This window comes from Buttiauxella noackiae (assembly GCF_000737905.1).
GTDB lineage: Bacteria > Pseudomonadota > Gammaproteobacteria > Enterobacterales > Enterobacteriaceae > Buttiauxella > Buttiauxella noackiae.
Genome location: NZ_JPRU01000005.1, coordinates 115,344 through 173,014, shown reverse-complemented (window position 1 = coordinate 173,014; position 57,671 = coordinate 115,344). Strand labels below are relative to the sequence as shown.

Sequence of the window (57,671 nt, the reverse complement as noted above, 5' to 3'; positions counted from 1 at the left end):
CAATGCAGCACCAAATATCTCGATAAACCCGGCGTTAGTACGCAAGGTAAAACTGCGCTCAAGTGTTGCAAGATTAAGAGCATCCGATGAAGGGCGAAGTATTGCCCGAGCTTCAAAGACGGCATTTTGCGTGCGCTCACGAATATCTTCAGCATAAGGAGTCAGCACCATATTACGCCCAGCTCGCACCAGCAGCGGATCGCCAGTGATGTCGCGCAGGCGGCTTAATGTCCGACTCATCGCAGAGGCACTTAATCCAAGACGACGCGCAGCCCCTGCCACACTGCCTTCGGCAAGAAGAACATCCAGAGCGATAAGTAAGTTCAGATCGGGTTCAGTCATAAACTTAATAGTAGCGTGCGCGTTGAAATGGAAGAAGGCGTTTGGTGCAGGTTATTAATGCAAATGCTGCGCCTTCCGCCTTATCTGCGGTGCCGCTATATTTCTGGCACTCATCAGAGATAAAGAGTTTTAACCGATGGCACTATTTACCAATCAACCAGGCGATGAAGGATTACCGGGCCGCGAACGCGGCTTAGCGATGGCCGCTGTTATGACCATGACTACTATGGCCGTGTTTGACGGCTCGATGATAAACATTGCCTTGCCACAAATAGCACACTCGCTGGACGCTTCATTAGGTGCCACCGTCTGGGTTTCCAACGGATATTTATTATCGGCGGCGATGACGTTGGCGATATTTGCCGCCCTTTCCAGCCGCATAGGCTTTCGCTCGATTTTCGCCTTCGGCCTTGGCCTTTTCACGCTGGCCTCTGTGGGATGTGCGCTCTCATCGTCACTGGATATGTTAGTTATCATGCGGGTTTTGCAGGGTATTGGTGGGGCGGCAACATTAAGTATTGGCCCAGCGATACTACGCTCAGTTTTCCCCAATCGCCTTTTGGGGCGAATACTTGGCCTGAACGCGCTGCTGATTGGCACGAGTACTGCCATCGCACCGCTTCTGGGAGGCACAATTCTTTCCACATTGAGTTGGCCATGGTTATTTGCGATTAATATTCCTCTGGGCATTATCTCTTTATTGCTAACACTGCGTGTTGTTCCCCATAACCCGGCTTTAAAACGCGAATCGTTCGATTATGCCGGAGCCTTACTTTCGGCAATTGCGTTAGGCGCACTGATTATGGCCGCAGATGCTTTTACCCATCCCGGCAATGGCGACCTGACTACTGCTGTGATTTTCGCAAGCATCGCCATTCTCACCGGACTTGCGTTTATCTGGGTTCAGCGCCGCGTTGCTAAGCCTTTGCTTCCGCTAAATATCTTTGCCTCTTCACGGTTTTCGTTGGCAGCACTCACTTCGCTGGCCTCCTTTGTCAGCCAGGGCATCACGTTCATTGCACTGCCGTTTCTTTTTCAGAGCGTTTACGGTTACAGCGCACTTGTCTCAGCACTGCTTTTCACTCCATGGCCGATTGGCATTATTCTGGCGGCACCTCATGCCGGACGCCTTGCCGACCGATATTCAGCCGCAATAATCTCAACAGTAGGGTTGTTTATCTTCGCCATCGGTCTTGCTTTGCTGGCAATACTCCCGGAACACGCACAAGCGTGGGACATCTGTCTGCGCAGTTTGATTTGTGGAATAGGTTTTGGCTGTTTCCAAAGCCCGAATAACAAAGAAATGTTGTCCAATGCCTCTCGGGAAAACAGCGGATATGCATCCGGTGTTCTGGCAATCATGCGCACCTTCGGACAGTGCCTGGGCGCCGCCTTTGTCGGTGTGATGATGTCGATTTATGCGCAAAACAGCGCAGTGCATTTCAGTCTGTGGATGGCAGTTATCGCAACGGTGTTAGCGATTATGCTGAGTGTTAGCCGCTTACGGGGATATAAATTAGCAGCAGGATAAGGTGAACCCAGGTCGGTGTGGTTTGCGCCACACCTTTTTATATCACCCGCCAGAATCCTTTCTTTGTCGCTCCCATTCGCTGAAGTTTTCCTTTCTCCTGCAGTGACTTGATATTCCTTTCAATCGTTCTGCGGCTTCTGCCAAGCACTTCGATCAATTCAGTAACGGTTGCATGAGGTTTATCAGCTAATACCGTAAGAAGTTGGTGTTCGCTGACACTTATTTCTCCCGCCACTTCTACCGCCACTTCTACCGCCACTTTGGCGGTTCTACTTTGCTCAGTAGCAATGCCTTCACTCAGACCCTCAATTAATTTCTCGAGCATAAAATCTATAAAGAGCGTGCAATCGCTTGCCCGATCACATTCACCTAATACCTGGTAATAGCTTTTCTGTTGATTATGAATGATGGTTTCCACTGGCAACCACGCGAGTTCTTCACGCCACTCGCTCAGAATAAGCGTTTGCCATAACCGCCCCATTCGACCATTCCCGTCTACGAAAGGGTGAATAAATTCAAACTCATAATGAAAAATGGAACTCGCAATCAGAGGATGAACGTCCGTTTGATCCAACCAGCCAAGTAAATCTGCCATTAAGCGTGATACCTGATTAGCAGGTGGGGCCATATGGATTAATTGTTTCTCCCTGTAGACCCCAACATTGCCTGTTCTGAATTGTCCTGGTGCATCTACCAGGCCAGTCATTAAAATCCGTTGCGCCGCTAGCAAGTCCTGAACACGCCCACTTTTCCAGGAAGACATCGCCTCATAAGCAATAATAGCGTTACGGACTTCCTGGATATCTTTGGCTGGAGCCAACACACGTTTACCGTCCATGATGGCGGAAACCTGTTCTGTTGAGAGACTATTATGTTCAATTGCAAGCGAGGCCTGGATGGTACGAATACGGTTTTCTTTACGTAGCATCGGCGATGCTTGTTCAGCATGCGCAGCCCAGCGACCTAACAATTCACCAATCTCGACCACTCGATTAATAATAGATGGAGTGATACTAAAAGGCGGTTGGTAACCAGCCATAAGTCAGCCTCCTGCATGAAACGAACATTACAATTTCTATTCCCCAACCAATACCACTTCAATCCCGACTTTACGCAGCCCATTCAGGCTTTCCGCAGGAATCCCCACATCAGTAATAACCATATGAATGCGTTGGGTATCGATGATTTTATGCAGGCTTGAGCGGTTAAATTTACTGGAATCCGTGACCACGATAATACGCTCGGCCACTTCACACATCCGGCGGTTAAGACGCGCTTCGTCTTCGTTGTGAGTACTCACGCCACGCTCAAGATCGATGGCATCGACACCCAGGAACAGAATGTCGAAGTGATAGTTTTGCAAAGATTGATCGGCCTGATCGCCATAGAATGACAACGACTGGCGGCGCAAATGCCCACCGGTCATCAGCAACTCCACACCTTCAGCTTCAAGCAGCGCATTCGCCACGTTCATGCCGTTGGTCATCGCAATCACATCCTTATGGTTGCGTAGATGGCGTGCAATTTCATACGTGGTAGTACCGGAGTCCAGAATCACCCGATGACCTGGTTTGATAAGATCCGCCGCCACACGCGCAATGCTGCGCTTGACCGAAGTGTTCAGAGAGCTTTTATCCTCAACGGTCGGTTCAACCGCAGCCGTTCCCGAATCGCAAACCAATGCCCCGCCATAAGCACGCACCGCAACGCCCTGCTTTTCCAAAAAAGCCAGATCGTTACGGATCGTCACCGTCGAGACACCAAAAAATGATGATAGATCATTAACCTGCACGCTTCCTTGTTGACGAAGACGCTGAATGATCTGCTCACGCCTTTCACTTGTACCTGTTACACGCCTGTCCGTTGCTGCGTCGGTATTATTCATACATGATCCTTTCATAAAACCTTTCGTTTCATTTCACTTTGTCTATTAACACCTTTCTTTTCGCGGAAAGCAAGCCTTTACATCGCGTGCTGCATTCACTGTCATTGTGTCAAATAGGCTTTCATTATGTTTCTTTTGCGAAACAGATCTCAATTCTATTATCTTTCGTTTTGTTTTTATCGCACGATACACCACTATTAAATGAAACAAATCGAAAGACAAATAGATAACCAACCCATACGGAGAGGAAAGTGAAACATTTAACCGCGTTTGTGGCCGACCATAAACAGGATTCAGGATGTGGCATTTTTGCCGTTTGTTCTGCTCACCCGTTAGTTCTCGAAGCGGCGATGCGCCATAGTCGGGACGAAAAATCTCTCTTATTAATAGAAGCAACGTCCAATCAGGTCGATCAACACGGTGGTTATACGGGAATGACACCGGAGGACTTCCGTGGTTTTGTCGAAAAAATGGCAGACAAATACCACTTTCCACGGGAGCAACTCATTCTGGGGGGCGATCACCTTGGTCCGAACCGTTGGCAGGCTCTGCCCGCAGAAGAAGCGATGCGTAACGCAGACGAGCTAATCCGTTGTTATGTCGCAGCAGGTTTCAAAAAGATTCATCTCGATTGCAGCATGTCTTGCGCAGATGACCCGGTTCCTCTGACCGACACCATTGTTGCCATGCGTGCCGCCCGGCTTGCAAAGATCGCAGAACAAACCTGTATTGAGAAATTTGGCGCTTCCGATCTGGTGTACGTTATCGGCACTGAAGTTCCTGTTCCTGGTGGGGCGCACGAAACGCTGGCAGAACTCGCCGTCACGACACCACAGGCCGCAAAAACAACGCTCGAAGCCCATCGCCATGCGTTTGAATTACAAGGTTTGAGCGACTTGTGGCCACGCATTATCGGGCTGGTTGTCCAGCCAGGCGTGGAATTCGACCACACGCAGGTTATTGATTACCAACCTGAGAAATCACTTTTCTTAAGCCAGATGATTGAAGCCTTCGACACCATGGTGTTTGAAGCGCACTCCACCGATTACCAGACGCCACAGGCATTACAGCAACTGGTACAAAACCACTTTGCGATTCTGAAAGTCGGTCCGGCACTGACCTTTGCACTGCGTGAAGCACTGTTTTCATTAGCCGCAATCGAACGCGAATTACGCCCAGCACATAAATGCTCCGGGCTCCGCGATGTTCTTGAAAGCGTGATGCTTGAGCACCCTGAATACTGGAAACACCATTATCACGGCAATGACAGCGATCGCCGTCTGGCACGTGGATATAGCTTCTCCGACCGCGTTCGCTACTACTGGCCAGATCATGACATTGACGAAGCGTATTCAAGACTTCTTACCAATCTGGCTGGTGAATCCATACCTTTGCCACTGATCAGTCAGTATCTGCCACTTCAATACGCTAAGGTCCGTGAAGGAAAAATCGCGGCAACGCCGCATGAACTGATTATCGACCATATCCAGGACGTGTTGCGCCAGTACCATTGCGCCTGTCTGGGCACACAGCAATCCAAATAACACAATGATAATAAGAGGAAAATAACATGCCAAACATTGTATTAAGCCGCATTGATGAGCGACTAATTCACGGCCAGGTTGGTGTTCAATGGGTCGGTTTTGCTGGTGCAAACCTTGTCCTCGTTGCCAACGATGAAGTCGCAGAAGACCCCGTGCAGCAAAACTTGATGGAGATGGTTCTGGCAGAAGGGATAGCCGTGCGTTTCTGGTCACTGCAAAAAGTTATCGACAATATTCACCGTGCAGCAGACCGCCAGAAAATCCTGCTGGTTTGCAAAAACCCGGATGATTTCCTGACTTTAGTGAAAGGTGATGTGCCTGTTACGCGGATCAACGTCGGCAACATGCACTACGCAGAAGGCAAACAACAAATCGCGAAAACCGTCTCTGTGAATGACCAGGATATTGCTGCTTTTAATGGCTTACAAAAGGCCGGAGTAGAATGTTTTGTTCAGGGTGTGCCGACGGAATCCGCTCAGGATCTCTACAAACTCCTCTGAGGTATTTTCTATGGAAATTAGCTTATTACAGGCATTAGCGTTGGGTATTCTGGCCTTTATTGCCGGTCTGGATATGTTCAACGGCCTGACGCACATGCACCGCCCGGTTGTGTTAGGACCACTGGTTGGCTTGATTCTAGGGGATCTTCATACCGGTATTTTGTGTGGCGGTACGCTGGAGCTGGTCTGGATGGGGCTTGCACCACTTGCAGGCGCACAGCCACCTAACGTGATTATCGGCACCATCGTCGGCACCACTTTTGCTATTACCACTGGCGTGAAACCTGAAGTTGCGGTCGGCGTCGCAGTACCATTCGCCGTTGCGGTGCAAATGGGGATTACCTTCCTGTTCTCCATTATGTCCGGCGTAATGGCCCGCTGTGACCGAATGGCAGAAAATGCCGATACCGATGGTATCGAGCGTGTTAACTATCTGGCGTTACTGGCTCTCGGCATCTTCTATTTCCTGTGTGCATTCTTGCCAATCTATTTTGGCGCAGAGCATGCAAAAACAGCCATCGACATGCTCCCTGCTCGTCTGATTGACGGCCTCGGTGTCGCGGGCGGCATCATGCCAGCCATCGGTTTTGCCGTGCTGCTGAAAATCATGATGAAAAATGTCTACATCCCTTATTTCATTCTCGGCTTTGTGGCTGCCGCCTGGCTAAAACTACCGGTGCTGGCCATTGCCGCCGCCGCGTTAGCAATGGCGCTGATTGATTTCTTACGCAAAGACCCGGCACCACAGCAACCCACTCACGTGAAGCAAGAGGAATTTGAAGATGGTATCTAACGAACAGACTCTGCCGGGCGTCAACGTAGCGGACACCACGGCAGTCGAGAAGAATGACAACGTCTATGAAGATCAAAGCATCGGCGCGGAACTGACAAAACAGGATATTAACCGGGTGGCATGGCGTTCCATGCTGTTACAGGCCTCATTCAACTATGAACGTATGCAGGCATCAGGCTGGCTCTACGGTTTGCTGCCGGCGCTGAAAAAGATCCACACCAATAAAAACGATCTGGCTCGCGCCATGAAAGGCCACATGGGGTTCTTCAACACCCATCCGTTCCTCGTGACCTTTGTTATCGGCATTATTCTGGCGATGGAACGCTCTAAGCAGGATGTGAACAGCATTCAGAGCACTAAAATTGCCGTGGGTGCGCCGCTGGGCGGGATTGGCGATGCCATGTTCTGGCTGACCTTGTTGCCTATTTGTGGCGGTATCGGGGCGAGTCTTGCGTTACAGGGTTCAATACTCGGCGCAGTGATCTTTATCGTACTGTTTAACGTCGTTCACCTCGGCTTGCGTTTCGGTCTTGCTCATTACGCTTACCGCATGGGTGTGGCAGCTATCCCGCTTATCAAAGCCAACACTCGCAAAGTAGGTCATGCCGCGTCTATTGTTGGGATGACGGTGATTGGTGCGCTGGTTGCAACTTATGTTCGCCTGGCGACTACGCTGGAAATCACAGCGGGCGATGCCGTCGTAAAACTGCAAACTGACGTTATCGATAAGCTGATGCCGGCCTTTTTACCACTGGTTTATACCTTGTGCATGTACGCGCTGGTGCGCCGTGGCTGGAGCCCTTTGCGCCTTATTGGTATCACGGTTGTGTTGGGTGTTGTCGGGAAGTTCGCCCACTTCCTGTAAGTGAATCCCTGTAAGCGAGATAAAACAATATGTTAAGCATTATTCTTAGCGGTCACGGTGGCTTTGCCACCGGTCTTGAAAAAGCGATGAAGCAGATTCTTGGTGAGCAAGAGCAGTTTATCGCCATTGATTTCCCTGAAACATCTTCAACGGCATTGCTCACTTCACAGTTTGAAGCAGCCATTGGTGAATTAGACGAAAGTGAAGGGCTGGTGTTTTTAACTGATTTACTTGGCGGTACCCCCTTCCGCGTTGCTTCAACCATGGCGTTAGAGCAGCCGGGACGCGAAGTGATTACCGGTATCAACCTGCAACTACTACTGGAAATGGTGCTGGAACGCGACGGGCTAAGCAGTAAAGAATTTCGCCTACAGGCACTGGAATGCGGCCATCGTGGCTTAACCAGTCTGGTCGATGAAATGGGACGTTATCGCGAAGCAGAGGCGGTCGAGGAAGGAATATGACCACGCTACTGCGAGCCAGGCGCGTTCTTACCGAGCAAGGCTGGCTAGACGATCATCAGTTACTTATTGATAACGAAACGATTGTCGCCATCGAACCCATTCCTGCGGGAACGATGGCGCGTGATGCTGAACTGTTATGCCCGGCGTACATTGATATTCATGTCCACGGAGGTGACGGGGTTGATGTTATGGATGACGACCCCGGTGTTCTCGACAGGCTGGCGAAACATAAAGCTTGTGAAGGTGTGGGTAGCTGGTTGCCCACAACAGTCACAGCTCCGCTTGCCAACATTGAACGGGCATTACAGCGAATCGCGCAGCGCTACTATCACGGTGGGCCTGGTGCCGCCGTGCTGGGAAGCTATCTCGAAGGGCCATATTTTACGCCGCTCAATAAAGGTGCTCATCCGCCTGAATTATTCCGCGAACTGAATATTGCCGAGTTGGACAGGTTAATCACCGTGTCGCAAAACACCTTACGAGTGGTAGCACTGGCACCTGAAAAACCGGAAGCACTCGAAGCAATCAGGCACCTTAAAAGCCGTGATGTACGCGTCATGCTTGGCCATAGTGCCGCCAGTTATGAAGAAACCATTCAGGCATTTGATGCCGGAGCAGACGGGCTGGTGCATTGTTTTAATGGTATGACCGGCCTGCACCACCGCAACCCGGGCATGGTCGGAGCCGGTTTAACCGATAAACGGGCATGGCTTGAGTTAATTGCTGATGGGCATCACGTTCATCCTGCCGTCATGAATATTTGTTGTAGCTGCGCAAAACCTCGCGTTTTGCTGATAACCGATGCCATGAGTGCAGCAGGTATGCCTGATGGCGACTACTCGATTTGCGGATACCCGGTGACAATGCGCGACGGGATCGTACGCACTGAACGCGGCGGGCTGGCAGGAAGCACTCTGGCGCTTGATGCCGCAGTACGAAACCTGGTGAATAACGTGGGCGTTTGTGCCGAAGATGCCATTCATATGGCGTCGCTGCACCCGGCAAAAATGCTCGGATTAGATAAAGATTTAGGTTCGATAGCCGTGGGGAAACGCGCCAGTTTAATTGCACTAAACCCACAATTAAGGCTTCAGAACATCTGGATTAGTGGCCAGAGATTCCTCCTGTAGTACTTTCGTTGCTCCTCACTTTTGTCTGTCGCTTTCACCGCGACAGACCTTTCTTTTCCTTTCGTTTAAAATCACTTCGACTATCTAATATTTAAGAATAATCATTTAAATCAATGAAATAATTAAAACAGATCCTTTTCTGGATCACATTTTTCGTTTTATTGCTTTTCTTACATTGACCTTTCGTTTTCTTTTCTATAGATTTTATTTAAGCATGAAGTTGAGTAAATGAAACAAAACGAAAGATTGTCCTGTACTGCTTTGTGCTACTTCCGATGATCTTGCACTGCTAAGGACTGAGTTATGAGCGAAACCCAATCTGCCTGTCTTTCCGGCACATCAACCTGGACTGAAAAAGAGATCCGCCAACAGCCGGAAAGCTGGATCCGATCGTTAAAAAATATCGGTAATCAACGTAGCAGCATCAACGCATTCCTTGATCCTTTGCTGCATAACACCTCGCTAAAAATTATCCTGACGGGTGCAGGAACCTCCGCATTTATTGGCGATATTATTACGCCGTGGTTATCACGCCACACCAGGAAAAACTTTGTTGCCGTACCAACCACCGACCTTGTTACCAACCCGACTGATTACCTGTCCGAGGAAGAACCGACTTTACTGGTCTCTTTTGCCCGATCCGGTAACAGCCCGGAAAGTGTGGCGGCGGTCGATTTAGTCAACCAACTGGTGAAAGATTGCTATCACCTGGTCATTACCTGCAATGAAGCCGGTAGCCTGTATCAAAATGCCGCAACAAGTGGCAACTCACTGGCACTGCTAATGCCTCCGGAAACTCACGATCGTGGCTTCGCCATGACCAGCAGCATCACCACCATGATGGCAAGCTGCCTGGCCGTGTTTGCACCGGATGTTATCAACAGCACCACTTTCCAGGATGTGGCTGACCGCTGTGAAGAGATCATTGCTTCACAAGGTGATCTCAGCGAAAGCGTGTTCGGTGATTTGCCTTTCAGACGTGTCGTCTACCTCGGCAGCGGCGGCTTGCAAGGTGTAGCGCGTGAATCCGCCCTGAAAGTTCTGGAACTCACAGCCGGAAAACTGGCGGCATTTTATGACTCCCCTACCGGGTTCCGTCATGGCCCTAAATCGCTGGTTAACAACGAAACATTAGTTGTGGTCATGGTTTCAAGCCACCCGTACACCCGCCAGTACGACCTTGATTTGCTGGCTGAGTTGCGCCGTGACCAACAGGCCCTGCGCGTAGTCGCTATCTGCTCGTCACCTTGCCCGGAAGTGGAAACAGGGCCACACATCTGGCTGCCACCTTCCCGAGAGTTCATCGACATTGAGCAGGCTTTCTGCTTCCTGATGTATGCGCAAATTTTCGCACTGACGGAGTCCGTCAAAGCGGGAATTACCCCTGATACCCCTTCCGCCAGCGGCACGGTCAACCGTGTTGTGAAAGGTGTCGTCATTCACCCGTGGAAAGGCTGAGAGGATTACAACATGAGTATTATTTCCACCAAATATCTTCTGCAAGATGCGCAAGCCCGAGGTTACGCCGTCCCTGCATTTAATATTCACAACGCAGAAACCATCCAGGCGATTCTGGAAGTCTGCAAAGAGATGCAGTCGCCGGTGATTCTTGCAGGCACGCCTGGCACCTTTAAACATATCGCTTTTGAAGAGATCTTTGCCTTGTGTGAAGCCTATTCAGAAAGCTATGACATGCCACTGGCACTGCATCTTGATCACCATGAATCGCTGGCGGATATCAGCCGTAAAGTGAACGCAGGGGTTCGTAGCGCCATGATCGATGGCAGCCACTTCCCGCTTACTGAGAACGTGCGCCTGGTAAAATCTGTAGTCGATTTTTGCCACCGCCATGATTGCAGCGTGGAAGCAGAGCTAGGCCGCCTCGGCGGTGTGGAAGACGATATGGATGTCGATGAAGAAAGCGCCTTCCTGACCGACCCACAAGAAGCACGCCGCTTTGTCGAACTCACTGGTATCGATAGCCTTGCGGTTGCCATCGGCACGGCACACGGGCTTTATACCAAGCGCCCAAAAATCGATTTCCAGCGCCTGGCTGAAATCCGTGAAGTTGTGGATATTCCGCTGGTTCTGCACGGCGCAAGCGATGTGCCGGACGAATACGTCAGACGCGCCATCGAACTGGGTGTGTGCAAAGTGAATGTTGCAACCGAATTAAAAATCGCCTTTGCCGACGCGGTAAAAAAATGGTTCGGCGAAAACCCAGAAGGCAACGACCCGCGTTATTACATGCGCGTCGGCATGGATGCGATGAAAGAAGTGGTGCGCAGTAAAGTCACCGTTTGCGGTTCTGCCAACAAATTAATTCCTGAAACTGAAACCTCGTTATAAATCTCGTGCTTTAAAGCGTTACCTGGAAAACCGGGTAACGCTATCAGTCGGTTTGAAACTTGCCTCGAAAACTTCGCCCCCAAGGACAAACGATGAAGAAAATCATAAAGAGCTCGATATTATTACTTCTGGTTTCACACTCAAACCGATCTATGGCGCGTTCCGGGTGATTACAGCAAGCCTGTCATTGTGACGTTGAAACCGCTGGAAACACTGGTTATCGAAGCAACACCAGTTGCCAGGGCGAAATAAGGTTTACCCAGGAATGCGTTAAACAATAAACCCGCGAAAGCGGGTTTATTCATTTAAGAATGTTAGTGTCTCGATTCTGCGTTTATCTTCAGCAATCAGCACGATACCAAAATGCTCAACATCTGGATGAACACTCCAGATTTTTTCTTCTGGGATGCTAATCCCATCATAAATTGCTTTCGTCCCGTCATAAGGGAAAAACAGACCTGCATCGGAGTCCAGAATGAATACGGACAGGGCATTCGAACTTTTCGCAATCTTCTGCCACAAAGCTTTCCCGCCTTCGTACTGCGTATTATCACTCATTAAAATGACACCGCATTTGATAACCAAAGCTTCATATAATTGCGTAGCGAAGCCTAGTTCTTGATAGCGCCTATCAACACAAACGCCTTCCACTTGAAGTACGCTTGAATCTTCCCAGAACCGCTCTACTGAAATGACATTATCGCCAATAGCTTTTTGGTTATTTAATTCCAACATAGCAACGGCAACATGCCGGAGCTCGCCACCCACATCCTCTAATTCAGCTTTCACAATAGAGGCGCGAGGTGTTTTTTTATCGAAGATAATAAGGTAACGCTTTTCAGCGATGTTTATTTCTTCAATCACTTCAAACGAACGCGCAATCGCTGAGGCACTATAAGAAAGAGGCATCACTATCATGTTTGAATCCCCACGAATCAACACCGGCATAATTTGCTCATCCTGAACAGACTAAAGTATGAGCAAACTACCATCGCTTATTTAAACCACACTAACAATAGTGATACCTGTAATGAAAGAGTGCGAACATGCTCGGAGAACGCTACTTTTCGCTGTTTTCTAAAGCATATTTATACAGCGCATTTTTCTTCACGCCGTGAATTTCAGCCGCAAGTGCTGCGGCTTTTTTCAGCGGCAGTTCAGTTTGGAGCAGAGCAAGAGTACGCAAGGCATCGGCTGGCAGCGCGTCATCGACAGGGGCTTTGAAGCCTTCGACAATCAACACCATCTCACCTTTGCGGCGGTTTTCGTCTTCTTTAACCCAGGCAGTCAGCTCACCAATCGGTGCGCCGTGAATTGATTCCCAGGTTTTTGTCAGCTCACGCGCCAGTACCACGTAACGTGATTCACCGAGCACAGCGCATATATCGTCTAAACTATCGAGCAGGCGGTGCGTAGATTCATAGAAGATGAGCGTGCGAGGTTCTTGCTCAATGGCTTTGAGTGCATCGCGACGGCCTTTGGATTTTGCAGGAAGAAAACCTTCGTAGCAGAAGCGGTCAGAAGGCAAACCAGCAGCACTTAATGCAGCAATCGCGGCACACGGGCCTGGCAGCGGCACCACGCGAATACCTGCTTCGCGGCACGCACGCACCAGATGGTAACCAGGATCGTTAATTAATGGCGTTCCTGCATCAGACACAAGCGCAATGCTTTGCCCTTCTTGCAGCTTTGCCAGCAGGGTTTCTGCTTTTTGTTGCTCGTTATGATCATGCAATGCGAACATCCGCGCATTAATCGCAAAATGTTGCAGCAGTAAACCGGTATGGCGAGTATCTTCGGCGGCAATCAGGTCAACGCTTTGCAACACGGCTAATGCCCGCTGTGTGATATCGCCGAGGTTACCGATGGGTGTCGGAACGATGTAGAGCGTGCTGGCAGAAATAGCCGCCGTTTCGAGTTGTTTCATTGTTTCATCCGTATTGCCGATTTAATATTGAACACTGAGATAAAAATTACACTGGATACAGAATGGTACCGTCTAAATTTATTCGTTCTAAAGCCGGGCGTTGTCTGCCTGTTATGTTGGCCGCGCTAATATTCGCCGGCTGTACAACTAAAGCACCAGACCAGTCTGCCGCCCATATTCAGGGCGAGGCAACTGCTGATTCAGCGTATTACCTGCAACAAATGCAGCAAAGCAGCGATGATAGCAAGACCACCTGGCAATTACTCGCCATTCATGCGCTGTTAAAAGAAGGCAAAATTAAGCAAGCTGTTGATCTCTACAATCAACTGCCAAAAGAGATGAATGAAGAACAGCGCCGTGAACAGTCGCTGCTGGTGCCTGAAATCAAAAATGCCCAGAAAGATTACGCAGCAGCAAGCACCGCACTGGCAAAAATCAACTCTGCTGAGTTGAATAAAAACCAGCAGACTCGCTATTACCAGGCCGTTATTGACGCAAGCCAGAACCGCCCATCTCTTGAACTGCTGCGCGCGTATATTGCACAAGAACCCATGCTGACTGGCCCTGCGCACCAGAAAAATATCGATGGTACATGGCAGGCACTGTCACAGATGACCCCGGAGCAGATGAATTCGCTGGTCATTAATGCCGACGAAAACACGCTGCAAGGCTGGCTGGATCTGCAACGCGTCTGGAACGACAACCGTAACGACCCCGAAATGCTGAAAGCCGGTATTAAAGACTGGCAAACGCGTTACCCGCAAAACCCAGGTGCGAAAACGCTGCCAACTCAGCTCAGTAATATGCAGAATTACAAACCTGCCTCTACTGAGAAAATCGCCCTGTTGCTGCCATTAAATGGCCAGGCCGCTGTATTTGGTCGCACTATCCAGCAAGGTTTTGAAGCGGCGAAAAATATGGGCTCCGCCCCTGTCGCACAGACTACGGCTCCGGCACAGGTTGCTGATGCCAACGGGCAGCCAGTTGATACCACTCAGGCCGCATTGCCGAAACCCGTCGATCCCAATATGGTAGCAAGTCCGGCGGCAGCATCGGTTGATGATTTAACGCAACAACCTGCCGCAACTCCAGCTCCACAAACGGCTCCACAAACACAGCCAGCAGCAGCGGCCGCTGCTCCAGCCAATCCGTCTGCGGAAGTTAAAGTCTACGACACCACCACACAACCGCTGGCTCAGATACTCGCCCAGGCCCAGCAAGATGGTGCAACAATAGTTGTCGGCCCTCTGCTTAAAAACAACGTCGATCAGTTAGCAACAACAACTTCTCCGTTGAATATCCTGGCGCTTAACCAACCAGAAAACGTGCAGAACCGTGCAAATATTTGCTATTTCGCCCTGTCGCCAGAAGACGAAGCGCGTGATGCAGCCGATCATATCTGGCAGCAAGGCCACCGTGCTCCGCTGTTGCTGGTTCCGCGTAGCGCGCTTGGCGATCGCGTCACTAAAGCTTTTGCTGATGAATGGCTGAAGCTTGGTGGTGGCACGGTACTACAGCAGAAGTTCGGTTCAACGGCTGAGCTAAAACAAGGGATTAACAGCGGTTCAGGTATCGCACTGAGCGGCACTCCGGTTAACGCCGCAGCCGCTCAACCGGAAGCCGTGACCATTGGTGGGCTGACAATTCCGGCGCCACCTACCGAGGCACAAATTACGGGTGGCGCTTCCGGTGGCGTAGATGCAGCCTATATTGTTGCAACGTCAGACGAAGTCGCATTGATCAAACCAATGATCGCCATGCGTACCGGCAGCCGCAGCCCGGCGCAACTGTATGCCAGTTCACGCAGCTCTCAGGGCGTAAGTGGCCCGGACTTCCGTCTGGAAATGGAAGGTTTGCAGTTCAGTGAAATCCCGATGCTTGCCGGCAACAACCCATCGTTGATGCAGCAAGCGCTGGGTAGCGTGAATAACGATTACTCACTGGCACGTCTTTACGCCATGGGCGTGGATGCGTGGTCACTGGCAAATCACTTCTCTCAAATCCGCCAGGTCCCTGGCTATCAGGTGAATGGCAATACCGGCACGCTTTCTGCAAACCAGGATTGCGTCATTAACAGGAAGTTAAATTGGCTGCAATTCAGTCAAGGTCAAATCGTTCCGGCATCCTGACCCGTCAACAAGCTGGCGCGCGCTATGAGTTAGAGGCGCGCCGCTTTCTTGAACGCAAAGGACTGCGTTTCATCGACGCAAACGTCCATTCTCGCGGCGGTGAAATCGATCTCATCATGAAACACGGCAGCGTTATCGTCTTCGTAGAAGTGCGATACCGCCGCTCAAACCACTTCGGTGATGCAGCCGCAAGCATCACTCGCCGTAAGCAACAAAAATTATTACACACTGCTTCGTATTGGTTAGCCCAAACATCAGGAAGTTTTGATACTGTGGATTGCCGTTTCGATGTGTTAGCCTTCACCGGCAATGAAATAGAGTGGTTAACCAACGCGTTCACCGCAGATGTTTAAAGTAACCAGGTAAACTAACGTGCTCGAAAGAATCAAAGTCTGCTTCACGGAAAGTATTCAAACCCAGATTGCCGCAGCGGAAGCTCTGCCAGATGCTATCTCCCGTGCAGCAATGACACTGGTTCAGTCTCTGCTTAACGGCAATAAAATCCTTTGCTGTGGCAATGGCACGTCTGCAGCCAACGCCCAACATTTTGCCGCCAGTATGATCAACCGCTTTGAAACTGAGCGCCCGAGTTTACCTGCCATTGCACTTAATGCGGATAATGTGGTCTTAACCGCGATCGCAAATGATCGTTTACACGAAGAAGTGTATGCCAAACAAGTACGTGCGCTCGGTCAAACCGGTGATGTTTTACTCGCCATTTCGACCCGCGGAAACAGTCGTGATATCGTCAAAGCGGTAGAAGCCGCCGTCACGCGCGATATGACTATTGTTGCGCTAACTGGTTACGATGGCGGGGAACTGGCCGGGCTATTAGGGCCACAGGATGTGGAAATTCGCATCCCTTCTCACCGCAGCGCGCGCATTCAGGAAATGCATATGCTGACGGTAAACTGCTTATGCGATCTGATTGATAATACGTTATTCCCTCACCAGGACGATTAAGGAGTACAGATGAAGGCATATAAGCCACTTGCAGTCCTTATTTCTGCGCTAGTGCTACAAGGTTGTGTCGCGGCCGCAGTTGTTGGCAGCGCAGCTGTCGCCACCAAAACGGCGACTGATCCACGCTCCGTCGGTACTCAGGTTGATGACGGTACGCTGGAATTGCGCGTGAACAGCGCACTGTCCAAAGACGAACAAATTAAGAAAGATGCGCGTGTTAACGTCAGTGCATATCAGGGCAAAGTGCTGTTGGTTGGGCAATCCCCTAACCCTGAGCTCGCCTCACGAGCCAAGCAAATTGCGCTGGGTGTGGATGGCACGACCGAGGTGTACAACGAGATCCGCACCATGGCACCTATTGGCCTGGGAACGGCATCTAACGATACCTGGATAACCACCAAAGTGCGCTCGCAGCTGCTGGCAAGTGACCAGGTAAAATCGACAAATGTGAAAGTCACCACCGAGAATGGCGAAGTGTTCCTGTTAGGTCTACTGACTGACAGAGAAGCCAGAGCTGCGGCAGATATTGCCAGCCGAGTCAGCGGTGTGAAACATGTGACGACGGCATTTACGATTCTGAAGTAACCGCGCGGATGACGCTTCGCTTATCCACTCTACGTTCTTGTTTGTAGGAAAGATAAGCGAAGCGTCATCCACCTTTACGTTCTCCTAAAACCTGCTCAAACAATCCATTGCTACTGCTTTAAACTCCTCAAAACTCTTACTATCGCGCAAACGCGGCATCGCCCTTTCACGTAGAAACGTGACAAACAGATCGTAAATTGCCATCGCTTCTTCGTACTCGCTTTTACTGATAGCCAGCAAGAAGATGACATGCGCCGTTTCATCTCCCCAGCGAATACCTTGTGGTGCAAGCACGGTATACACCACGGTTTTGTTCGCCATCAACCCCAATGAGTGGGGCAGTGCAATCCCCTCACCCAATACGGTACTGACGATAGCCTCGCGCTCGACCACCGACGGATAAAAATCCCCAGCGACATAGCCTTCCTGCTCAAGCTGCTGGCAAAGCGTGCTGAATAATTCCTGCTGCGTCATCGGCTCATCAACGACCCTGAAATGGCTGGCATCAAAGAATTTTTCCAGCATGTACGGGCGCGTGCGGTCCACCAGCACCAGTTTGCCCAGTTGCTCAAGTTGGTACTCTGTCGGGAACGGGGCCACTACTACGGTGGGCTTTTGTTTATCGCTAATGCGCGCCGTGGAAATAACAAAATCCTCTTCAACACCGTCGAGCTGATCATAATCTCGCAGGGAAATGATCCGCGTGACCTCAATTTGGGGGTATTTACGCAGCAACATCGCCTGAATCATGCGGACCGTTGAATTGCCGGTATCGCAAACCAACAGCACGCGCGGATGGCGCTGATAACCAATGTTGTAGTGCCGCTCAAGCCCCACCCCAATATGCAGCACCAGGAAACCAATTTCGTTTTCACTGATGACATAAGGCGTGTATTTCCCCCAGCTCGACACCGCCGCAAGCGTCATGTCATAAGCCATCGGGTAGTGTTGTTTGATATTGCCTAGCAGGGGATTAGGAATATTTATCTGATAGCGCACACGGGTAATCATCGTTTTGATATGCGTGAGCAAATCAGCATGTAGCTGCTTATCAGTCAGTAGATTGTAGTTATAGTTGTTGTTGATAAAGCTCAGAATGTAGTTCACCAGCGCTTCATCATCGTCGGCACTGATAGCGCTCGCGGCTACCTCTTGCACCTGGCGCGAGGCAATATGAACTTGCAGCCATTGTTCTTCCGCCTCGGAAAGCGCTTTACCGGCAAGACCCTGTAGCAGTACGGTGATTTGTTTTGCGGCTTCGCGCACCGCTTCGTCTACATTTTCGGCGCTAAATTCCGGTAATGGATAACCTTCGCTGATACGGCGAACCGCAACAGCGCAATATAAACGGATAAACTGCTCACCTTCGTCGGTCAGGCGGATACGGCAACGCGTAAAACAGTTGTGCAGCTCTGCCGCCAGTTGTTCTGGTACGCCGGCATTGAGCACTTCTTCAGTGAGCAGTGGATTTTCGCAATCTTCCTGCGTGAGTTTCCAGAGCAGCTCGGTCAGACAGGCACGCACCGACATTTCACTGCCAAACAGCTTCATGCCGTGGCGCGGGCGGGTTTCAATCGTCAAGTTGTAGCGAGCCAGCCACTCACGAACCTCAGCCATATCGCTTTGCAATGTCGCACGACTAACAAACCACTCTTCGGCCAGATCTTCGAGTTTTAAAGAGAAGGCGGATGTCAGAAAACGCACCACCAGATAATGCACACGATCCGGAGAATTACGCGGAATACGCAGTTGGCGCGAAGGCTGCTGCACAAGCGACTGATAGAGATCCCGATCGGCAATATTGAGTTGATAGCCTTCACCACGGCTAAGCACAAACTGGGCACCGTGCCCGGCCATTAACGCATTTAAAGCCGTGATATCCGTGCGCACCGTGCGAGTAGAAACAGATAAACGTCGCGCAAGCTCATCCTGGGGCAGCGTCTCGTTTTGCAGCATCTCAAACAACTGAGCCAGTCGAAGATTTGGGAATCTCAAAGCCGTTTCCTTTCATTAAGCGGGCGCGCAAAGCGCCCGATACTGCAACTACTTAGCAGGCGTCAGAATCAACTGTGACGGACTTCCAACCGCACTGTAATCCTCAATAAACGTCAGTTTTCCACCCTCAGGCGACACACTAAAGCGAGTAATGTTATCGCTACGCTGATTCATGACGTACAGGTACTTTCCATTCTGGTCGAGGGTTAAGGTGCGTGGGTAATCGCCACGTGTCCAGATATCATCCTGATGCGATAACTTGCCATTCGCGGTCACGCTAAAATGCCCAATACTGTTGTGCAAACGGTTCGCCACATACAGCTGTTTCCCGTCCTTACTCAACACCAGGCCCGCAGCAAAGTTGGTTCCTTTGAACCCCTCTGGTAGCGAGGAAATGCTCTCGCCCTCGGTTAGGGTTCCTTTAGCTACATCAAGTTGGTAGTGGGTAAGCGTAGAAGATTCTTCGTTGATCAACCATAAGCCATCGCCCTTTGGCGTGAAGACAAAATGGCGTGGCCCCGCACCTTTTGATGAGGCATTAATGTAAGGAGGATCGTTGGGGGTGAGCTTTCCGGTGGAGTCATCGAAACGATATTGATAGATCCGATCCAGCCCAAGATCGGTGGTAAACACAAACTTCCCACTGGGATCGGCACTGATCATATGAGCATGTGGGCCGTTATGATCGCTTATCGCAAAACTGCCTTCTACTGCGGCTTCAGGTTTTGCAGCCCCTGGAGGCCCGGAATCTTGTTGAGTATCGGTAGCTTCACCAAGGCTGCCGTCCTCTTTTACCGGCAACACGGCAACGGAGCCGCTGATGTAATTTGCCACCAGCAGATGGCGCCCGTTTGGAGTAAGCGACAGATAAACCGGCCCTGCTCCACCTGATGGAACCTGGTTTAGCTCTTTTAGGCTTCCGTCATCTCCAACACGTAAGGCTGCTATTACGCCCTTCTCCATTTCACTCGCCACATACAACGTTTTGCCATCATTCGATGCCGTTAACTGTGCCGCATTTGGGATCTTACTGACTAACGTTTTATTGCTCAGTGCACCCGTTTTCGCGTCCACCTGAAAACGGTACAACCCTTCGCCGTTGGGATTGTACGTACCAACCCAGGCATATTGATTCTGTGCTGTTGCAGTTCCAGCGAGCAGAGCAAGTGAAGCGATAAGGAGATTACGTGTTGCAGGCATTGGAGTTCCTCATTGTTTGTCGCATTTATAGGGCGGATAGGCGCTGCGCCATCCGCCGCCAATCAGCCAACCAACTTCTTCGTCATATCCAGCAAAGTGCGCACATCTTCCGGACGCGTATTGCCGCTCGCTTTATCAATAATTGAGCTGTAAATATGTGGAATGATCTTACTCACTCCCGCATCCAGAGCGATCTTCAGGATTTCTTCGTAGTTTTCGAGATCGATACCACCAGTCGGCTCCAGCCAGAAATCATGTTTTGCACAGGCCAGTGCCACAGCGTGGAACTCATCGCGATATTTCAGCCCGTCCATCGGGAAATATTTGATTGAGCTGCCGCCCATATCTTTAAGCAATGCAATCGCAGTATCTACCGGCACAATGCCATTAGAGGAGACTGTGCTTAGCGGACCGGTGGAAATTTTCACCATGCCAACCATCCCCGTTGGGGAAACCAGACCATTGACCACGCTTTCGTTTTGCCCAAGCAGCGCACGGCTTGCGCCCACGCCGGTAAATACCTGGTTTACATGCTGCGGTTGCACCAGGCGGGAGATTTCACTGACCATCGCCGACTGGTTCGGATCACCCGCGCCAAGGCCAACCGACAATGCATTGTCGATAAGCGTCGCGTATTCACGCATATCCGCCACAGCAGTTGCTACATCAGGGTAATTTTTAGAAAGCACGCCGACCAACACATGACCTTGCGCGGCGTCATAAATCTCTTTCGCGTTCTCTTTCGAACCCGCCAGCACGTTCAGGCATACACGGTCACGGTAAAAGTTCGGGGTCAGTTTCATGCCTGATTCTCCTTGCTTACCAATGCGCTAATACAGTGATAAATAATCTCTAACTGTTGCGGGCTGACGCTACGCACATCGGCTTCGATAATCCCTTCATTGGCTTTGTAGCCGCGGAAGAAAATCGCGTATTCACCCTGTTTCAACGCGCTCACCAGTTCGCTGGTGCTGATACCGATAACCGCTTCATCGAACTTAATCTCAGTGCGTGCGATATCACGCCCTGCGGAATCCCACACTACACGGGCGCTCACACCATCAACAGTGTTGAGACTACTGATAAACGGCGTCATTTTTTCGACCATTTGCGCCCCGCTCTCTTTGGCTGCTGTTAAGTAGTGTTCGATGGCACAGGTCAGTCCAAGAATGCCCTCTTTGCCCACTTTCATGGCGCGGCCAATACCGCCGGTTTGCAGCTTCACCCACTCAACGTACTGCGCTTTGCCAATTACCAGACCGCTGGTTGGCCCTTCAATTGCTTTTGCACCGCTGTAAATCACCAGATCAGCACCTGCGCGGTAGTAGCACTGCAAATCTTCTTCTGCGGCAGCATCAACAATCAGCGGCAGGTTATGTTTGCGCGCCACGACAGCCGCCTGCTCAACACTGAGCATGCTTTTCTGTACCGAGTGATGCGATTTGATATACAAAATGGCGGCGGTACGCGGGGAGATGGCAGCAGCTAGCTGTTCGGCAGAGCATTCGTTTGCATAACCCGCTTCCACCACTTTGCCACCACCGAGATAAACCATGGTGCCAACCGGTGCGCCGAAGTTCACGTTGTGGCCTTTCGGCAACACAATTTCGTTATTCTCAAGTGGCGTGCCATGCAGGTTTTCTATCAGCCAGGCGTTATCCTTCACTAACACAGCCGCCACGGATTGCGCGATACCCGCAGATGCACAAGACACCACAGTTGCGGCTTCAACGTCCAGTAGTTTGGCGATGTACTCCCCGGTTTTGTTCACCAGGTCTTTCATCTCAAAATAATGATTCATACCGTTAGCTACGGCTTCGACCACTTCCGGGCGCGGTGTAGAAACACCAAGTGCCGTCATGCGGCCAGATGCATTAATGACTTGTTTTAAATTGTATTTCTCATAAATCGAAGACATGTTCTTCCTTCCCTTGTTCGGTAACAAACCACTTCCCGGCGCGAACGGCAGCAAGTGCCACCAGCAGTTGTTCGCCCTGGAGCGTCTGACTTTCTGAATCGGTAAAGATCGTCGGCTGGCGGCGTTTGGCAAAAATAGTCAGGTCGCCATCAAGCCCCACGGATAAGCGCCCTTTATTCGTCAGGCGTAACCCTTGCGCTGCATGTGCGGTAACGCAGTCAATCACTTGTGGCAGAGACATGCCAATGGAGAGGAATTTAGACATCACCACTGCGAGGCTATGTACCGGGCCGTTAATACGATTGCGGCAGTAAATATCGGAGCTGATGGTGTGGGGAAGAATCCCTTTACTGATAGCGATTTTCGCCACTTCGAAGCTGAAACTGGCGGAGCCGTGGCCCACATCGAGACGCACGCCACGCGCAATCGCACTGGAAATCGACGCTCGTAATTCACCAGCAGGCGTGAGAATGCGGTTCGGTTTGCCGTTGTAGCAGTGAGTAATGATGTCGCCGCTTGTCAGTAAATTGGCAATTTCATCGAGATCCGGCGGGTTATTACCGATGTGTACCATCAGTGGTAAATCACCATTTTCGCGCTGGATTTCTTTCGCACGATCCAGCGGTTTGATGCCGTTTTCCCCTACTACGCTGCTGCTCATGCGCGCTTTGATGCCAACGATAAATCCAGGATGGCGCTTTACCGCATCACGCACGGCGATGTTGTCGATATTCGCCATAACCGACAGTTCGTTCTGTGCAATCAACCCGACACGCGAGATGTTCAGTAATGCGTAAACATCCGTCGTCGCTTTGCGAGTTAGCTCGTAAAACTCGTCGATATCGTCAGCGCCTGTGCTCCCGGCATCAATAACGGTCGTCACGCCAGTATTAATGCCGATGCTGTCAGGATCGTCATGATAAATGGGGGATTTTTGGTAGCAGTGGACGTGAGAATCAATCCAGCCTGCGCTGACGTAGTATTCGCCATTAAGCTGGCGCTCTTCTTTTGCCTCGCCTGCGATCTCGCCAAGCACGGCAATTTTTCCATCCGTCAGCGCGATGTCGATGACGGTATCATCCACCAGACAGGCGTTACGCAGGATTAAGTCAAACATGGTTTTCTCCTGACTGGCGGGAGGCATACGCTTCCCGCCCAAAAAGGACTACAAAGCAATCGGGAAGAATGCCCCAAACAGCATTGCGCCAAGAATCGCGCCACCGGTAATCGGTTTGTTCCACAGATAAAACAGCAGAGAACCAATCAAAGAGCCGATACCAATCGGAATGGAAGCGGCCATTGCGCTCAGGATAATCAACGGCCCAAGGAAGCGACCGGAAGCGTTACCTGCACCCATCATTACGTCCGCGCCGTAGGTTGAATTGCTCTGGTTGATGGTGAATTTACGCGCCAGAATAATCACATAACCAATCGCCAGGCCAATCACCAGGCCGGTTACCAGTGAAGCTGCAAAGTTTGCAACCGGGAAGATGATACCCGCGCCGAGTAACAACGCTGGTACGCCCAGCCCAACACCGGTTTGAATCGCCCCGCCGATATCCAGAATCCCGACTAATGAGCCTTCAATGATGCGGGCAAACAGGAAGCTGGCACCAAATGCGGCGACTGCGCCGTATACACCGGTATCTATTCCGGCACGCAGCATGGAAACAAACGCCACTTCGTTAAATGCGCCGATGCCATACAGGTAGTACATGTGTGTTCCGGCAAACACGCCGGAGGAAAGCAGGCCAACAAAAATCGGGAACGACCAGTCGGCGTACCAAAAACCTTTATTCTCTTCCATCACAGGCTCCCTTATTTTCCGCTCAGCGAGTTATGAATCAGATCCAGCCAGTTAGGCACGGTCAGATGGAAGGATTCGATCATTTTCATGTCGAAGCCGCGGAAGAAACCACTCAAGACAAATAGCGCGACAATCGCCACCATCATCACTTTAGTAACATGGTTCCAGCCGCTCTCTTCCACACCTTTACCAATCAGGATGCCGAGCACCAAACCAGGCACAGCGTTGCCCATAATCAGTTGTGCGCAGCCGCCGAAAATCGTCGCCCAGAAGCCTGATTTCTTACCGGCATCAATCGCCGCCAGCCAGAAAATCACTGGCATCACGGTGTTAACCAGCAGGTTCGCCGCAGGAACCAGAACTTTTACTGCGGTAACCTGTAATGCTGCCGGAACGGCGGATGCGGTGGTGTTAAGGAAGGTAACGACAATCATGCCGATGACACCGCAAGCGATAGCCATCTTTTTCGGGTCATGCAGGGTTTGCGCGACGTTACGGTTTTTCACCATCAACGCGGCAGCGCCCCAGTTTGGGATAATGCGGTGGTCAACATCCTGGGTAAAAGCACCGGCCGCAACGGACGACGCCCAGGCGTTGAAGAAGAAACCTAAGCCAAATGAGAAGTGTGAAGCCGGGTCTCCTTCACAGGAGTTAAGTTCACCAAGAGTACGAAAAGCGCCCATCCCTTGAGTGGTTGGCGCGTGAAACATGCGTGCAGCTCCAGCGCCAACACCTACGCCGACGAGCCCCCCGATTATTAGCGATTTTATTAGTATTATTAAGAACATCTGTCTGTCCTTTCTGTGTGATTTTAGGTCGTGGCGAAATCTACCTTATCGAGATTTATCGCTGTTACGTTGACCGAAACATCCAGCTCCACGCTGAACATGCGTTTTTCGCGCTTCAAAAAGAAGAACAAAAATGCCTCTTTCTTAACCTGTACCCGCGCCTGAACAACCTGCACATCCTGTGGCTCAATACGCAGTAAAATATGGGGAGAAGATTTCAGAACCGAGCCCTGAACATGGTTCAGAGCATCAGCAAAGGCTTTGGCTTTGGTATCACCACGCCCCTTCACTCTCACCGTTTCTGAGAAGTGTTCTTTCATACTCACTTTCCGTACTTCTTGGCCCAGGCCTGCACCAGACGCTCGCCCAGTTCTTCTTTGTCCATAAAGCCGAAGCCCAGAACATTGTTGCCTTCGTTGATCGCAGTAACACCTTCTTCCACAGAGCGCATGCCGTACTTGGCTTTGTAGCCGTATTTGGTCTGCGCGGTGATAGCTCCCGCACCACCGCTGCCGCAGAAAGAGATACCAAAGGTGGCGTTTTCTGCTTTCATCACATCACCCAGTTTCATATCAGCAGCAACGCCTGCAATCACCACGGCGCGGCCACCCGCTTTTTCAATCCCTGCGGCCACTTTCTGGCCTTTACCCAAACGGTCGCCAATAACTACGGTAATCTGTTCCATCTGAATCTCCTGATTATTCAAAGATTGTCTTTCGCGACTTCGAAATGCACTGACAACAACCACGCTTCTTCAATCGGTAAATTGCCAAATTGCTCCACCACTTCTTTTGCCATTTCCAGAGAGTCATCAGAGATTTCGTCAAACAGGCTCTCTTCAACTTCTGGCAATGGCTCGCCGGTCAGTGACCTATGCGCCATGGCACGAACGTGGGATGCCAACATCTGTTCCTGCACCGCGTTCGGCGTGATGTTTCTGTTCTTTAGCAGCCTGGTGATAAACGCCAGCACTCGCTCTGTGAGTAGCGTTGTCTCGGTACTCCCGGCTTCATTAACCATTACCGCTCCGTCATTCACACTACGTACCTCTTCACTGTCAGGCTTTTAAGGTATCGGCGGGCGTTAAAGGTTTGTAGCGAGTTGTTTTCCACTTTGAAGTGGAAATCCCGCAGGCAAGAGTGATATGCACCACAAAAAGTGGCCGATTCATGATAATTCGCTGGGTTAATGTGATTAGTCTCACGAATTAGTGATGGCGAATGTATTGATGACAGTGTTAATTTTTGAGCGAAATTGTGATGTGATGGGCATTTTAGGGGAAGTATTGGAAAGGCTTATGAATGGGTATTGGGAGTTGGTTGGCGTCCCTCCGGGAACCCAATCCCGGTGCTTCCTCTAATTCATTGGCGTTACCATGAAAAAAAGATCCCGTATTGACTACGCGCCCGAGCAACAACGCGCTACGTGGCAATACTAACGTCAAACTGATTCTGCTCTGAGGATTTCGACATGACCACCTTTCATCAACTTACTGCCATCAGTCTGCGTGGCCAGCTCATCTCTATGGCCGACTATGCTGGCAAGCTGGTTCTGGTGGTCAATACCGCCAGCCATTGTGGCTTTACACCGCAATACGCAGGCCTTGAAGCGCTCTACAAGAAGTACGCAGACCAGGGGCTGGTGGTGCTTGGTTTCCCCTGCAACCAGTTCGGTAAGCAGGAACCCGGCGGTGCCGATGAAATCGCGCAGACCTGTCACATCAACTATGGTGTGAGCTTCCCGATGTTCGAGAAAGTGGAGGTTAACGGCCCAGCAACGCACCCGGTGTTTCGTTACCTGAAAGACGAATTGCCAGGTATGTTGGGCGGGCGAATCAAGTGGAACTTTACGAAGTTCCTGATTGGACGCGACGGCAAACCGCTCAAGCGTTTTGCACCGATCTCAACCCCAGAGAAAATGGAAGCCGCAATTTTTGCTGCACTTGAAACCGAAGTGCCCTTGTAATTCGAATCCTTCACTTTTAGAGATCTTCCGACTGGCATAATTGCCGCGCGGAATAAGAAAGGCTCTTCGTGAAGTGGTGGGTTGCGAAAAATCAGGATGGCAACTATCCAGGCTAACCCCGCATTCTTTCAGGAATTAGCGGCGCATTAGTGATGGGCGCGCTAAGGCTAATGACAAACCTTTTACCAGGTCGGATAAACACAGTGTCATCCGACAATACTGGTGAAAATGGTGGATAACGCTAACGCTTATCCCCCTACAAAACCCGTTCATCATCCTTTGTAAGCAATCTGAGCGGGGACAAATCCCCGCTCAACTTCCCTTACTTCACCAGACCCATGCTCTGTGGCAACGCCATAGAGATAGCCGGTAAATACGTTACCATCATCAGAACAATCGCAATCACCGCAAAGAAAGGCAGCAGCGGTTTAATCACGCGCTCAATCTTAATATCCCCGACCTTACAGCCGGTAAATAATATTGGCCCTACCGGTGGCGTGATTGTGCCGAGCGATAAGTTGAACACCATCATGATTCCGAAATGCACCGGGTCCATTCCAAACTGCATACAAATTGGCAGGAAGATTGGGGTGAAGATTAATACCGCAGGCGTTGGGTCCATAAAGGTGCCCACCAGCAATAATACCAGGTTCATAATCAGCAGAATAACGATAAAGCTATCCGTTGCTGAAAGTAATCCGGATGCAATCAATGCCGGGATTTTGGTAAATGCCATTACCCACGACATAATCGATGACGCTGCCAGCATGAAAATAACAATCGCTGTCATTTTCGCGGTAGCGAGGAAAATTTTCGGCAAATCTTCAACTTTAATGTTGCGATAAATAATGCCAAGAACCAGCGAATAAACCACCGCAATCGCGGATGCTTCTGTTGCGGTAAATACGCCGCCCAGAATGCCGCCGATAACCACAACGATCATCATCAGACTTGGAATCGCATCAAACAGAATGCGCAGTGTCTGGCCTTTATTGGCAGAACGATCAGCGACATAACCCCGGCGTTTAGCAATAAAACCAGCAACCAGCATTACGCCTAAGCCCCACAGAATGCCAGGCACGTAACCCGCCATAAACAGCGCAGAAATAGAGACACTGCCCGCAACCGTTGCGTAAACAATCAAAGAGTTGCTTGGCGGAATCAGCATACCTGTTGGTGCAGAAGCGATATTCACCGCGGCACTAAACGCCGGGTCGTACTGCTCTTTTTTCTGAATTGGTGACATGATGCCACCCACTGCCGCCGCAGATGCCACACCAGAACCGCTGATCGAACCGAACAGCATATTAGCCACGACGTTGGTTTGCGCCAAAGGACCCGGCAGGAAGTTACTAACCATTTTTGCACAGTTAATTAAACGAATGGCTATCCCGCCATTGTTCATTAAATTCCCGGCCAGAATAAAGAAGGGAATGGCTAATAAGGCAAAAGAGTCGAGACCAACAAAAACGCGTTGGGCAGAGGTTAATATCGCGCCATCAAACGGTAAAATAAGACACATCGCGGCGAAGGATGAAATCCCAATACTAATACTAATTGGCGTTCCCGCTAGCAGCAGAATAAATACGCCGCTAAACATCACCAGAGCAACAATAATTGCAATATCCATATCGACACCCAATCAATCTTGTTTCGAAGAGAACTTTCTGAACAACCCATATTGGTTATACAGACAATAGAACAGCGTCATTGCGCCACTCAGTGGAATCGCAATGTAGATAATGCCGATAGGAATTTGTAATGCAGAGTCGAGCTGCGCCATCTGGCGGCTCATACCGATATAACCACCGATAGTCAGCACCAGTAATGCAAATACTGAAGTCGCCAACTCACCGATAATTTCCAGTGAAAGACGCAATTTACGCGGCATTTTGTCGCGCATAAAAGTGATCGCCATATGCTCACGCAGGCCAAAAACATAGGCCCCGCCAATTAGCACCAGCCAGATAAATAAATATCGCGCCAGCACTTCACTGACCGCGCTCGGGCTATTAAATAAATAACGCGACGCAACCTGCCAGGTCACCAGCAGCGTCATTAAGCTAACAATCAAAATACATAGATAAGACGCCGCTTTATCAATGGCCTGTTTTACTCGTGTGACATGCGAATAAAAATCAGATTTGGATGCTGTGGCGGAGGGAATGGACTGGGTAACTTTCATTTTTATCTCCACGGGGGACATCCTCGTCCCCCTGACTTCAAGCCGAATTACTCGGCCAACTCACGAATTTTTTCGTACAGCGCTTTTTGTTCCGGGGTGGTCAACATGGCTGCTTGCAGCGGTTTGCAACGTTCCTGGAATGGCTTGATATCCACTTCGGTGAAGACTGCACCGTTGTCTTTTGCGGTTTTACGCGCGCCATCAAGGGCTTTGTCCCAAAGCTCAAACTGAGTCTGGGTGCTCTCTTTAGCAAGCTTACGGAACAGTTCGCGGTCACTTTCATCCATTTTGGCGATGAAGCTTTCATTCGCGACGAGCAAATCAGCCACCATGACATGACGCGTTGCAGAGAAGTAAGGAGCCACTTCGTACTGCTTCAGATCGGCATAAGTGATCTCATTGTTTTCAGCACCATCCAGAACGCCCTGCTGAATCGCTGAATACACTTCACCCTGGCCCATCGGCACGCCGGTTCCACCCATGCAAGACAGCATTTTGATCATGGTGTCGGACTGCATTACGCGGATCTTTTTGCCCTGCATATCGGCCGGACTGGTGACTGCGGCACCTTTGGTGTAAACACTGCGAGCGCCTGCTGTATAGGCGGTGATAACTTCAAAACCAGTGCCTTTGGTGGAAGCAAACAGGTTATCCAGCACGCCCGAAGTAAACACTTTGCGCTGATGTTCCGGGTTGTCGTAAACGTACGGCATCGCCAGAACAGAGAAGTTTTTATTAAAGTTTTCCACCAGTGGGTTGGCAACGACCGCCATCTGAATCGCGCCAGACTGAACCAGTTCCAGTGAAGCACGCTGGTCACCTAACAGTTCGTTAGGGTGAATTTCAAGTTTGTAGCGACCATTAGTCGCAGATTCCAGCTTATCGCTGAAAGAGACTAATGCTTTATATTGTGGGTTGTTTTCAGACTGGTTAAACGCTGTTTTCAAGACTACAGGGCCTGTTGGCGCTGCGTCATCTCCACATCCGCTCAGTAAAATTGTCGCCGCAACAGCGGTAGCAACCAGCGAAATTTTTGGCAAAACATGTTTGAAATGCTGCATCCTTCAGACTCCCTTATCCATGATTTCAGTTCGGTACTATTACGTTTCGGAATCATTTACACATCAAAAACCCATAAAATGAAACGTTATTTTATTTAAAAAGAACTTTTGATTCATTTTGCTGATGAGATCTCAAAAACGCAGCGTTTTACGCTTATGAATCGCACAATTAATGAACTACTTTTGGAAAGACAAACGGCAATCGTCAGAAATAGGGAGTGCGCAGACAAGAACTGAGTCAGTGAAGCAGCAACGGTTTTAGGGTACTTTATGGCAATCTTACTGGGTGAAACATTCGGAAAACTAATGAAAATAGATGCAGAAATCACCTTCCGTAAACTCGAGATTTTTATTGCGTTTATGGAAAAGGGAAACATCGCCCGTACCGCTGAAACACTTGGTATTAGTGGTGTAAGTGTCCATCGCGCGTTGCATACGCTTGAAGAAGGTGTGCGCTGCCCGCTGTTCATCCATAAAGGCCGCAACCTGGTGCCTCTGCCATCGGCTTACACTCTGCTCGAACACAGCCAGGAAGCCGTAGCGCTGATGGCGCGTGGTATTGAAGAAACGCGCCAGGCGGCGGGTGTTGGGCAAGGAAGACTGCGCATCGGCACGCTCTATTCGTTGACGCTTGAAACTGTGCCGCGTCTGATTATGGGAATGAAATTGCGCCGCCCTGAGCTTGAGATGGATCTCACCATGGGTTCCAATCAAATGTTACTCAACATGCTTGAAGATGGCGTACTTGACGCGATTCTGATTTCTATTTCGGAAAGCGAAATCGACCGTAACCGCCTGGAGGTGCTGCCATTATTTCAGGATGATATTTTCCTCGCCGCATCCAGTACTTTCCCACTCAATACCAGCAAACTTGCCGATCTTCGTGATTACCACAGCGAAAAATTTGTTTCATTAGCCGAAGGATTTGCGACCTATAACGGTTTCCAGGAAGCGTTTCACATTGCAGGTTTTGAGCCCGAGATTGTGACGCGCGTGAACGATATTTTCTCGATGATAAGCCTGGTACAGGCAGGTGTGGGACTGGCGTTAATGCCGGGGAGAATGAAGAAAGTTTATGAAAATTCGGTGCAACTGCTCAAGCTCGCCGAGCCTTATCAAATGCAGCAATCTATTGCGATTGTTTTTGCCCGTAACCGCGAGCTTGACCCGAATTTATTGGCGCTGGCCGCCGAAGGGCGCATGTACGCCCGCTCGATTATTGATACGCCTAACGCAGTTCTTTAACGCGCTCAGCCAGGCGTTTAATCAGCTCCACGCTGTTTTGTTCTGCACACAACATTTCACCTTCACGAAATGCCTGTCGCGTCAGGCCTGTTAGCACACTTCCAGGTGGCATTTCGATTGCCAGGCGCACATCGCGTTCGTTAGCGGCGATCATCGCATCGCGCCAGCGTACGGTACGCGACATATTCAGCGCCAAATCTTCAGCAATTTTCTCTGGTTGCCAGGCTACTCGCGCAGTACTGCCACTGAGATAAGTACAACGCGGGCGAGTCAGTGTCACATCGGCGAAAGCCTGTTGCAGCTTCAGCGCCGGTTCACGCAGTAATTCGCAGTGTGACGGCACGCTTACCGCCAGTTGCTTCGCCTTCTGCGCCCCTGATGCCAGTGCGCGTTGCGCGACTTGCGCCATATCCTTATCGCGGCCCGCAATTACGATTTGCTGTTCGGCGTTGATATTGGCGATGTAAGTTCCGCTACCTTCTATCAGCTTTTCCACCTGGCTTAACTGCAAACCAGTGATCGCCGTTAATCCATACCCTTGCGGATACGCCTGCTCCATTAAATCACCGCGCAATGCGACAAGGCGTAGCGCATCTTCAAAGTCCAAAGCACCTGCAACTACGGCTGCCGGAAAAGCACCGATGGACAGGCCGCACACCATATCGGGCAGCACGCCGTTACGTTCCAGCGCCTGTGCATTAGCAACACCAGCGATAAGAAGGCAAAGCTGAACGGCACGGGTATGTTTCAGTGCTTCAGGCGTATCAAGCGAATCGGCTTCATCACCTAAAACAGCGCGAACACGCGCCATAATGTCGCTATTTTGCGGCAACGTCTGCAACATGCCTGCACGTTGCGTTCCCTGCCCGGGAAAGGTAAAGAGAATTTTCATATGATTGCCAACAACGTCCGTCGAATAGGTTTTGTAGGGCGAGTAAGCAACGCGTCACCCGCCAGAGCTGGCGTAAACAGTGGATGTCGCTCTCGCTTATCCACTCTACAAAAGAAAGGCCTTACTTTTCTCCTGACAACCACGGATCGGTGACCAGATGCGGCCCACTGCTGGTTTTCAGCAGCACGCGTCCATCACGCAACCATTCTGCCAGCGCAAATGCCCCTAACGGTGTTTCGATTTGCGTATCGGCACGGCATAACAACTGGCCGATGACCTGCTGCCATTCCAATAGCGCCTCGCGTTCTACACGCTCAGGGCAACGAATGATTAAATCAAGATCGCTATCCGCATGCAGTACCGGGACTTCGGTCGCCAACGCGTAACCCACACTGCCGGTGATACCCCAAACCCAGGGCCATTCACGCAGTGCCAGTTGAATAGCCCCCTGAACAGGCGGCATTGAAACAAACGGGGATTTCATTAAGAGTTCGCGTGAAGCAAGTGATTCCGGGGAAACGACGCGTTTAATCTTTGCGGCATTCACCCAACCGGCTGCACGCTGGTCGCGGCGCATTCCACGAACACCTACCGGAATGCGCGCGTCAGTATTCACATCACGCCGCACTACCACTGGAAGCTGAGGCCGCCACTGGCTTGCTACCCACTCTTCACTCACGCCTTCAAGCGCGTTGCTTTCGCTAAGCCAGAGTAAGTCGTGTGGGCGTGGTGTGTTCATGTTTTACATTCCTGAAGTCAAAGAGATAAACAGCGGTAACGACAGGATAGAGAGCACAGAGCTCAGCAGCAAGACGGCCTCTGCATCAGGAGACTGCACGCCGAAACGGTTGCCAAACACCACACCGAAGAAACCAGCAGACAGCGCAATCATCAGAATGGCAGTGATAGCAATCGGGCCGCTCAGACCCAACGCCAGCACGATACCCCAGGCGATGAATGGCTGAATCAGCAGTTTGGTGATGGTCGCGGTGCAAACCACGGTGTTGATTTTCAGCTTACGGGCAGAAAGAATCACACCGGTCAGGAAAAGCGCAGCAGCAGTTGCTGACATCCCCAGTGGTTTGATAGACGACAGCAGCAGGTCCGGCATACGAATGCCAATCGCTGACAGAATTACACCCAGCAGCGGGCCCCAAACGATAGGTTTTTTCAGTGAACGCCACATCAAAACTGGCAGCATCGCAAGTGTAGAACCGGCAGCTTCGCCCGCGGCACGCGCTTTTTCACGTTCCAGAATCATCAGGCAGAACGGCGTCATCAGTACGGAACCGCAAGCGATAGAAACCGCAACAGACAGCGACGTTGATGGACCTTCACCCAGCACGCTACCCAAAATTGGCAGGCCAAGTGCAGCATAGTTTGGTAACGCAACGGTCAATGTCAGTACAGCCGCATCCTGCGGAGATTTTTTGAATACTTTGGTCGCCAGGAAATAAATCGCAGCGTAGGTAATCCACATTGCCAGAACCAGCACCACACTCATTGGTGACTGTTTAACGATACCTTCCCATGGGGTTTGAACCGTTGCACTAAACAGTGCGGCAGGCAGAGCGAAATCCATTACAAAGATATTGAGCAAGGAAACATTTTTGTTATCGACCATCTTTGCTTTACCAGCGAAAAAGCCGAGCAGCATGATGACAAAAATGGGCGCAAGAGCATGAACAATTACGTAAGTCATAACTTCACCTGTAGTTAAAAAAGAAATCTGGCACGAGCGCGATAGTTATTATTTTCAGACGAGTGTTGTTTATTGGGCGCTCTAACGGCGCCCATTATTATCGTCTGGCAGGTCTGTCTTTTAGCTCTAATTACAATCGTTACCAGCTTGCTCGCATACGTTCGCGAACCAGCGCTGAGCTACTGCGATTTTTCGCATTCAGGCGGTTTTTCAGCGTGTTATCCGTGCGGGCTTCGCGTACTGCGGTCGCCAGCGCTGCGTTCACTTTGTCCATATCAGCACCAAGTGGTGCTTCAGGACTGGCGATATCCAGCAGAGCGGATAACAGGCCCAGGGTTTCGTAGTTGCTGATGTCGTAAGCCATCGGTGGGATGGTCGCCGCCAGTTTTTCCAGCGCTTCTACAGTACGCAGCGTGATTCGTGCTGCAGACTCTTTACCCATTGCGTGGATCATCACGCCGGAATCGTTGAACGCGATCAGGCGGTTTGCCTGGTAGCCGTGTGCAAGGAACGCACCGGACATCGCTTTACCAACAATCAGCCCAACAACCGGGTGCCCCGCCAGGCGCGCATTGGCGTAAGCCGCTGCTGCACCTGCCAGTGCCTGGTGGATACCAAACGCTTCTTCGCGACGGCCATAAGCCTGGCTCGGAACGTCGATCACCGCCACAATGGCGCGTTTCTCAGACTTTTCAGCATCTTCTGCGATGGTTTCGCTAACCACTTTTGCCAGTGTCCAGCCTTCAAGCAGACCCACTTCACCACCTTTGGCGCGTGGATAATGGTTGTTTTCATCAGGCACGACGGCGATAAAACGTGCAGCCTGGCCATCAACAGAACCATCGGCAACTTGCACTGACGGGCAAAGACCAACCATATGCGGTGCGTTTGCGGTGAGTTTGTCCAACCAAATGGCGGCGCGATTCAGTTTCTGGCTCATGCGCGTTTCTCCCCAAAAAGCTGTTTAATCTGTTCGGAATCAGCCTGTTTAGTGGTGTCGAAATTGTTCAGGCGCTCGAGATACCAGTCATAGTTATCGGTACGATGTTGAGCCGGAACACCTTTAGCGATAGCCGCGTTCACCGCTTGTTTAACAGCGTTGACGCCATCACCCACCAGCGTTTCTACCAGGCCGCTCTCATAGCGAACTTCGCCGCCGGTCATGCTCCAGATAAACGGACGGTTACGGGAGTCGTATTCGTCAATTCCCGCTTCCTGTTCGATAACCTGCGGACCGTTCAGGCCAAGGCGCGCTTCGCGAGTCACAATCAAGTGGCTGCATAATGCTGCCGCAATAGACATCCCGCCGAAGCAGCCCACGGTGCCTGCCACCACGCCAATGACCGGCGTATAACGGCGCAGATCAACGATAGCGGCGTGAATATCAGCAATCGCTGCAAGGCCGAGGTTCGCTTCCTGTAAGCGCACGCCGCCCGTTTCGAGGCACAAAACCGCCTGAGTCGGGATGCCGTTACGGTTATCTTCCGCTGCCAGTTCAAGGGCTGCGGCCATTTTCGCACCGGACACTTCGCCCATGCTGCCGCCCTGGAAAGCGCCTTCAATCGCAATCACTACCGCCGGGCCGCCATTAATGGTGCCTTTGGCAACGACCATGCCGTCGTCAGATTGCACAACGATGCCCTGAGCTTCTAACCACGGGGAAACAATGCCTTCGAATGGGTCAAGCAGTTCGCGGAAGCTGCCGTCATCGAGCAGCAGGCGAGCACGTTCACGCGCTTTAAGTTCGATAAAGCTGCTGTCGTTACGCATGAGTCACCTCTTCAAAAACTTGTTCGATGCGGATACGAGCCACACCCGGCGTCGCGCCAAAGTCGTGGATCTGCATCTGTCCGGCTGGCAGGCAGGACAATGCGCCAAGGCGTTCAAACAGTGCCTGCCAGCGTTGCTCGCTGTTATCGACAGATGTGGTGATGGCGATAGCCAGGGTTTCACCCTGAGTCGCGGTAAACAGAACTTCCATATCACCGGAGCCAACTACACCCGCCAGCGCTTTGCCGCTAACGGTGCGAGTTGCCGGAAAAGACAACGTAATGTGTTCCATAACACCCTCTTAAAAGTGTGAATGTTGCGGTAATGGGGTAAGCGTCGCGTTATCGCAGGCGATACGATCAACCAGCAGCGTGGCGGCCAGCAAATCTGCGGCCCCACCCGGAGAGGCATTGAGTGCCAGCATTTGCTTATCGAGCCAGGCTAATGCTGCGCGACCTTGAGCTGTTGCTGTGCCACCTGCGACCAACACGCTACGCGCGCCGTTTTGCATAGTTTCCAGCCCTTCAAGGCCTGCACGTGAAAGCACACAGGTATCGCTAAGCGAAGTCATAATGGCCATCAGTGCATCGAGCCGGGCTTGCTCTTCCGTTGCGCCTGACTGGCGGCTGCGACGCAGTTGCGGCAGTGCCAGTCGCATGATGTGCGGGAAGCCAAGCTGGGCTTCTTCCCGGGCGCCAGGAACGCGATAACGGCGTGTTGCGAGTAACCCCTTACTGAAAACCTTTGGTGCGCAGCTGTCTGGCAGGCTGGCAAGTTTTGCGGCACTTGCCGCAATCTCTGAACTACTGCCTTCACAGCCGTGCATTGCCGCCGCGGCGACTAGCAATCCGAGTGCCCAAATGGCGCCCCGGTGAGTATTCACTCCGCCTGTAGCCGCCATCATTTGTGCTTCACCTTCTCGGCCTAACCGACCTACAAGTTGGCGTAGAGCGATATCGGCCGGGCGTTGCCAGCTTTGCAATGCAAGCGCATGAAACGTCGGGGAAAGGCTGTGCGCCGAGCGCTCCATCAATTCCAGTGTCAGGTCGTGATGTGCACCGCTTCCACGACTGTCCACGAGACCAGGTTTCGGGCTTAAGCGTGCTTCTGTGATCAAGCTTTGGGTGGCAACCCTTGCAAGCCATGCAGCGCTGCCTTCACTCCCAATCTGTGGCTGTAGTTTCATTACCAGCTCCGGAATTTCGCAGGTGGGTTATAAAGACCGCCAGACCATTCCACTAAGTCCGCCACGCTGCTGGCAGCCAGCAGAGAACGGGTTGCGTCAGTGCGGCGAATACCCATGTCTTCCGGGAACACCACTTTGCCGCTTTGGCGCAGTGCGGCAACGCGTTTAGCGTCAACACCCAGACCGATATCAGTGATACCTGCAACAGATGCCACCATCGCACGGCGCTCTTCCATGCTTTCAGCACGATACAGATACGCGATGCCTTCTTCGGTCAGCACGTGGGTCACGTCATCGCCGTAAATCATGACCGGAGCCAGCGGCATACCGGAGGATTTTGCGACTTCAACCGCGTCGAGTTTTTCCACGAACGTTGGCTTAACGCCAGCCTGGAAGGTTTCGACCATCTGAACAACGAGCTTACGGCCACGCTGCATCAGATCCGGTTGAGCCTGCATCGCAAGCCAGGCAGGCGTTGCATGACGACGGCCGTGTGGGTCATGGCCCATGTTTGGCGCACCGCCGAAACCGGACAGACGACCGCGAGTCACCGTAGAGGAGTTGGCGTAACCATCAACCTGCAAGGTAGAACCGATAAACATATCCACTGCGTACTGGCCTGCTAACTGGCAGAACGCGCGGTTGGAGCGCATCGAGCCATCAGCACCGGTAAAGAACACATCCGGACGAGCGCGTACGTACTCTTCCATACCCAGCTCGCCGCCGAAGCAGTGCACGGTTTCAACCCAGCCGCTTTCGATAGCAGGGATTAATGTTGGGTGCGGGTTCAGCGTCCAGTGTTTACAGATTTTGCCTTTCAGGCCGAGTTGCTCGCCATAGGTTGGCAGCAACAGTTCGATGGCGGCGGTGTTAAAACCGATGCCGTGGTTGAGCGATTGCACCTGATGTTCAGCGTAGATGCCTTTAATCGCCATCATCGCCATCAGAATGTGTTCTTGCTTGATCAAACGCGGGTCGCGGGTAAACAGCGGTTCGATAAAGAATGGTTTGTCGGCAACAACTACATAGTCAATCCACGAGCCGGGGATATCCACACGCGGCAAATCACACTCGTCATCCACCAGTTCGTTAACCTGAGCGATAACAATGCCATCGTGGAAAGCAGCCGCTTCAACCAGAGCTGGCGTATCTTCGGTGCTGGCGCCGGTATACAAGTTGCCTTTGCGGTCGGCTTTAAAACCGGCAATCAACGCAACGTTCGGCGCGAGGTCCACATACAAACGGGAATAAAGTTCGATGTAGGTATGAATGGCACCAATCTCTAACTGACCATCTTCAAGCAGCTGCGAAATGCGCAGGCTTTGGGTGCCAGAGAAGGAGAAATCGAGCTTGCGGGCGATGCCTTTTTCAAAAATATCAAGGTGTTCGCTACGCCCGACGCTCGGCATAATCATATGCAGGTCGTGAACTTTGGATGGGCTAACTTCAGCCAACATGCGGGAAAGGAAATCCGCCTGTTTTTGGTTATTGCCTTCAAGCACCACGCGATCGCCAGGAGCGATCAGTTTTTCCAGCATATCGACAAGGCCTTCGGTTGGAAGCACCTTGCCCTGCACGTTGGTGGAAGCCATACGACGCTGTTTCTCGGTGCGACGTGTGTTCCAGGCCCGTGCTGGGGTTTGCCCAGACAACATATTTAACCTCCTGATTCAGCCAATCATTTTGATTTGCTTTAGTCTGGTTAAATTGTGCGCCTACCCATTTGGGGTATCAATTAAGGTGAGGAATGAATCATTAGCCTTAGAGTAATAATGGATATTCGGTTTTGTGATCGGGGTGGAAGGCGGGAACAGGAATTCTGCACTACTGACAATATAAAAACTTTATTTCATTATTGACCCCTCTTCCCACAAACGGAAAGAGGGGTATAAAGCTTCAGCTATTATGATTTAGCCGGATGGGCAGTGATTTTGATTGAATCAGTGTAAGTCACGCGCACGCTTTGGTTAACTTTCAGATCTTTCAATTTCGCCTGAACTTTAGGGTCTTCCACGGTTACCGTTTTTTCCTGACCTTTTGGCCCTACGAAGGTAATTTCATTCTTTTTCAGATCGATGTGTTTAATTTTCAGCTGAACGTTAACCTGGCGGAAGGCTTCATGTTGCGGATCTTCTTTGGTCGCCTTCTCCTCACCTTTAGTTGTGGACGCAGTCGGTGCCGATTTATCAATATCGGTATCAAACGCAATAGCGACAGAACGCGTAACGGTAGTGTCTACAGTGTCGCCCGCTTTTATATTCGCCAGCGTACCGGCTTGTTCTGGAACGTTGAGAGAAACTTTATTCCCTTCTTCACCTTCCAGGACTACAACGTGATTTTTTTGATCAACGGAAACAACTTTTGCGGAGAAATGGTCGGCCTGGAAATCACCGGCGACAGGCAAAATCGCGGCATTTGCAGAGAAAACGCTAAATGCCAGCAGCGAAACTGTAGCGGCACCTTTAATAAACGTTTGAATCGGTTTCATAAATCGGATGTCCTTATAAGATAAACAGAGATGTTCCGGCCCCTTAGGGGTTAGGGGCCAGTATGAGCTTAGCGGTATTTTTTATGGTAGGCATTGCGAGTGGTTTTGAATTCTTCTGCTGCCGCCTGTGCTTCTTTCACTTTGCCTTCGTTGGCAAGCTTCAGCGCACCGTCAATCTGTCCAACCAGTAAATCCAAACCGTGACGATAATCTTTCATCTCGGCACTGTCTGCCGCTTTGTTCTCGAGTTTTGGAGGGGTGCCCTTTTGCGCATCCAGCGCCGCAGTTCGCATATTGTTCAGCGAGGTTTTTAACTCTGCCGCGTTATCGGTCTTCAACACGGTTTTGTAATTTTCAGCGATGGTATCCATGTCATCGCCAACATCTTTTGCCATTACAGCGCCAGTAAATAACACCGACGATACTGCCAACATTGCAATCAGTTGCTTACGCATTTGCTCACCTTTTTTACTCGTCATACTTCGAGCTGCAGGGGTGTTGGCTGCACTCACTTACCCCAGTCACTTACTTAAGTAAGCTCCTGGGGATAAGCTCCCTGCCGCGCTACTCGGCCTATGGCCTCGCCCCGTTGGGGCCAGCGCAAGCGCTGTTCAAAAGGCTGAAGCCTTTTGTCCTGCAACTCGAATTATTTAGAGTAATATTTTTTTTAAGAAGGGCGCGGCAGGACGCACCCGTTACCGTTCTACTGACCGGCGATCTTCATCTCCGGTAACAGCACTGAACCACATTGAATATTACTGCGCTTCTCAATATCACTACCAATTGTGACCATTTCACGCCACATATCTTTCAAGTTTCCAGCGATAGTAATTTCGCTCACCGGATATTGGATTTCACCATTTTCGACCCAGAAACCCGATGCGCCACGAGAGTAATCGCCAGTGATGCCGCTTACGCCCTGTCCCATCAGTTCAGTCACAACTAGGCCCGTGCCCATCTCTTTGAGCATACCTGCGAAATCCAGACCGCGCCCTTCGATACGCCAGTTGTGGATACCACCCGCATGGCCGGTGCTTTTCAGACCCAGTTTGCGCGCAGAGTAGTTGGTCAACAGCCATTGTTGCAGAACACCATCTTTAATAATGTCACGGCGTTCTGTACGAACCCCTTCGCTATCAAACGGTGTAGATGCCAGGCCTTTGAGCAGATGCGGGTGCTCTTCAATCGTCAGCCATTCCGGCAAGATTTGTTTGCCGAGGGAATCCAGCAGGAAAGTGGATTTGCGGTAAACCGAGCCGCCCGCAATCGCACCCACTAAATGGCCAAACAAGCCAGTTGCCGCTTCAGCCGCAAAGATTACCGGTGCTTTCATAGTAGACAGTTTGCGCGGGGAGAGGCGCGCTAAAGTGCGGCGGGCGCACTCGATACCTACCGATTCAGGGCTGTCGAGGTCTTCCATCGCGCGACCAATGGTGTAGGCGTAATCACGCTCCATCTCGCCGTTAACTTCTGCGATAACACAGCTGGAAAGCGAATGGCGCGTTGAACAGTAGCTTTGCAGCATACCGTTGCTATTACCGAATACTTTAATGCCGTAGTGGCTGTTAAAACTGCCGCCTTCGGTATTGTTGATGCGCTTATCAACGTTCAATGATGCATTTTCCGCGCGTGCCGCCAGCTCAATCGCGCGGTCAGCATCCATTTCCGTTGGATGGAAAAGATCTAAATCTGGCGCTTCAAAAGCCAGTAATTCTTTATCCGCCACACCGGCAAACGGGTCTGGGGATGTGTAACGAGCGATATCCAACGCCGCCTGCACGGTGCGCGCTACGGCGTCCGGGCTAAGGTCTGTTGTGGAGGCGCTACCTTTACGGTTTTGATGATAAACGGTGATGCCTAACGCACCATCGCTGTTAAATTCGACGTTTTCCACCTCACCGTATCGGGTGCTTACGCTGATACCGGTGGTTTTACTGACGGCAACTTCTGCGCCATCGGACTGAGCGGAAGCCAGTTCCAGCGCCTGAGATACCGCTTGTTCCAGAACCTGACGTTGTTGTGCTACTTGCGTGTTTACTTTCATCGCTACTGCCATAATGTAAGGTGAGTGAATTAAGTCTAACCCAGAACAGAACAATTTCGCAGTGAACAGGCTTTACTGGTAGAATTAGCCACTTTTTTTAAGGAGCCTAATATGACTAAGCAGCCCGATGACTGGCTCGACGACGTCCCAGATGACGAAAATGAAGACGAAGATGATGAGATTATCTGGGTCAGTAAAAGCGAAATTAAGCGTGATGCCGAGGAGTTAAAACGCCTGGGTATGGAACTGATGGAGTTGGGCAAAAATGCGCTCGACAAAATCCCTCTTGATGAAGATTTGCGTGCCGCTATTGATTTGGCTCAGAAAATCAAAAAAGAAGGCCGCCGCCGTCAGGTTCAGTTAATTGGCAAAATGATGCGTTCGCGCGACATGGACCCAATCCGCGTTGCACTCGATAAACTGAAAAACCGTCACAACCAACAAGTCGCACTGTTCCATAAACTGGAAGCCCTGCGCGATCGTTTGGTTGAGGAAGGCGATGATGCAATGAGTGAAGTGTTAAGACTTTACCCAGAAGCAGACCGCCAGCAATTACGTGTGCTGATTCGTAACGCACAAAAAGAGAAGGCAGCAAATAAGCCGCCAAAATCTTACCGCCAGATTTTCTCTTATCTGCGCGAACTGGCTGAAACCCAGGCCTAAAAAAATGCCCGCAAATTTGCGGGCATTTTTATTGGTGGGTCGCATTACTCTTGTAGCTGAGCTTTCTTAGCCAGACCATCCAGCAATTTCTGGTAAATACCACCAAAACCACCGTTGCTCATCACCAGAATATGGTCGCCAGGTTGAGCCGTTTTCACCACCATATCTGCCAAAGTGTCGACATCCGCACTCCAGTGAGCAGGCTGAATACAGGCTTCTGCCACTTCCACCACCTGCCATGGAATATGCGGAGGCTGAAGCAAGAAGACTTCGTCTGCACGACCTAAAGAAGGTGCCAGATCATCTTTGCTCAGACCCATTTTCATGGTGTTAGAACGTGGCTCAAGCACCGCGAGAATACGTGCGGTGCCGCCAACTTTGCTGCGCAATGCCGAAAGCGTTGCCAGAATCGCCGTTGGATGGTGAGCAAAATCGTCATATACCGTCACGCCATGCGCTTCGCCACGTAATTCAAGGCGACGACGTGCGTTGATAAAGCTATCCAGGGCTTTCGCGGCATCTGCCGGTGTAACACCCACATGGCGTGCTGCGGCGATCGCCATCAGCCCGTTATGCATGTTGTGTTCGCCAACAAGCTGCCAGTGAACTTCACCGACATGCTCGCCATCCAGATACACTTCCCAGTTGGATGCATCAGGATTAAGTTTCTTCGCCTGCCAATGGCCTTGTTCGCCCACCAGTTCCTGCTCGCTCCAGCAACCCATTGCCAGCGTCTGCTTAATGTTGGTGTCGTTCTCAGGCCAGATGATTTTCCCCTGCCCCGGAACGATACGCACCAGGTGGTGGAACTGTTTCTGAATCGCTTTCAGATCGTCAAAGATGTCCGCGTGATCAAACTCAAGGTTATTGAGGATCAACGTACGCGGGCAGTAATGTACAAATTTGGAACGCTTATCGAAGAACGCACAGTCGTATTCGTCAGCTTCAATCACGAAGAATGGACTGTCGCCCAGGCGCGCAGAGACGTCGAAATTACCCGGTACGCCGCCAATCACAAAGCCAGGCTTGTAGCCACAGGCTTCCAGAATCCACGTTGCCATACCTGCGGTGGTGGTTTTACCGTGCGTACCCGCCACAGCCAACACCCAACGGTCGCGCAACACAAAATCGTGCAGCCATTGTGGGCCAGACATGTAAGGGATACTTTTCTCAAGTACCGCTTCAACACACGGATTTCCACGCGTCATTGCGTTGCCGATGATCACCAGATCCGGTTGCGGATCGAGCTGGCTTGGGTCGTAACCTTGAATTAATTCAATACCCTGCTCTTCAAGCAGAGTGCTCATTGGAGGGTACACATTAGCATCCGAGCCCGTAACCTGATGGCCGAGTGAACGAGCCAGCATAGCAAGGCCGCCCATGAACGTGCCGCAAATACCCAAAATATGAATACGCATAAAACTATCCTTTTATTATTTGGCGCACATTCTAACCGTATGTTGGGTGCTGGCAAATCGCATTTAAGTTAATTCCGTATTTTGCTGGCGCGATTCACCTGTACGCTACTATTTGAATCTTTGTTAGGATTGTTGCAGTCGTTTCATTTAATTAACAGAAGCAGGGAAAGTGTTATGAAAACGTTAGGTGAATTTATTGTCGAAAAGCAGCACGAGTTCTCGCACGCAACCGGTGAACTGACTGCCTTGTTGTCGGCAATAAAGCTCGGCGCAAAAATCATCCACCGTGATATCAACAAAGCAGGTCTGGTTGATATTTTGGGTGCCAGCGGAGCTGAAAACGTTCAGGGCGAAGTGCAGCAAAAACTTGACCTGTTCGCAAACGAAAAACTGAAAGCAGCACTGAAAGCCCGAGGGATTGTGGCCGGTGTTGCTTCCGAAGAAGAAGATGACATTGTTGTTTTCGAAGGCGCGGAACATGCCAAATATGTAGTGCTGATGGACCCGCTTGATGGTTCATCAAACATCGACGTAAACGTATCAGTCGGTACCATTTTCTCTATCTATCGCCGTATTACGCCGGTAGGCACACCTGTTACCGAAGCCGATTTCCTCCAACCAGGCAACCGCCAGGTCGCAGCGGGTTATGTGGTTTATGGCTCTTCAACCATGCTGGTTTATACCACCGGTTGTGGCGTTCATGCCTTCACCTACGATCCTTCTCTTGGCGTATTCTGCCTGTGCCAGGAACGTATGCGTTTCCCGGAAACCGGCAATACCTACTCCATCAACGAAGGGAACTACATCCGTTTCCCGCAGGGTGTGAAAAAGTACATTAAGTTCTGCCAGGAAGAAGATTCAAACACCCAACGCCCGTATACCTCACGTTATATCGGTTCTCTGGTTGCCGACTTCCACCGCAACTTGCTCAAAGGCGGGATTTATCTTTATCCAAGTACCGCAAGCCACCCGCAAGGGAAGCTGCGTTTACTGTATGAAGGTAACCCAATGGCATTCCTTGCAGAACAGGCTGGCGGTAAAGCGAGTGACGGCAAAGAACGTATTCTGGATATCATCCCGGAAACCCTGCACCAGCGCCGCCCGTTCTTCGTGGGTAACGAACATATGGTCGATGATGTAGAACGCTTTATCCGTGAGTACCCGGATGCATAAGTTGTGATGGGTTGTGGATGACGCTTATCCACTCTACAAAAGCCAAAACCCGCATTTGCGGGTTTTTTATGGGCGATAATCAATGTTAATACGGCATTAGCACCTGAATGTCGCCATGGCCGCCACCAAATGCTGCGACTGCTCTTCAAGGGAACGCGTAGCTGCGGTAGATTCCTGAACCAATGCCGCATTTTGCTGCGCTGCTTCATCCATCTGGCTTACCGCGATGTTCACCTGTTCGATACCGTAGCTTTGCTCGTTTGACGCATTAGCGATTTCACTCACCAGACGAGTCATACGCATCACTTCTTCGGCGATTTCATCCATGGTTTCCCCGGCTTGCTGCGCCAGTTCACGACCTTCACCAACATGATTTTGCGAATCAGAAATCAGCGTACGGATCTCTTTTGCTGCATCAGCACTACGGCTTGCCAGGGTACGAACTTCGCCCGCAACGACCGCAAACCCGCGCCCTTGCTCACCAGCACGCGCCGCTTCTACCGAGGCGTTGAGCGCCAGGATATTGGTCTGGAAAGCGATGCCGTCGATAACGCTCAGGATGTCTGCAATACGGTCAGAGCTACTGGAGATATCACGCATTTTCTCAATCACATAGCACACCATTTCACTGCCACGATCGGCAGTATCAGAAACGTCTTTCGCTAATTTATGCGCCTGCTCGGCGTTGTCGGCGTTCTGTTTCACTGTTGCGGTGATCTGCTCCATGCTGGCGGCAGTTTGCTCAAGAGAAGTAGCGGTCGATTCGGTGCGCTGGGCAAGGTTCTGGTTGCCTGCGGCTAGTTCGCGACTGCCGGTATCAATTTGCGAGCTGGCATCACGCACGCGGCTCACCGATTCCATCAGGGAATCTCGCATGAGGGTAATTGCCGTCGCCAGACGGCCAAATTCGTTATTGCCAGCAGGCGGCAACGTCTGGGTTAAATCGCCTTTGGCGACAAACTCCAGTTGTTCAATCGATTGATTTAACGGCTTGAGCAGTAAATGGCGTAGAGCCAGCCACACCAGCACGATAATTCCGGCAGTGAGCAATGCGGCGATAATAATTAGCGTCAGGACGATTTTCTTATGCAATTGCACCGCTTCAACTTCGCTGTTTCCGCGCGCCTCGCCCCACTGTTTGAAAATCTCCACATCGGTATCAAACTTTTGCGACAGCGGAATCAACGTCTTTTCCAGCAGGTCGTAGTAATCATCGGGGCTTTGTTTGGTGAGTGCTGCAAGCATCGGATTGATACCTTTTGCGAGATATTCCGCATAGCTTTGCGATAAGTTTTGAATCAGTCGATTGCCTTCTTCATCACTCACGCCGCTGTCGATAAACTCTTTTAGCTGCTGTTGAGCCGCCGTCACATCACTTGCAACGTAATCGGTAGATTTGGTGGCATCTTCCAGCAGGCCAATTTCCATCTGGCGAACCGCCTGCCCTGCACCATTACGCGCACGTAGCAACGAAACATAGCCATCAGACAACCGCACCATCTGCTCGCCCTGTAGGCGATTGATATTCTGGAGTGAGGTTGAGCTTTGTTGCAGAGCAAAAATGCCCATGCCGCTGACAAATAACAACAGGAAGGTCATAACTGCCAGCAAAGTCAGCAGCCCCGTGCGAATAGACAAATTTTTCAACATGCTCTTTTCCCGGTGACAGAACGATTAAGTGTTATCGACCATCACCGGGGAAAGTTTAGACAAAGCGATTCAGCTTTGACCGGACGTGACGTTAATGCGCTTCACTGGTGAGCTTTGGCGGTTTTCCCACAGCACCGTCAGGCCGCGCTGTAGCGCAATGAAAATAAACAGCAAAATGCCGATGGCAATTTTCGTCCACCACGAACTGAGCGTGCCATCGAAGTTAATATATGTCTGAATCAGTCCCTGAATAGCCACGCCAAACAGCGTACCGAGCACCGTCCCCACTCCACCGCTTAACAGCGTGCCACCGATAACCACTGAGGCAATTGCATCCAGCTCAACGCCCATTCCCGCCAGCGCATAACCTGCTGAGGTATAGAGTGAAAAGACAATACCGGCCAAAGTCGCAAGCCCGGTCGACAGCATATAAATGCGGATAGTGGTGCTGCGCGTTGAAATCCCCATCAGGTTTGCCGAAGTCGCGTTGCCGCCAATCGCATAAACCTGGTTACCAAAACGGGTGCGGTGCGCAAGGAAAATACCAATCACCACCACCGCCAGCATCAGCAGGCCCATCGCACTCAAGCGCCCGCCGCCGGGAATACGCCAGGCAAGGTTTGAAAGGGTGTCGTAAATCGGGTGGTTAATAGGAATCGACTCTTCTGAAACCAGGTAACTCACCCCACGCAGGAAGAACATCCCGGCGAGCGTAATAATAAAGGCAGGGATTTTCAGCGCGTCGATAAGTAAGCCCATAAACGCGCCGAATGCGCAGCCCATCAGCAGCACCAGCGGGAAGGCCACCAGCGGTGATAATCCCCAGAAACCAATCGCTTTAGCGAGGAACACGCCGGTAAAGGCGATCACCGAACCGACGGAAAGATCGATACCGCCCGAGAGGATCACAAATGTCATGCCAACGGCAATAATACCCAGAAACGCGTTATCGGTCAGGATGTTGCAAATCACCCGCGTAGAGGCAAAACCGGGGAATTGCGTCAGGCAATACAGATATCCCAGCACAAACACCGCCAGGGTAATCATCAACGGCAAGTTACGTTTGATCATGGCGACGGAGTCCTTTGAGCAAAGCAATAAAACGCGGTGACTGAACAATCAGCACGCACATCACCACCACCGCCTTCACCACCTGGTTAAGCTCAGGCGGGAAGCCAGAAAGCAGAATGCCGGTGTTCATCCCCTGAATAATCAGCGCACCAATCACCGAAAGCGCGATGTTAAAGCGCCCGCCCATCAGCGAACCTCCACCGATGACTACCGCCAGAATAGCGTCCAGTTCCAACCACAACCCGGCGTTATTGGCATCGGCACCACGAATATCGGCAGTCACGATAATCCCGGCAATCGCCGCGCACAGACCGCTTAAAACGTAAGTGAGCATCACAACAAGGCGTGTATTCACCCCGGCGTTTTTCGCCGCGCGAATGTTAATCCCAACCGATTCGATAAACAGGCCCAGCGCGGTTTTGCGGGTAAAAAGCCAGAAGACCAGCAGCGTCGCCAGCACGATAATCACCGGCGTCGGGAAGAAGAACAGCGAGCCGCTGCCCAGATAAGAGAGATTTGGTGAGTTAAAAGTGACGATTTGCCCGGCGGTGATAAGTTGCGCCACCCCGCGCCCGGCGACCATTAAAATCAGCGTGGCAACAAACGGCTGAATCTTGAGTATCGCGACCAGAATGCCGTTCCACAGCCCCGCAAGAACACCGACACCGAGGGACGCGAGAATCACAACCGTCAGACTATGCCCATCAACGGTGAGCGTCGCAGCCGTGGCTCCCGCAATCGCCATTACTGCACCAACGGAAAGATCGATACCGCCGGTGGCGATCACCAGCGTCATACCAATGGCGAGTAATGCGACCGGTGCCGCACGGTTAAGAATGTCTATCGGGCTGCCGAACAGCCGCCCGTTTTGCACAACGATATCAAAGAAATGGTTGGCGACCAGGCTATCAACTAATAGCACCAGCACCAGGGCGACTAACTGCGGAATACCCGGCGGCCAGCGGAAATTTCGCTTTGGCTTTTCGGCATCCGTTTGCGGCAATGAACGAGACATCACGTGTTACTCCTTATGCCGCAATGGCATTCATAATGGCCGATACGGAAAGATCTGCGAGCGGGATCTCAGCCACTTGCTGCCTGTCACGCATGATGATCACGCGATCCGCATAACCCACCAGCTCCTCGAGTTCCGATGAGATAACCAGCAGTGCCAGGCCATCGGCACACAGTGTTTCTATCAAACGGATAATTTCAGCGTGCGCGCCAACGTCGATCCCACGAGTGGGTTCGTCAAGGATCAGGAACTGTGGTTTGGTCAGCAACCAGCGCGACAGCAGAACTTTTTGCTGATTACCGCCGGAAAGAAACTCAATCGGTTGATCCGGGCCTGGTGTGCGAATGCCCAGCTGGCGGATAAACCGTTCCGCTATCTGATACTGCTCACGTTTAGGGATCGGCCTTAACCAGCCGCGCTGGGCCTGCAAGGCCAGAATGATATTTTCACGTACCGAAGCGGCGGCAATAATGCCGTCTGTCTTCCTGTCTTCCGGGCAGAAACCAATGCCGAGCGATGATGCCTTATGCGGCGAACGCAGTGATTGCTGTTTGCCTTTGATCCAGGCGTTGCCGCTATCTGCGGGCTTGATCCCAAAAATGACTTCAGCGGTTTCGGTACGACCGGAGCCTAATAAGCCCGCCAGGCCAACGATCTCGCCAGGGCGAACCTCCAAATCAAACGGATTGATCACCCCTTTCTTACCGAAATCTTTAAACGCAGCGACTGGTTTATCACTCAGCAAAGTACGGCCCGCGCGGTTCAGCGCGTTGGTTTCCAGCTCGCGCCCCAGCATCATTTTCACCAGTTCGATCTGCGGCAGATCTCGAGTATTTCGCGTGCCAACAAACGATCCATTGCGCAGAACAGTAATACGATCGGTGACTTCATAAACTTGATCGAGGAAATGGGTGACGAAGATCAGGCTCACGCCCTGATCGCGCAGCTGACGCATCAGGGTAAAAAGCATTTCGACTTCTTTGGTGTCGAGGCTGGCGGTGGGTTCGTCGAGGATCAGCACTTTGGCGGAGAGATCGATGGCCCGGCAAATGGCAACGATTTGCTGCATCGCCACGGAGTAGCGGTTGAGCGGCTCGGCAACATCCAGCGAAAACCCGTAGGATTCCATCAGGCGTGTAGCGCGCTGTTCCATCTCTTTACGTTGTATAAACCCAAAGCGGCGCGGCTCGCGGCCGATAAACAGGTTATCCGCCACCGACATATTCGGCAGCAGGTTGACTTCCTGATACACCGTACCGATGCCGAGCTGTTGGGCATGGGCAGTATTTTTGGGGGAAATCAGCTCCCCTTCGAGATAAATATTGCCGCTATCACGCTGATAAACCCCGGTTAAGGCTTTGATTAGCGTTGATTTACCTGCTCCGTTTTCACCCAGTAACGCCATGATTTCGCCACGATTGAGGCTGAAATCCACTTTGTCGAGCGCCTTAACGCCTGGGAAATTTTTTGATAAGCCTTCCGTGCGCAGAATTTCCTGATTGTTGTTTGTGTTCATGAACGCACTCCTGCCAACGCACAACTGTAGGGTGGGATAAGCAGCAGCGCCCTCAACCAGGCCCGTGCCTTAATGGCGGATGACGCTACGCTTATCCGCCCTACATAAAACAACCCCTCCGTTTCGGGAGGGGCGTAACTCATCAGTAACCCATCGACTTCTTCTTCTCGAGCTCTTCTTTCGCCGTGTCCGGGAGATACAGCGTGGACTTGGTGATGGTTACTTTTTCAGGCATGGTGCCGTCTTTTTTGAACTTCTCGAGTGCATCGAACGCCGGACCTGCCATGTTTGGCGTCAGTTCAACGCTTGCGTTCGCTTCGCCGTCGATCATCGCTTTGTAGATATCCGGCACGCCATCAATTGAACCGGTCAGAATGTCTTTGCCTGGTTTCAGGCCCGCTTCTTTGATTGCCTGAATCGCACCGATCACCATGTCGTCGTTATGCGCGTAAACCATGCAGATGTTTTTGCCGTTGTTCTCAGCTTTGATGAAGCTCTCCATAACTTCTTTACCTTTGCTGCGAGTAAAGTCGCCAGACTGAGAACGAATGATTTTCACATTCGACGCTTTAGAAATGGCGTCGGCGAAACCTTTCTTACGATCGATTGCCACGCTCGCACCCACAGTGCCTTGCAGTTCAACCACGTTACATTGCTTACCGTTCAGCTCTTTAAGCAGCCATTCACCAATCAACTGTCCTTCCAGCACGTTGTTGGCGGTAACGACGGTCATGTACAGCGATTTATCTTTCACATCGATATTACGGTCGAGCAGGAAGACTGGGATTTTTGCCTCTTTTGCTTCTTGTAATACTGGCTCCCAACCCGTGGCGACGATTGGCGCAATGAAGATTGCGTCTACGCCCTGGGCGATGAATGAACGTACCGCTTTAATCTGGTTTTCTTGTTTTTGTTGGCCGTCTGCGATTTTCAGCGTGATACCACGCTTCTGAGCCTCGCTCTTCGCAACCGATGTTTCTGCTGCACGCCAGCCGGATTCAGAACCTACCTGCGAAAATCCGACCGTTAACGGAGCAGCTATTGCCATAGACGACATGGCTGCGGAGACTGCAGAGACCAAAAGTAAGCGCTTCCACATAGGGACATCCTCGTAGGGTTATTGTTGGTTAAAATCTGGGCGTCGAAAAAACTATAGACGACGTGTGGTGTAACAGAATGAGTTACATCACAATTCCAACAAGTCGCGCATAACCTTGTAACCGCTTACACAACTTTATAAAGAATACGGCTATGTTTATGGATTTTTCCGTTGTCGGAAGGTTCTGAAAAGGGATGTGGGAGAAACAAAAAAATTTAATCTGAATAATTCGAGTTACAGCCAGGCGGCAAGCTCAAAATCCCCTGGAGCTTAATAAAGTAAGTGACTGGGGTGAGTAAGTGCAGCCAACACCGCTGTAGCTCGAAGTATGGCGGGTAAAAAAAGAGAAAAAGACTTTTAGGAGCAGTTAGCTATAATACCCGGCACTTGAATGACACCAGTTTAAAGGAAAAAGAGATGAGCTTACTCAACGTCCCTGCGGGTAAAGATCTGCCAGAAGACATCTACGTTGTTATCGAAATCCCAGCAAACGCTGATCCTATCAAATATGAAGTTGATAAAGACACCGGCGCACTGTTCGTTGACCGTTTCATGTCTACAGCAATGTTCTATCCGTGCAACTACGGTTACATCAACCACACCCTGTCTTTAGACGGTGACCCGGTTGACGTTCTGGTCCCAACTCCATACCCACTGCAACCAGGTTCTGTTATTCGTTGCCGTCCAGTTGGCGTGTTGAAAATGACTGACGAAGCTGGCGAAGATGCCAAGCTGGTTGCGGTTCCGCACACTAAACTGAGCAAAGAATACGATCACATTAAAGATGTGAACGATCTGCCAGAACTGCTGAAAGCGCAGATCTCCCACTTCTTCGAGCAGTACAAAGCTCTCGAGAAAGGCAAATGGGTTAAAGTTGAAGGCTGGGACAACGCAGCAGCTGCTAAAGCTGAAATCGTTGCTTCGTTCGAGCGCGCTAAGAAGTAATTCTCGCCTCGCTGAATGCTTGTAAAAACACCGCCAACTGGCGGTGTTTTTTTATGCTCGCAAGAGAAACGGCCACTCGAGTGAGTGGCCGCTTTGGGAATCAACTAGAACTGATCTTTATCCAACCAGTCTCCGCTTTCTATGCGGGTTAATCCATCCACCGGTCGTTGGTACACGTACATCCATGCACTGCCGTAAGGTGTCTGAATTAGCTGACGTTTATACTCGCCACCTTTAGTGCGCAAAGCGTCAAGCTCAGAGAGTGTAGAAGCATCAATGCGATACACTTCACCCACCACAGAACCCTCACCCGGCACTACTCCCGGATAATGGCCAAGGTTATATAAAGCGTAATTTTCAACATGATGATCCCCAAGCCACTGGGCGTTGGTCATCCAGTGACTGTTACCTTGCTTGCGTCGTAAACTGCCGTAAACAAAAATTCGCATAGCTAAAACTCAAACTGATAAAGCAGATCAAGTGCCTGATCGATACCAGACACCGCTTCCAGATACAGCTTAGGCATCAGGCGATAACGCAGTGTTAGTGTCGCCAATGAGTCAAAAATACCCACTCCATATTTAACCTGGAGACCTGGCAGTACATAGCCACTGACCACCACTTGTGAGGAATCCCCCACCCCTGCGGTATCAAGCGCCAGATTGCTTACGCCAAACGTCTCGCCGATTTTACCCACAACCTGACCACTTTGTGCAACCCCCAAGCCAACAAGCATTGATGTCATGGCGTTACCATCGTCGCCAGAATTATCTAAACCCTGCCCGCGAAGCAGGTAGGACAAGGCTTCTTGCTGTGACATGGCCGGATCAGAAAATATCTCAGCTTTAGGCTCATCTGCTGTTCCTGTGACACGAACACCGGCTATTACGTCGTTTTCTGTCGCTTCCGGGTTACGAATCGCTTCGATATTTAATAATGGCTGGTCAGGTGGACCTGAGAATAACAGCTCGCCTTTACGCACGATCAGATCCTGTCCATACGCATGGAAGCGCCCTTCAGGAATATTGATCTGCCCGTTCAGGCCAAGACCCTGACGATCCTGTACCATTTTTAAATCACCATTCAAACGAGCCTTCAAACCAAATGCATCGAGGCGCACATTGTTGCCAACGTGAATAACCAGGTTGCTGTTGATAGGAATGCTTGCCGTTTGCGGTTTAATCGGCTTCAGATCTTTATCCAGCATAACTTCATCACTGGAAACGCCAACGGAGCTTTCAGGGACTTCATGTACCACAATGCGAGCCCAAGGGATATCGACACTCCCATCAAGCGTGAACAAGCTCGGAGTCGCAACAAACTCAACGTCAGGCGAAACATCAAGGCGCACCATCGGAGGCACAGTAATACGCACCTTATTGCCTTTCGCCGCCACGCGTGCGCGCCAGTTGTCGATTTGCGTCCAGTCGGCATCGCCACTCAGAGCAATATCACCCTGTTTGGTGCGTACCGTTCCTGCAAGTGTCGAGTTCATGCCGTTAAAGTTCATCGCCAGCTGACTTGGCTGCATATCAAACGGCATAAAGTTGCCGTCGATATCAACGCCGTTAAGCTGCAACTGGCCGAACAACTGCGGCCGTTCTGCATTTCCTGCAAGCCTCAGATTGGCGTTCAACTTTCCTGCGGCTTTTTCTCCACGTGAGAATATGGAGTTAGCGATGGCCAGATCAAAATTACGCATATTCACGTTACCGCCCAAATTACGGCGGCCTTGCGGATCGGTAATTTGCACCTGTCCATCAAGCTGGCCGTTATTGGCAACACGAATAAGCCAGCCAAGTTTCGCCTGGTTGTTTTTGAGCTCCGCATTGAGATTGAGCGTATCGAATGCCACCGGTAACGGGCTATCGTTAACCATCTGAGTCACTTTCACGCCGTTGCCTTGCAGCGTGACAGAGCCCTGCGGCAAACCGCCTGACTCAGCATCCCAGCTAACATCCGCCCGGCCACTAAATGTGCCTACCGCTTGTGTATCAGCCGGCATAAACGGTTTGAGCATCGCCAGATCAAAGCGGTTCAGATTGACCAACGCACGGCCTTTCGTACCTGCATCAATCGGCTGCGGTACACAAAGTTCGGCATTCGGGTTAGTCCAGCAATGCACACCGATATTGATTTTCTGCTCTTTGTTGCGGTAATCGAGCGCCAGTGTACGGTTGAGCGACCATGGGCCAACCGGCGTTTCAAATCGCGTGTTGCTAAGAGTGCCACGCCAGCGCTCCTGCGCACGGTCAAAGCTGCCGCTCAAATCAAGCTGCCCGGACACAGGTTCACCCTGGATACGCAGTTTTAGCTGGTGCTGTTTTTCGGAGCCTTTTGCGTCAAGCGTTACAAGGCTGAGATCGACACCAGGCTGGGAAATACGCTCAACGCGCAGATCCAGATTCCCGGCGATTTGATCGGTGGATTTCACATCCCCTTTCAGCAAGACTCGAGCAATCGACAACTCCTGCCAGCGGAGGTTATTCGCAGTAAGATCTGCCAGCAGCTGTGGCGCTTTTACATCGCCACGCACTTTAATCGTGCCTTTCGCTGTGCCGCCAAGTCCTGGTAAAGCATTGTCGAGATTCGGTGCATCGATGGTGGCATCAAGCTCGAGATCCTTCGGCCCTAATTCCCCTTTAACATCAGCACTGTTGCGCCCCAGCTCAATATGCAGGCCAGGGGTTTTCCACTGCATGTAACTGTTGCCGTTGAGCTTTCCGGTAACGTTTAGTTTGTTATTTTTGACATTCCCGGCAAGTTTTAGCTCGGAGACATCCATCTGCCAACTGCCGCCATACAAACTGCCGCTGGTTTTCACCAGTCCGTCGAGTTTCGCAGGCCAGTCAGGGAATTGCTTCGCCGTATTGATGTCGTCAAGTTTCAGCTCGCCGCGCCAACTAATGGCTTTGCTCCAGTCAAGTACTGCTTTCAAGTCAGTATTGCCCTGCAACGCAGCAACTCGTAGCTTATCGAGATTAAGCTGTTGCTCGTTGCCTGTCGCATCGAGCGTGATGGTGGCTGGCGGAATTTGCTCACCTTTCACATCGCTACGGAACGACAATTTATAGTCGGTCATTTTGCCGCTGAATTTCAGCTTCAGGTTGTCGGCCTGGTACTCTTTCTTCCCGGTAAATGGCCAATACAGCTGCTTACTGACCACTTCAAGATTGAGCGGCAAGCCTGCCTCAGCAAGCTGAGTTTGCGCAGTGAGTTCAAGATCAACCGGGCCTGAGAGATTCATGCCCACTTTCAGCACATCCCGCAGCTCCCCACCAATCTTCATCTTCACCTTTTCGCCTTTGATTGGATCAATATTCAGCGTGGTGTTTAAGGTTAAATCCACCGGCCACTTGTCGCGTAATTCCGCGCTGCCGGTGGCATTAACCAGCCCTTGCGAGGAATCAACATCCAGCGCATCAAGCTTAAGAGAGCCGTCAATGCTGCTGACTTTTAGCAACAGGCTGCTGACCAATAAATCAGTGTCACCCGTCAGGCGTAAGTTCGCCCCGCGGAACTCCTGAATATTCAGGTTCAGCGGCAAATGCACATCGGCCATTTCCGGCAAAACAGGTTTTTCAAACAACTGTTTGAGCGTTTCGCCCAGCGGTAACTCTTCCGGCTGCGGGTTCTGAATTTTCGGCTCAACCACCTCTTCCTGCGCGACTTTGGCAACTTTTGGCAGCGCAATCAGCAAACCTTCGAGATTGGTTGGGGTAACCGTCAGATTGCGTTCTTGCCAGTTCAGGCCAGAGGTAAATTCCATCACCGACACGGTGGTGTTATCGATTTTGATATTGACATTATTAAGCGCCACGCGGCTTAACGTAATCGGGTATGGCGTGGTGAGATTGAGCGGGCCAGTGTCCTCTTCCTCAACCTTCGCTGCCGGTGGCATTTTCTTGCTATCAACAACGACGTCGACGTCTTTAAGCAAAAGGTTATTCACGCACAGGCTGCTATCACGCAGGCAACCTAATTTCACCGCGAGATTAACTTCACCCGCCGTTACGTCCACGCCCGGCTGTTGATAGCGCAAGCCTTTGATAGTCAGATTACGCCAGCCACCGGTGACGCTGGCAATATCCAGCCCCGGCACCCAGCGGTTTGCGGCATTAAATAAGAGGTGCAGACCGGTAGTGGTGCCTACCAGAAAACCCACCGCGCCAATCAGCAACGCGATAAAAACCAACACCGCGAGGCTTATTTTCTTCCAACGACTCATAGTTCAGGCCCCAGACCGATGTAAAACTGTAAACCGTGCTCATCTTTATCAGCCACCGGGACCGCTAAATCGAGTTTGATTGGCCCAACCGGTGACTGCCAACGCACGCCAAAGCCCGCACCCGTTTTATAGTTACTCTGTTTGATATCGTTGACCGCTTCGCCAGAATCGACGAACACCGCCCCCCACCATTTCCCGGTAACGTTGTATTGATACTCCAGCGATCCGGTAAGCATTTTTGACGCACCGGTCAGTTCGCCTTTATCGTTTTCAGGAGAGATGGATTTGTAGGAATAGCCGCGAATACTGCGGTCGCCACCGGCAAAGAAGCGCAGATCTGGCGGCACTTTGTCGAAGTTATTGGTTTCAATCCAACCCACATTGCCACGCACGACAAAACGGTGCTTTTCCTGCAACGTTCGAATCCAGACTTGCTGCGCCTGGAATACCCCGAAGTCGACATCAGAACCCCAGGTGGTATCAGACCAGTCAATGGAATAGCGCTGTGAATCGCCCCAGGTCGGCATCAGGCCGCCACGAGAGCGGGTACGGTTGAGGCTAAGGCCTGGGTAAAGCAGCATCGTGGTGTTAGTTACGTCAGCCTGGGTAAAGTGATCGAGGCTCCAGCGCAGGTTAATGGCGTGCTGCCAACCGCTGGATAAATCCCAGTATCGTGAAACTGCGAGGGTGCTGGAGTCAGATTTAGTGTCGTTCAGGTCTGTGCGTTTGAAACCGCCCTGTACCAAATAATATTGTTCCAGCGGATTTTTCAGCAGCGGCATTTTATAGCTGAAATCAAGAATTTGCTCAGGCGCTGAAATACTGGCGCTACTGGTCAGGCTGTGGCCGTAAGAGTTCATCCACGGCTTTTTCCACGTCGCTTTTACGCGCGGCCCCACATCGGTGGAATAACCCACACCGGTTTCGATGGTGTTCTCCGTACGTGGTGACACAACACCATGCAACGGCAATACTTTAGTTTCGCGAGACTTGTCGAATTCCGGCGCAACCACCACCGAATTAAACCAACCTGTCGCAGATAAACGGCGGTTCAGCTCTGCAAGGTCTTTCGACTGGTAGTAATCACCCTGTTTAAAAGGCACAAGGTTTTGCAGATACTCTTCGCGAATTTGTGAGCCTTCGAAAGTCACGGCGCCAAAACGATAACGCTCGCCACTGTTGTAATCGATGTCCCAGAACGCCTGGCGGCGCTCAAGCGAAACGCCTAGCTGGCTTTTGAGGAATTCACTGTCGAAATAGCCCTTTCGCACCGCAATGTTGGAAAGATCTTTTTTGAAGCTGTCGTAATCGTGGTGATTGAGGATAGTGCCAATCTTCGGGCGCTCACTGAGCAACGCGATGTAGTCTTTATCGTCACGCGCACCGCCGCGCAGAATCACGTCGGTACCGCCTATCAATACTGGCGGGCCGGGATCGACTTTGGCAATCAAAACCTGGCGTCCTTTGGCAGGTGGTGGCCGCAGGTCAAAATCAATGGTTGGCTCATAATAGCCAAGCGCTTTCAAACCATTACGTATAGCGTCATCCACACGCGCACGGAAACGCCTGTCAGGCGTAACTTCATCACTCTGGATAGTTGAAAGCTGAGCGCGAACGTTTTTTTGCAGTTCACCGCTTAG

General features: G+C 51.1%; 56 protein-coding genes (2 of these 56 cut by a window edge). 18 read left to right on the top strand and 38 right to left on the bottom strand.

Annotated features, from left to right (window positions below; translation table 11 throughout):
* Window positions 1-342, bottom strand: partial view of a LysR family transcriptional regulator gene (locus tag IX31_RS19775; protein ID WP_034461306.1) — the 5' portion only. It extends 588 nt beyond the left edge of the window; the window shows 342 of its 930 coding nt (coding positions 1-342); the start codon lies at window positions 340-342; its stop codon lies off the left edge, out of view.
* Window positions 343-478: 136 nt separating this feature from the next.
* On the opposite strand from IX31_RS19775, the gene IX31_RS19770 reads away from it, so the two are divergent.
* Window positions 479-1,873: an MFS transporter gene (locus IX31_RS19770; protein WP_034461304.1), complete on the top strand. Its 1,395-nt coding sequence runs from the start codon at window positions 479-481 to the stop codon at window positions 1,871-1,873.
* Between the two features lie 37 nt (window positions 1,874-1,910).
* Here the strand turns inward: IX31_RS19770 and IX31_RS19765 are convergent, their stop codons facing one another.
* A complete protein-coding gene (locus IX31_RS19765) occupies window positions 1,911-2,912 on the bottom strand; it encodes a Fic family protein (protein ID WP_034461303.1) in 1,002 nt (333 codons plus the stop codon).
* Between the two features lie 36 nt (window positions 2,913-2,948).
* Entirely contained in the window at window positions 2,949-3,758 is an 810-nt protein-coding gene (locus tag IX31_RS19760) for a DeoR family transcriptional regulator (protein WP_034461302.1), read from the bottom strand.
* Between the two features lie 251 nt (window positions 3,759-4,009).
* On the opposite strand from IX31_RS19760, the gene kbaZ reads away from it, so the two are divergent.
* The 8 genes from kbaZ (at window position 4,010) to kbaY (ending at window position 11,403) form a co-directional block, all read left to right on the top strand.
* The gene (gene kbaZ / locus IX31_RS19755) at window positions 4,010-5,302 is read left to right on the top strand and encodes a tagatose-bisphosphate aldolase subunit KbaZ (protein WP_034461300.1); all 1,293 of its coding nucleotides are present in this window, start codon (window positions 4,010-4,012) and stop codon (window positions 5,300-5,302) included.
* Window positions 5,303-5,328: 26 nt separating this feature from the next.
* Window positions 5,329-5,802: a PTS N-acetylgalactosamine transporter subunit IIB gene (gene agaV, locus IX31_RS19750; protein ID WP_034461298.1), complete on the top strand. Its 474-nt coding sequence runs from the start codon at window positions 5,329-5,331 to the stop codon at window positions 5,800-5,802.
* Between the two features lie 10 nt (window positions 5,803-5,812).
* Window positions 5,813-6,595, top strand: a complete 783-nt coding sequence (agaW, locus tag IX31_RS19745) for a PTS N-acetylgalactosamine transporter subunit IIC (RefSeq protein WP_034461297.1) — start codon at window positions 5,813-5,815, stop codon at window positions 6,593-6,595.
* On the top strand, window positions 6,585-7,460 hold the full coding sequence (gene agaE, locus IX31_RS19740; protein WP_034461296.1) for a PTS N-acetylgalactosamine transporter subunit IID: 876 nt from the start codon (window positions 6,585-6,587) through the stop codon (window positions 7,458-7,460). Before agaW ends, agaE begins: the two co-directional genes overlap by 11 nt.
* Before the next feature lie 29 nt (window positions 7,461-7,489).
* Entirely contained in the window at window positions 7,490-7,924 is a 435-nt protein-coding gene (agaF, locus tag IX31_RS19735) for a PTS galactosamine/N-acetylgalactosamine transporter subunit IIA (RefSeq protein ID WP_034461294.1), read from the top strand.
* Window positions 7,921-9,054, top strand: a complete 1,134-nt coding sequence (nagA, locus tag IX31_RS19730; protein WP_034461293.1) for an N-acetylglucosamine-6-phosphate deacetylase — start codon at window positions 7,921-7,923, stop codon at window positions 9,052-9,054. Before agaF ends, nagA begins: the two co-directional genes overlap by 4 nt.
* A 303-nt stretch (window positions 9,055-9,357) precedes the next feature.
* Window positions 9,358-10,512 (top strand): SIS domain-containing protein, encoded by a 1,155-nt coding sequence (locus IX31_RS19725; RefSeq protein WP_034461292.1) that lies wholly within the window; start codon window positions 9,358-9,360, stop codon window positions 10,510-10,512.
* 12 nt (window positions 10,513-10,524) lie between these two features.
* Complete coding sequence (kbaY, locus tag IX31_RS19720) at window positions 10,525-11,403, top strand: tagatose-bisphosphate aldolase subunit KbaY (protein ID WP_034461291.1); 879 nt, start codon at window positions 10,525-10,527, stop codon at window positions 11,401-11,403.
* Between the two features lie 297 nt (window positions 11,404-11,700).
* Here the strand turns inward: kbaY and IX31_RS19715 are convergent, their stop codons facing one another.
* Window positions 11,701-12,351 (bottom strand): hypothetical protein, encoded by a 651-nt coding sequence (locus tag IX31_RS19715; protein ID WP_034461290.1) that lies wholly within the window; start codon window positions 12,349-12,351, stop codon window positions 11,701-11,703.
* Window positions 12,352-12,463: 112 nt separating this feature from the next.
* Window positions 12,464-13,330 carry a 16S rRNA (cytidine(1402)-2'-O)-methyltransferase gene (rsmI, locus tag IX31_RS19710; protein WP_034461288.1) on the bottom strand — a complete coding sequence of 289 codons (867 nt, stop codon included), beginning with the start codon at window positions 13,328-13,330 and terminating at the stop codon, window positions 12,464-12,466.
* A 62-nt stretch (window positions 13,331-13,392) separates the two neighbouring features.
* On the opposite strand from rsmI, the gene IX31_RS19705 reads away from it, so the two are divergent.
* The 4 genes from IX31_RS19705 to dolP are packed head-to-tail and all read left to right on the top strand — an operon-like array spanning window position 13,393 to window position 17,007.
* The gene (locus tag IX31_RS19705; RefSeq protein WP_034461286.1) at window positions 13,393-15,459 is read left to right on the top strand and encodes a penicillin-binding protein activator; all 2,067 of its coding nucleotides are present in this window, start codon (window positions 13,393-13,395) and stop codon (window positions 15,457-15,459) included.
* Window positions 15,417-15,812 carry a YraN family protein gene (locus tag IX31_RS19700; RefSeq protein ID WP_034461284.1) on the top strand — a complete coding sequence of 132 codons (396 nt, stop codon included), beginning with the start codon at window positions 15,417-15,419 and terminating at the stop codon, window positions 15,810-15,812. Before IX31_RS19705 ends, IX31_RS19700 begins: the two co-directional genes overlap by 43 nt.
* A gap of 19 nt (window positions 15,813-15,831) precedes the next feature.
* Window positions 15,832-16,422, top strand: coding sequence for a DnaA initiator-associating protein DiaA (gene diaA, locus IX31_RS19695; protein WP_034461282.1), 591 nt, complete (start codon window positions 15,832-15,834; stop codon window positions 16,420-16,422).
* A gap of 9 nt (window positions 16,423-16,431) precedes the next feature.
* Window positions 16,432-17,007 (top strand): division/outer membrane stress-associated lipid-binding lipoprotein, encoded by a 576-nt coding sequence (gene dolP / locus IX31_RS19690; RefSeq protein ID WP_034461280.1) that lies wholly within the window; start codon window positions 16,432-16,434, stop codon window positions 17,005-17,007.
* Between the two features lie 84 nt (window positions 17,008-17,091).
* Here dolP and IX31_RS19685 read toward each other — a convergent pair whose 3' ends face one another.
* From IX31_RS19685 to IX31_RS19640, 10 genes are all read right to left on the bottom strand, one after another.
* Window positions 17,092-19,002 carry a BglG family transcription antiterminator gene (locus IX31_RS19685; protein WP_034461279.1) on the bottom strand — a complete coding sequence of 637 codons (1,911 nt, stop codon included), beginning with the start codon at window positions 19,000-19,002 and terminating at the stop codon, window positions 17,092-17,094.
* A gap of 48 nt (window positions 19,003-19,050) precedes the next feature.
* On the bottom strand, window positions 19,051-20,202 hold the full coding sequence (locus IX31_RS19680; RefSeq protein ID WP_034461278.1) for a lactonase family protein: 1,152 nt from the start codon (window positions 20,200-20,202) through the stop codon (window positions 19,051-19,053).
* 62 nt (window positions 20,203-20,264) lie between these two features.
* Window positions 20,265-21,005: a 2-dehydro-3-deoxy-phosphogluconate aldolase gene (gene dagF, locus IX31_RS19675; protein ID WP_034461277.1), complete on the bottom strand. Its 741-nt coding sequence runs from the start codon at window positions 21,003-21,005 to the stop codon at window positions 20,265-20,267.
* The gene (locus IX31_RS19670; RefSeq protein WP_034461275.1) at window positions 21,002-22,120 is read right to left on the bottom strand and encodes a DgaE family pyridoxal phosphate-dependent ammonia lyase; all 1,119 of its coding nucleotides are present in this window, start codon (window positions 22,118-22,120) and stop codon (window positions 21,002-21,004) included. The genes dagF and IX31_RS19670 overlap by 4 nt, the downstream gene beginning before the upstream one ends.
* Window positions 22,104-23,237 carry an amidohydrolase/deacetylase family metallohydrolase gene (locus tag IX31_RS19665; RefSeq protein ID WP_034461274.1) on the bottom strand — a complete coding sequence of 378 codons (1,134 nt, stop codon included), beginning with the start codon at window positions 23,235-23,237 and terminating at the stop codon, window positions 22,104-22,106. Before IX31_RS19665 ends, IX31_RS19670 begins: the two co-directional genes overlap by 17 nt.
* A gap of 48 nt (window positions 23,238-23,285) precedes the next feature.
* The gene (locus IX31_RS19660; protein ID WP_034461273.1) at window positions 23,286-23,927 is read right to left on the bottom strand and encodes a DUF4310 family protein; all 642 of its coding nucleotides are present in this window, start codon (window positions 23,925-23,927) and stop codon (window positions 23,286-23,288) included.
* Between the two features lie 11 nt (window positions 23,928-23,938).
* Window positions 23,939-24,715 carry a DUF4311 domain-containing protein gene (locus tag IX31_RS19655; RefSeq protein WP_034461272.1) on the bottom strand — a complete coding sequence of 259 codons (777 nt, stop codon included), beginning with the start codon at window positions 24,713-24,715 and terminating at the stop codon, window positions 23,939-23,941.
* 23 nt (window positions 24,716-24,738) lie between these two features.
* A complete protein-coding gene (locus IX31_RS19650) occupies window positions 24,739-25,035 on the bottom strand; it encodes a DUF4312 family protein (RefSeq protein WP_034461270.1) in 297 nt (98 codons plus the stop codon).
* Window positions 25,036-25,037: 2 nt separating this feature from the next.
* Complete coding sequence (locus IX31_RS19645) at window positions 25,038-25,400, bottom strand: SFCGS family glycine-rich protein (protein WP_034461269.1); 363 nt, start codon at window positions 25,398-25,400, stop codon at window positions 25,038-25,040.
* 17 nt (window positions 25,401-25,417) lie between these two features.
* Window positions 25,418-25,735, bottom strand: coding sequence for a glycine dehydrogenase (locus IX31_RS19640; protein ID WP_034461268.1), 318 nt, complete (start codon window positions 25,733-25,735; stop codon window positions 25,418-25,420).
* A 450-nt stretch (window positions 25,736-26,185) separates the two neighbouring features.
* Between IX31_RS19640 and IX31_RS19635 the strand changes: the two genes are divergently transcribed.
* Window positions 26,186-26,680, top strand: coding sequence for a glutathione peroxidase (locus IX31_RS19635; protein WP_034461266.1), 495 nt, complete (start codon window positions 26,186-26,188; stop codon window positions 26,678-26,680).
* A 322-nt stretch (window positions 26,681-27,002) separates the two neighbouring features.
* Here the strand turns inward: IX31_RS19635 and IX31_RS19630 are convergent, their stop codons facing one another.
* From IX31_RS19630 to IX31_RS19620, 3 genes are read right to left on the bottom strand one after another with little or no spacing between them, the layout of a single operon-like run.
* Window positions 27,003-28,310, bottom strand: a complete 1,308-nt coding sequence (locus tag IX31_RS19630; RefSeq protein WP_034461264.1) for a TRAP transporter large permease — start codon at window positions 28,308-28,310, stop codon at window positions 27,003-27,005.
* Window positions 28,311-28,322: 12 nt separating this feature from the next.
* Window positions 28,323-28,865: a TRAP transporter small permease gene (locus IX31_RS19625; RefSeq protein ID WP_051880779.1), complete on the bottom strand. Its 543-nt coding sequence runs from the start codon at window positions 28,863-28,865 to the stop codon at window positions 28,323-28,325.
* 47 nt (window positions 28,866-28,912) lie between these two features.
* The gene (locus IX31_RS19620; RefSeq protein ID WP_051880778.1) at window positions 28,913-29,926 is read right to left on the bottom strand and encodes a TRAP transporter substrate-binding protein; all 1,014 of its coding nucleotides are present in this window, start codon (window positions 29,924-29,926) and stop codon (window positions 28,913-28,915) included.
* A 306-nt stretch (window positions 29,927-30,232) separates the two neighbouring features.
* Here IX31_RS19620 and IX31_RS19615 point away from each other — a divergent pair, with 306 nt between their 5' ends.
* A complete protein-coding gene (locus tag IX31_RS19615) occupies window positions 30,233-31,171 on the top strand; it encodes a LysR family transcriptional regulator (protein ID WP_034461368.1) in 939 nt (312 codons plus the stop codon).
* Here IX31_RS19615 and mdcH read toward each other — a convergent pair.
* The 11 genes from mdcH to pmbA all read right to left on the bottom strand — a co-directional run bounded on the left by mdcH (window position 31,155) and on the right by pmbA (window position 41,265).
* A complete protein-coding gene (gene mdcH, locus IX31_RS19610) occupies window positions 31,155-32,063 on the bottom strand; it encodes a malonate decarboxylase subunit epsilon (protein WP_034461262.1) in 909 nt (302 codons plus the stop codon). The genes IX31_RS19615 and mdcH overlap by 17 nt on opposite strands.
* A gap of 121 nt (window positions 32,064-32,184) precedes the next feature.
* Window positions 32,185-32,802, bottom strand: coding sequence for a malonate decarboxylase holo-ACP synthase (locus IX31_RS19605; protein ID WP_034461261.1), 618 nt, complete (start codon window positions 32,800-32,802; stop codon window positions 32,185-32,187).
* Window positions 32,803-32,805: 3 nt separating this feature from the next.
* Window positions 32,806-33,765: an AEC family transporter gene (locus IX31_RS19600; RefSeq protein WP_034461260.1), complete on the bottom strand. Its 960-nt coding sequence runs from the start codon at window positions 33,763-33,765 to the stop codon at window positions 32,806-32,808.
* Window positions 33,766-33,904: 139 nt separating this feature from the next.
* Entirely contained in the window at window positions 33,905-34,705 is an 801-nt protein-coding gene (gene mdcE, locus IX31_RS19595) for a biotin-independent malonate decarboxylase subunit gamma (RefSeq protein WP_034461259.1), read from the bottom strand.
* Entirely contained in the window at window positions 34,702-35,535 is an 834-nt protein-coding gene (locus IX31_RS19590) for a biotin-independent malonate decarboxylase subunit beta (protein WP_034461257.1), read from the bottom strand. Before IX31_RS19590 ends, mdcE begins: the two co-directional genes overlap by 4 nt.
* Window positions 35,528-35,827: a malonate decarboxylase acyl carrier protein gene (gene mdcC / locus IX31_RS19585; RefSeq protein ID WP_034461255.1), complete on the bottom strand. Its 300-nt coding sequence runs from the start codon at window positions 35,825-35,827 to the stop codon at window positions 35,528-35,530. Before mdcC ends, IX31_RS19590 begins: the two co-directional genes overlap by 8 nt.
* A gap of 9 nt (window positions 35,828-35,836) precedes the next feature.
* Complete coding sequence (locus IX31_RS19580) at window positions 35,837-36,721, bottom strand: triphosphoribosyl-dephospho-CoA synthase (RefSeq protein ID WP_034461254.1); 885 nt, start codon at window positions 36,719-36,721, stop codon at window positions 35,837-35,839.
* Window positions 36,721-38,376: a malonate decarboxylase subunit alpha gene (gene mdcA / locus IX31_RS19575; RefSeq protein ID WP_034461252.1), complete on the bottom strand. Its 1,656-nt coding sequence runs from the start codon at window positions 38,374-38,376 to the stop codon at window positions 36,721-36,723. The genes IX31_RS19580 and mdcA overlap by 1 nt, the downstream gene beginning before the upstream one ends.
* Before the next feature lie 248 nt (window positions 38,377-38,624).
* On the bottom strand, window positions 38,625-39,209 hold the full coding sequence (locus tag IX31_RS19570; protein WP_034461251.1) for a hypothetical protein: 585 nt from the start codon (window positions 39,207-39,209) through the stop codon (window positions 38,625-38,627).
* 68 nt (window positions 39,210-39,277) lie between these two features.
* Window positions 39,278-39,664, bottom strand: a complete 387-nt coding sequence (gene cybC / locus IX31_RS19565; RefSeq protein WP_034461367.1) for a cytochrome b562 — start codon at window positions 39,662-39,664, stop codon at window positions 39,278-39,280.
* A 248-nt stretch (window positions 39,665-39,912) separates the two neighbouring features.
* Entirely contained in the window at window positions 39,913-41,265 is a 1,353-nt protein-coding gene (gene pmbA, locus IX31_RS19560; RefSeq protein WP_034461250.1) for a metalloprotease PmbA, read from the bottom strand.
* A gap of 99 nt (window positions 41,266-41,364) precedes the next feature.
* Here pmbA and yjgA point away from each other — a divergent pair, with 99 nt between their 5' ends.
* Window positions 41,365-41,916: a ribosome biogenesis factor YjgA gene (gene yjgA / locus IX31_RS19555; protein WP_034461249.1), complete on the top strand. Its 552-nt coding sequence runs from the start codon at window positions 41,365-41,367 to the stop codon at window positions 41,914-41,916.
* A 44-nt stretch (window positions 41,917-41,960) separates the two neighbouring features.
* Here yjgA and mpl read toward each other — a convergent pair whose 3' ends face one another.
* Window positions 41,961-43,334 carry a UDP-N-acetylmuramate:L-alanyl-gamma-D-glutamyl-meso-diaminopimelate ligase gene (mpl, locus tag IX31_RS19550; protein WP_034461248.1) on the bottom strand — a complete coding sequence of 458 codons (1,374 nt, stop codon included), beginning with the start codon at window positions 43,332-43,334 and terminating at the stop codon, window positions 41,961-41,963.
* Between the two features lie 174 nt (window positions 43,335-43,508).
* Here mpl and fbp point away from each other — a divergent pair, with 174 nt between their 5' ends.
* On the top strand, window positions 43,509-44,507 hold the full coding sequence (fbp, locus tag IX31_RS19545; protein ID WP_034461247.1) for a class 1 fructose-bisphosphatase: 999 nt from the start codon (window positions 43,509-43,511) through the stop codon (window positions 44,505-44,507).
* A gap of 96 nt (window positions 44,508-44,603) precedes the next feature.
* Here fbp and IX31_RS19540 read toward each other — a convergent pair whose 3' ends face one another.
* The 5 genes from IX31_RS19540 to ytfQ form a co-directional block, all read right to left on the bottom strand.
* Window positions 44,604-46,157, bottom strand: a complete 1,554-nt coding sequence (locus IX31_RS19540; RefSeq protein WP_034461245.1) for a methyl-accepting chemotaxis protein — start codon at window positions 46,155-46,157, stop codon at window positions 44,604-44,606.
* A 69-nt stretch (window positions 46,158-46,226) separates the two neighbouring features.
* A complete protein-coding gene (gene yjfF, locus IX31_RS19535; protein ID WP_034461244.1) occupies window positions 46,227-47,228 on the bottom strand; it encodes a galactofuranose ABC transporter, permease protein YjfF in 1,002 nt (333 codons plus the stop codon).
* A complete protein-coding gene (gene ytfT / locus IX31_RS19530) occupies window positions 47,215-48,246 on the bottom strand; it encodes a galactofuranose ABC transporter, ATP-binding protein YtfT (RefSeq protein WP_198528583.1) in 1,032 nt (343 codons plus the stop codon). The genes yjfF and ytfT overlap by 14 nt, the downstream gene beginning before the upstream one ends.
* A 10-nt stretch (window positions 48,247-48,256) precedes the next feature.
* A complete protein-coding gene (gene ytfR / locus IX31_RS19525) occupies window positions 48,257-49,759 on the bottom strand; it encodes a galactofuranose ABC transporter, ATP-binding protein YtfR (RefSeq protein ID WP_034461241.1) in 1,503 nt (500 codons plus the stop codon).
* 142 nt (window positions 49,760-49,901) lie between these two features.
* Window positions 49,902-50,858, bottom strand: a complete 957-nt coding sequence (ytfQ, locus tag IX31_RS19520) for a galactofuranose ABC transporter, galactofuranose-binding protein YtfQ (RefSeq protein ID WP_034461239.1) — start codon at window positions 50,856-50,858, stop codon at window positions 49,902-49,904.
* A gap of 417 nt (window positions 50,859-51,275) precedes the next feature.
* On the opposite strand from ytfQ, the gene ppa reads away from it, so the two are divergent.
* Window positions 51,276-51,803, top strand: coding sequence for an inorganic diphosphatase (gene ppa / locus IX31_RS19515; protein WP_034461237.1), 528 nt, complete (start codon window positions 51,276-51,278; stop codon window positions 51,801-51,803).
* 104 nt (window positions 51,804-51,907) lie between these two features.
* Here ppa and IX31_RS19510 read toward each other — a convergent pair whose 3' ends face one another.
* The 3 genes in view from IX31_RS19510 to tamA are tightly spaced (at most 2 nt apart) and all read right to left on the bottom strand, a layout consistent with a single transcriptional unit that may run on beyond the window.
* On the bottom strand, window positions 51,908-52,252 hold the full coding sequence (locus IX31_RS19510; RefSeq protein WP_034461235.1) for a gamma-glutamylcyclotransferase family protein: 345 nt from the start codon (window positions 52,250-52,252) through the stop codon (window positions 51,908-51,910).
* A 2-nt stretch (window positions 52,253-52,254) separates the two neighbouring features.
* Window positions 52,255-56,031, bottom strand: coding sequence for an autotransporter assembly complex protein TamB (tamB, locus tag IX31_RS19505; protein ID WP_034461232.1), 3,777 nt, complete (start codon window positions 56,029-56,031; stop codon window positions 52,255-52,257).
* Window positions 56,028-57,671: the 3' portion of an autotransporter assembly complex protein TamA gene (tamA, locus tag IX31_RS19500; RefSeq protein ID WP_122974066.1), read on the bottom strand. It continues 51 nt past the right edge of the window; only the last 1,644 of its 1,695 coding nucleotides appear in the window; its start codon lies beyond the right edge, outside the window — the gene reads right to left on this strand; the stop codon is at window positions 56,028-56,030. Before tamA ends, tamB begins: the two co-directional genes overlap by 4 nt.

Coding starts and splice junctions, on each gene's coding strand:
- IX31_RS19770 (WP_034461304.1), top strand. CDS start 479: ATGGCACTATTTACCAATCAACCAGGCGATGAAGGATTACCGGGCCGC.
- IX31_RS19765 (WP_034461303.1), bottom strand. CDS start 2,912: ATGGCTGGTTACCAACCGCCTTTTAGTATCACTCCATCTATTATTAAT.
- IX31_RS19760 (WP_034461302.1), bottom strand. CDS start 3,758: ATGAATAATACCGACGCAGCAACGGACAGGCGTGTAACAGGTACAAGT.
- agaV (WP_034461298.1), top strand. CDS start 5,329: ATGCCAAACATTGTATTAAGCCGCATTGATGAGCGACTAATTCACGGC.
- agaW (WP_034461297.1), top strand. CDS start 5,813: ATGGAAATTAGCTTATTACAGGCATTAGCGTTGGGTATTCTGGCCTTT.
- agaE (WP_034461296.1), top strand. CDS start 6,585: ATGGTATCTAACGAACAGACTCTGCCGGGCGTCAACGTAGCGGACACC.
- agaF (WP_034461294.1), top strand. CDS start 7,490: ATGTTAAGCATTATTCTTAGCGGTCACGGTGGCTTTGCCACCGGTCTT.
- nagA (WP_034461293.1), top strand. CDS start 7,921: ATGACCACGCTACTGCGAGCCAGGCGCGTTCTTACCGAGCAAGGCTGG.
- IX31_RS19725 (WP_034461292.1), top strand. CDS start 9,358: ATGAGCGAAACCCAATCTGCCTGTCTTTCCGGCACATCAACCTGGACT.
- kbaY (WP_034461291.1), top strand. CDS start 10,525: ATGAGTATTATTTCCACCAAATATCTTCTGCAAGATGCGCAAGCCCGA.
- IX31_RS19715 (WP_034461290.1), bottom strand. CDS start 12,351: ATGCCGGTGTTGATTCGTGGGGATTCAAACATGATAGTGATGCCTCTT.
- rsmI (WP_034461288.1), bottom strand. CDS start 13,330: ATGAAACAACTCGAAACGGCGGCTATTTCTGCCAGCACGCTCTACATC.
- IX31_RS19705 (WP_034461286.1), top strand. CDS start 13,393: ATGGTACCGTCTAAATTTATTCGTTCTAAAGCCGGGCGTTGTCTGCCT.
- dolP (WP_034461280.1), top strand. CDS start 16,432: ATGAAGGCATATAAGCCACTTGCAGTCCTTATTTCTGCGCTAGTGCTA.
- IX31_RS19680 (WP_034461278.1), bottom strand. CDS start 20,202: ATGCCTGCAACACGTAATCTCCTTATCGCTTCACTTGCTCTGCTCGCT.
- dagF (WP_034461277.1), bottom strand. CDS start 21,005: ATGAAACTGACCCCGAACTTTTACCGTGACCGTGTATGCCTGAACGTG.
- IX31_RS19670 (WP_034461275.1), bottom strand. CDS start 22,120: ATGTCTTCGATTTATGAGAAATACAATTTAAAACAAGTCATTAATGCA.
- IX31_RS19665 (WP_034461274.1), bottom strand. CDS start 23,237: ATGTTTGACTTAATCCTGCGTAACGCCTGTCTGGTGGATGATACCGTC.
- IX31_RS19660 (WP_034461273.1), bottom strand. CDS start 23,927: ATGGAAGAGAATAAAGGTTTTTGGTACGCCGACTGGTCGTTCCCGATT.
- IX31_RS19655 (WP_034461272.1), bottom strand. CDS start 24,715: ATGTTCTTAATAATACTAATAAAATCGCTAATAATCGGGGGGCTCGTC.
- IX31_RS19650 (WP_034461270.1), bottom strand. CDS start 25,035: ATGAAAGAACACTTCTCAGAAACGGTGAGAGTGAAGGGGCGTGGTGAT.
- IX31_RS19645 (WP_034461269.1), bottom strand. CDS start 25,400: ATGGAACAGATTACCGTAGTTATTGGCGACCGTTTGGGTAAAGGCCAG.
- IX31_RS19640 (WP_034461268.1), bottom strand. CDS start 25,735: ATGGTTAATGAAGCCGGGAGTACCGAGACAACGCTACTCACAGAGCGA.
- IX31_RS19635 (WP_034461266.1), top strand. CDS start 26,186: ATGACCACCTTTCATCAACTTACTGCCATCAGTCTGCGTGGCCAGCTC.
- IX31_RS19630 (WP_034461264.1), bottom strand. CDS start 28,310: ATGGATATTGCAATTATTGTTGCTCTGGTGATGTTTAGCGGCGTATTT.
- IX31_RS19625 (WP_051880779.1), bottom strand. CDS start 28,865: ATGAAAGTTACCCAGTCCATTCCCTCCGCCACAGCATCCAAATCTGAT.
- IX31_RS19620 (WP_051880778.1), bottom strand. CDS start 29,926: ATGCAGCATTTCAAACATGTTTTGCCAAAAATTTCGCTGGTTGCTACC.
- IX31_RS19615 (WP_034461368.1), top strand. CDS start 30,233: ATGAAAATAGATGCAGAAATCACCTTCCGTAAACTCGAGATTTTTATT.
- mdcH (WP_034461262.1), bottom strand. CDS start 32,063: ATGAAAATTCTCTTTACCTTTCCCGGGCAGGGAACGCAACGTGCAGGC.
- IX31_RS19605 (WP_034461261.1), bottom strand. CDS start 32,802: ATGAACACACCACGCCCACACGACTTACTCTGGCTTAGCGAAAGCAAC.
- IX31_RS19600 (WP_034461260.1), bottom strand. CDS start 33,765: ATGACTTACGTAATTGTTCATGCTCTTGCGCCCATTTTTGTCATCATG.
- mdcE (WP_034461259.1), bottom strand. CDS start 34,705: ATGAGCCAGAAACTGAATCGCGCCGCCATTTGGTTGGACAAACTCACC.
- IX31_RS19590 (WP_034461257.1), bottom strand. CDS start 35,535: ATGCGTAACGACAGCAGCTTTATCGAACTTAAAGCGCGTGAACGTGCT.
- mdcC (WP_034461255.1), bottom strand. CDS start 35,827: ATGGAACACATTACGTTGTCTTTTCCGGCAACTCGCACCGTTAGCGGC.
- IX31_RS19580 (WP_034461254.1), bottom strand. CDS start 36,721: ATGAAACTACAGCCACAGATTGGGAGTGAAGGCAGCGCTGCATGGCTT.
- mdcA (WP_034461252.1), bottom strand. CDS start 38,376: ATGTTGTCTGGGCAAACCCCAGCACGGGCCTGGAACACACGTCGCACC.
- IX31_RS19570 (WP_034461251.1), bottom strand. CDS start 39,209: ATGAAACCGATTCAAACGTTTATTAAAGGTGCCGCTACAGTTTCGCTG.
- cybC (WP_034461367.1), bottom strand. CDS start 39,664: ATGCGTAAGCAACTGATTGCAATGTTGGCAGTATCGTCGGTGTTATTT.
- pmbA (WP_034461250.1), bottom strand. CDS start 41,265: ATGGCAGTAGCGATGAAAGTAAACACGCAAGTAGCACAACAACGTCAG.
- yjgA (WP_034461249.1), top strand. CDS start 41,365: ATGACTAAGCAGCCCGATGACTGGCTCGACGACGTCCCAGATGACGAA.
- mpl (WP_034461248.1), bottom strand. CDS start 43,334: ATGCGTATTCATATTTTGGGTATTTGCGGCACGTTCATGGGCGGCCTT.
- fbp (WP_034461247.1), top strand. CDS start 43,509: ATGAAAACGTTAGGTGAATTTATTGTCGAAAAGCAGCACGAGTTCTCG.
- IX31_RS19540 (WP_034461245.1), bottom strand. CDS start 46,157: ATGTTGAAAAATTTGTCTATTCGCACGGGGCTGCTGACTTTGCTGGCA.
- yjfF (WP_034461244.1), bottom strand. CDS start 47,228: ATGATCAAACGTAACTTGCCGTTGATGATTACCCTGGCGGTGTTTGTG.
- ytfR (WP_034461241.1), bottom strand. CDS start 49,759: ATGAACACAAACAACAATCAGGAAATTCTGCGCACGGAAGGCTTATCA.
- ytfQ (WP_034461239.1), bottom strand. CDS start 50,858: ATGTGGAAGCGCTTACTTTTGGTCTCTGCAGTCTCCGCAGCCATGTCG.
- ppa (WP_034461237.1), top strand. CDS start 51,276: ATGAGCTTACTCAACGTCCCTGCGGGTAAAGATCTGCCAGAAGACATC.
- IX31_RS19510 (WP_034461235.1), bottom strand. CDS start 52,252: ATGCGAATTTTTGTTTACGGCAGTTTACGACGCAAGCAAGGTAACAGT.
- tamB (WP_034461232.1), bottom strand. CDS start 56,031: ATGAGTCGTTGGAAGAAAATAAGCCTCGCGGTGTTGGTTTTTATCGCG.